Origin of the sequence: Segetibacter sp. 3557_3 (assembly GCF_004354985.1) — a bacterium.
In the GTDB taxonomy this organism is placed as follows: Bacteria; Bacteroidota; Bacteroidia; order Chitinophagales; family Chitinophagaceae; genus Segetibacter.
The window spans coordinates 115343-167127 of record NZ_SMSK01000016.1; the positions used below are offsets into that span (position 1 = coordinate 115343).

48 protein-coding genes and 1 pseudogene (1 of these 49 cut by a window edge) are annotated in these 51785 nt (G+C 46.6%); 32 read left to right on the forward strand and 17 right to left on the reverse strand.

Annotated features, from left to right (window positions below):
* Positions 1-181, forward strand: partial view of a GNAT family N-acetyltransferase gene (locus tag EXU57_RS19805; RefSeq protein WP_133269990.1) — the final stretch only. The gene continues 365 nt to the left of window position 1, outside the view; 181 of the gene's 546 nt are visible here — the last part of the coding sequence; its start codon lies off the left edge, out of view; its stop codon occupies positions 179-181.
* Positions 182-395: 214 nt separating this feature from the next.
* On the opposite strand, the gene EXU57_RS19810 is transcribed toward EXU57_RS19805, so the two are convergent.
* On the reverse strand, positions 396-581 hold the full coding sequence (locus EXU57_RS19810) for a hypothetical protein (RefSeq protein ID WP_133269991.1): 186 nt from the start codon (positions 579-581) through the stop codon (positions 396-398).
* A gap of 111 nt (positions 582-692) precedes the next feature.
* Between EXU57_RS19810 and EXU57_RS19815 the strand changes: the two genes are divergently transcribed.
* From EXU57_RS19815 to EXU57_RS19835, 5 genes are all read left to right on the forward strand, one after another.
* Positions 693-1487, forward strand: coding sequence for an O-methyltransferase (locus EXU57_RS19815; protein ID WP_133269992.1), 795 nt, complete (start codon positions 693-695; stop codon positions 1485-1487).
* Between the two features lie 134 nt (positions 1488-1621).
* The gene (locus EXU57_RS19820) at positions 1622-2743 is read left to right on the forward strand and encodes a Re/Si-specific NAD(P)(+) transhydrogenase subunit alpha (protein ID WP_133269993.1); all 1122 of its coding nucleotides are present in this window, start codon (positions 1622-1624) and stop codon (positions 2741-2743) included.
* A gap of 84 nt (positions 2744-2827) precedes the next feature.
* A complete protein-coding gene (locus tag EXU57_RS19825; protein ID WP_133269994.1) occupies positions 2828-3142 on the forward strand; it encodes an NAD(P) transhydrogenase subunit alpha in 315 nt (104 codons plus the stop codon).
* A 30-nt stretch (positions 3143-3172) separates the two neighbouring features.
* Positions 3173-4579, forward strand: coding sequence for an NAD(P)(+) transhydrogenase (Re/Si-specific) subunit beta (locus tag EXU57_RS19830; protein ID WP_133269995.1), 1407 nt, complete (start codon positions 3173-3175; stop codon positions 4577-4579).
* A gap of 209 nt (positions 4580-4788) precedes the next feature.
* Positions 4789-6204, forward strand: a complete 1416-nt coding sequence (locus tag EXU57_RS19835; protein WP_243745666.1) for a methyltransferase RsmF C-terminal domain-like protein — start codon at positions 4789-4791, stop codon at positions 6202-6204.
* A gap of 288 nt (positions 6205-6492) precedes the next feature.
* On the opposite strand, the gene EXU57_RS19840 is transcribed toward EXU57_RS19835, so the two are convergent.
* Positions 6493-6918 (reverse strand): hypothetical protein, encoded by a 426-nt coding sequence (locus EXU57_RS19840; protein WP_133269996.1) that lies wholly within the window; start codon positions 6916-6918, stop codon positions 6493-6495.
* A 361-nt stretch (positions 6919-7279) separates the two neighbouring features.
* Between EXU57_RS19840 and EXU57_RS25215 the strand changes: the two genes are divergently transcribed.
* The 7 genes from EXU57_RS25215 (at position 7280) to EXU57_RS19870 (ending at position 15258) form a co-directional block, all read left to right on the forward strand.
* Positions 7280-7438, forward strand: a complete 159-nt coding sequence (locus tag EXU57_RS25215) for a hypothetical protein (RefSeq protein ID WP_165958212.1) — start codon at positions 7280-7282, stop codon at positions 7436-7438.
* A gap of 170 nt (positions 7439-7608) precedes the next feature.
* Positions 7609-8664: an aldose epimerase family protein gene (locus EXU57_RS19845; RefSeq protein WP_243745667.1), complete on the forward strand. Its 1056-nt coding sequence runs from the start codon at positions 7609-7611 to the stop codon at positions 8662-8664.
* A 66-nt stretch (positions 8665-8730) separates the two neighbouring features.
* Entirely contained in the window at positions 8731-9405 is a 675-nt protein-coding gene (locus EXU57_RS19850) for an HAD family hydrolase (protein ID WP_133270038.1), read from the forward strand.
* Positions 9406-9423: 18 nt separating this feature from the next.
* Complete coding sequence (locus tag EXU57_RS19855; protein ID WP_133269998.1) at positions 9424-11094, forward strand: ribulokinase; 1671 nt, start codon at positions 9424-9426, stop codon at positions 11092-11094.
* Positions 11095-11108: 14 nt separating this feature from the next.
* A complete protein-coding gene (locus EXU57_RS19860; protein WP_133269999.1) occupies positions 11109-11819 on the forward strand; it encodes an L-ribulose-5-phosphate 4-epimerase in 711 nt (236 codons plus the stop codon).
* 172 nt (positions 11820-11991) lie between these two features.
* The gene (gene araA, locus EXU57_RS19865) at positions 11992-13491 is read left to right on the forward strand and encodes an L-arabinose isomerase (protein ID WP_133270000.1); all 1500 of its coding nucleotides are present in this window, start codon (positions 11992-11994) and stop codon (positions 13489-13491) included.
* A gap of 69 nt (positions 13492-13560) precedes the next feature.
* On the forward strand, positions 13561-15258 hold the full coding sequence (locus EXU57_RS19870) for a sodium:solute symporter family transporter (RefSeq protein ID WP_133270001.1): 1698 nt from the start codon (positions 13561-13563) through the stop codon (positions 15256-15258).
* A gap of 131 nt (positions 15259-15389) precedes the next feature.
* Here EXU57_RS19870 and EXU57_RS19875 read toward each other — a convergent pair whose 3' ends face one another.
* A complete protein-coding gene (locus EXU57_RS19875; protein ID WP_133270002.1) occupies positions 15390-15629 on the reverse strand; it encodes a hypothetical protein in 240 nt (79 codons plus the stop codon).
* Between the two features lie 185 nt (positions 15630-15814).
* On the opposite strand from EXU57_RS19875, the gene EXU57_RS19880 reads away from it, so the two are divergent.
* The 10 genes from EXU57_RS19880 to EXU57_RS19925 all read left to right on the forward strand — a co-directional run bounded on the left by EXU57_RS19880 (position 15815) and on the right by EXU57_RS19925 (position 24637).
* Positions 15815-17248, forward strand: a complete 1434-nt coding sequence (locus EXU57_RS19880) for a tetratricopeptide repeat-containing protein (RefSeq protein ID WP_133270003.1) — start codon at positions 15815-15817, stop codon at positions 17246-17248.
* 203 nt (positions 17249-17451) lie between these two features.
* Positions 17452-18432, forward strand: a complete 981-nt coding sequence (gene moaA, locus EXU57_RS19885) for a GTP 3',8-cyclase MoaA (protein WP_133270004.1) — start codon at positions 17452-17454, stop codon at positions 18430-18432.
* The gene (locus EXU57_RS19890) at positions 18432-18722 is read left to right on the forward strand and encodes a SelT/SelW/SelH family protein (protein WP_133270005.1); all 291 of its coding nucleotides are present in this window, start codon (positions 18432-18434) and stop codon (positions 18720-18722) included. The genes moaA and EXU57_RS19890 overlap by 1 nt, the downstream gene beginning before the upstream one ends.
* A gap of 275 nt (positions 18723-18997) precedes the next feature.
* Positions 18998-20179 (forward strand): gephyrin-like molybdotransferase Glp, encoded by a 1182-nt coding sequence (glp, locus tag EXU57_RS19895; protein ID WP_133270006.1) that lies wholly within the window; start codon positions 18998-19000, stop codon positions 20177-20179.
* Positions 20180-20184: 5 nt separating this feature from the next.
* Positions 20185-20925: a sulfite exporter TauE/SafE family protein gene (locus EXU57_RS19900; RefSeq protein ID WP_133270007.1), complete on the forward strand. Its 741-nt coding sequence runs from the start codon at positions 20185-20187 to the stop codon at positions 20923-20925.
* A gap of 29 nt (positions 20926-20954) precedes the next feature.
* Complete coding sequence (locus EXU57_RS19905; RefSeq protein ID WP_133270008.1) at positions 20955-21188, forward strand: MoaD/ThiS family protein; 234 nt, start codon at positions 20955-20957, stop codon at positions 21186-21188.
* A 31-nt stretch (positions 21189-21219) separates the two neighbouring features.
* A complete protein-coding gene (locus EXU57_RS19910) occupies positions 21220-22293 on the forward strand; it encodes a HesA/MoeB/ThiF family protein (protein WP_243745669.1) in 1074 nt (357 codons plus the stop codon).
* 2 nt (positions 22294-22295) lie between these two features.
* On the forward strand, positions 22296-22736 hold the full coding sequence (locus EXU57_RS19915; RefSeq protein ID WP_133270010.1) for a molybdenum cofactor biosynthesis protein MoaE: 441 nt from the start codon (positions 22296-22298) through the stop codon (positions 22734-22736).
* Between the two features lie 516 nt (positions 22737-23252).
* Positions 23253-24014: a C40 family peptidase gene (locus tag EXU57_RS19920; protein WP_133270011.1), complete on the forward strand. Its 762-nt coding sequence runs from the start codon at positions 23253-23255 to the stop codon at positions 24012-24014.
* A gap of 173 nt (positions 24015-24187) precedes the next feature.
* On the forward strand, positions 24188-24637 hold the full coding sequence (locus EXU57_RS19925) for a hypothetical protein (protein ID WP_133270012.1): 450 nt from the start codon (positions 24188-24190) through the stop codon (positions 24635-24637).
* A 238-nt stretch (positions 24638-24875) separates the two neighbouring features.
* Here EXU57_RS19925 and EXU57_RS19930 read toward each other — a convergent pair whose 3' ends face one another.
* The 3 genes from EXU57_RS19930 to EXU57_RS19940 all read right to left on the reverse strand — a co-directional run bounded on the left by EXU57_RS19930 (position 24876) and on the right by EXU57_RS19940 (position 27114).
* Positions 24876-25430, reverse strand: coding sequence for an inorganic diphosphatase (locus EXU57_RS19930; RefSeq protein ID WP_133270013.1), 555 nt, complete (start codon positions 25428-25430; stop codon positions 24876-24878).
* Positions 25431-25589: 159 nt separating this feature from the next.
* Positions 25590-25994 (reverse strand): hypothetical protein, encoded by a 405-nt coding sequence (locus tag EXU57_RS19935; protein WP_133270014.1) that lies wholly within the window; start codon positions 25992-25994, stop codon positions 25590-25592.
* 133 nt (positions 25995-26127) lie between these two features.
* A complete protein-coding gene (locus tag EXU57_RS19940) occupies positions 26128-27114 on the reverse strand; it encodes a PhoH family protein (RefSeq protein ID WP_133270015.1) in 987 nt (328 codons plus the stop codon).
* A gap of 255 nt (positions 27115-27369) precedes the next feature.
* Here EXU57_RS19940 and EXU57_RS19945 point away from each other — a divergent pair, with 255 nt between their 5' ends.
* On the forward strand, positions 27370-28197 hold the full coding sequence (locus EXU57_RS19945; RefSeq protein ID WP_133270016.1) for an oxidoreductase: 828 nt from the start codon (positions 27370-27372) through the stop codon (positions 28195-28197).
* Positions 28198-28365: 168 nt separating this feature from the next.
* Here EXU57_RS19945 and rpe read toward each other — a convergent pair whose 3' ends face one another.
* Positions 28366-29016, reverse strand: a complete 651-nt coding sequence (gene rpe, locus EXU57_RS19950) for a ribulose-phosphate 3-epimerase (RefSeq protein WP_133270017.1) — start codon at positions 29014-29016, stop codon at positions 28366-28368.
* 204 nt (positions 29017-29220) lie between these two features.
* Entirely contained in the window at positions 29221-30021 is an 801-nt protein-coding gene (locus EXU57_RS19955; protein ID WP_133270018.1) for a tetratricopeptide repeat protein, read from the reverse strand.
* An 85-nt stretch (positions 30022-30106) separates the two neighbouring features.
* On the opposite strand from EXU57_RS19955, the gene EXU57_RS19960 reads away from it, so the two are divergent.
* Both EXU57_RS19960 and EXU57_RS19965 read left to right on the forward strand, forming a co-directional pair.
* Positions 30107-31198 (forward strand): TolB family protein, encoded by a 1092-nt coding sequence (locus EXU57_RS19960; protein WP_133270019.1) that lies wholly within the window; start codon positions 30107-30109, stop codon positions 31196-31198.
* Between the two features lie 83 nt (positions 31199-31281).
* Complete coding sequence (locus EXU57_RS19965; protein WP_133270020.1) at positions 31282-31755, forward strand: hypothetical protein; 474 nt, start codon at positions 31282-31284, stop codon at positions 31753-31755.
* Positions 31756-31909: 154 nt separating this feature from the next.
* On the opposite strand, the gene EXU57_RS19970 is transcribed toward EXU57_RS19965, so the two are convergent.
* The gene (locus tag EXU57_RS19970) at positions 31910-32725 is read right to left on the reverse strand and encodes an ion transporter (RefSeq protein ID WP_133270021.1); all 816 of its coding nucleotides are present in this window, start codon (positions 32723-32725) and stop codon (positions 31910-31912) included.
* 212 nt (positions 32726-32937) lie between these two features.
* On the opposite strand from EXU57_RS19970, the gene EXU57_RS19975 reads away from it, so the two are divergent.
* Complete coding sequence (locus EXU57_RS19975) at positions 32938-34788, forward strand: glycoside hydrolase family 2 protein (RefSeq protein WP_133270022.1); 1851 nt, start codon at positions 32938-32940, stop codon at positions 34786-34788.
* 96 nt (positions 34789-34884) lie between these two features.
* On the opposite strand, the gene EXU57_RS19980 is transcribed toward EXU57_RS19975, so the two are convergent.
* Positions 34885-35442: a sugar O-acetyltransferase gene (locus EXU57_RS19980; RefSeq protein ID WP_133270023.1), complete on the reverse strand. Its 558-nt coding sequence runs from the start codon at positions 35440-35442 to the stop codon at positions 34885-34887.
* Positions 35443-35830: 388 nt separating this feature from the next.
* Here EXU57_RS19980 and EXU57_RS19985 point away from each other — a divergent pair, with 388 nt between their 5' ends.
* Entirely contained in the window at positions 35831-36070 is a 240-nt protein-coding gene (locus EXU57_RS19985) for a hypothetical protein (protein ID WP_133270024.1), read from the forward strand.
* Positions 36071-36224: 154 nt separating this feature from the next.
* Here the strand turns inward: EXU57_RS19985 and EXU57_RS19990 are convergent, their stop codons facing one another.
* The 3 genes from EXU57_RS19990 to EXU57_RS20000 all read right to left on the reverse strand — a co-directional run bounded on the left by EXU57_RS19990 (position 36225) and on the right by EXU57_RS20000 (position 38176).
* Positions 36225-36608, reverse strand: coding sequence for a DUF3037 domain-containing protein (locus tag EXU57_RS19990; RefSeq protein ID WP_133270025.1), 384 nt, complete (start codon positions 36606-36608; stop codon positions 36225-36227).
* Positions 36586-37383 carry a HipA family kinase gene (locus EXU57_RS19995; RefSeq protein WP_133270026.1) on the reverse strand — a complete coding sequence of 266 codons (798 nt, stop codon included), beginning with the start codon at positions 37381-37383 and terminating at the stop codon, positions 36586-36588. The genes EXU57_RS19990 and EXU57_RS19995 overlap by 23 nt, the downstream gene beginning before the upstream one ends.
* Positions 37384-37582: 199 nt before the next feature.
* The gene (locus EXU57_RS20000; protein ID WP_133270027.1) at positions 37583-38176 is read right to left on the reverse strand and encodes a DUF4142 domain-containing protein; all 594 of its coding nucleotides are present in this window, start codon (positions 38174-38176) and stop codon (positions 37583-37585) included.
* A gap of 259 nt (positions 38177-38435) precedes the next feature.
* Here EXU57_RS20000 and EXU57_RS20005 point away from each other — a divergent pair, with 259 nt between their 5' ends.
* Both EXU57_RS20005 and EXU57_RS20010 read left to right on the forward strand, forming a co-directional pair.
* Complete coding sequence (locus tag EXU57_RS20005; protein ID WP_133270028.1) at positions 38436-39089, forward strand: HAD family hydrolase; 654 nt, start codon at positions 38436-38438, stop codon at positions 39087-39089.
* A 102-nt stretch (positions 39090-39191) separates the two neighbouring features.
* A complete protein-coding gene (locus tag EXU57_RS20010; RefSeq protein ID WP_133270029.1) occupies positions 39192-39848 on the forward strand; it encodes a GDSL-type esterase/lipase family protein in 657 nt (218 codons plus the stop codon).
* 232 nt (positions 39849-40080) lie between these two features.
* Here the strand turns inward: EXU57_RS20010 and EXU57_RS20015 are convergent, their stop codons facing one another.
* The 4 genes from EXU57_RS20015 to EXU57_RS20025 all read right to left on the reverse strand — a co-directional run bounded on the left by EXU57_RS20015 (position 40081) and on the right by EXU57_RS20025 (position 48009).
* Positions 40081-42912, reverse strand: a complete 2832-nt coding sequence (locus EXU57_RS20015) for an FAD-binding and (Fe-S)-binding domain-containing protein (RefSeq protein WP_133270030.1) — start codon at positions 42910-42912, stop codon at positions 40081-40083.
* Positions 42913-43219: 307 nt separating this feature from the next.
* Complete coding sequence (locus tag EXU57_RS25220; RefSeq protein WP_165958213.1) at positions 43220-43384, reverse strand: hypothetical protein; 165 nt, start codon at positions 43382-43384, stop codon at positions 43220-43222.
* Positions 43385-43388: 4 nt separating this feature from the next.
* Positions 43389-44807 carry a SusD/RagB family nutrient-binding outer membrane lipoprotein gene (locus EXU57_RS20020; protein WP_133270031.1) on the reverse strand — a complete coding sequence of 473 codons (1419 nt, stop codon included), beginning with the start codon at positions 44805-44807 and terminating at the stop codon, positions 43389-43391.
* A 10-nt stretch (positions 44808-44817) separates the two neighbouring features.
* Positions 44818-48009, reverse strand: coding sequence for a SusC/RagA family TonB-linked outer membrane protein (locus tag EXU57_RS20025; protein ID WP_133270032.1), 3192 nt, complete (start codon positions 48007-48009; stop codon positions 44818-44820).
* A 527-nt stretch (positions 48010-48536) separates the two neighbouring features.
* Between EXU57_RS20025 and EXU57_RS25945 the strand changes: the two are divergent.
* Together EXU57_RS25945 and EXU57_RS25455 are read left to right on the forward strand one after the other, a co-directional pair.
* Positions 48537-49190, forward strand: a pseudogene (locus EXU57_RS25945) (carboxypeptidase regulatory-like domain-containing protein); the annotation flags it as partial.
* 791 nt (positions 49191-49981) lie between these two features.
* Positions 49982-50971: a TonB-dependent receptor domain-containing protein gene (locus EXU57_RS25455; RefSeq protein ID WP_410528416.1), complete on the forward strand. Its 990-nt coding sequence runs from the start codon at positions 49982-49984 to the stop codon at positions 50969-50971.
* Positions 50972-51785: the final 814 nt, after the last annotated feature.

Below are 51785 nucleotides of genomic sequence, written 5' to 3' on the forward strand. Positions count from 1 at the left end.
CCTACAGTTGCAAAAGCTTTATTGTGAGCCTTACGCGCTAAACCCCGCTCCCAACAAAACCCTTGCGAAGGCTGGGTTCGGATTTGTAAGACAGTATACCACGACACCCGGCTATATCAACTTCGAGCAACCGGTGTCGTTATGGGAACTCACCTATAACGAGTTTCAGCAAATGCAGTAGTTAGCCTGCAGGTGGTGGCGCAGGCAAAGTGCAGAACCCAGTTTCAATCGTGCATGGGTCATGAGCCAATCATGTTAATATGGCTTAATTATTTCTGGCAGATCTGGTGAGACCAATTAGTGCACCCATGAGATTACTGCACTGAAGGATTGTACACTGGGGCAAAAAAATAGCAGGCCTGAGCCTGCTATCGATAAAGTTGTGATCTGTTTACTTAGTTACGCTCTGTCCGGTTTGCTTCTTGCTGCCCCGAAATCGCGAGGTCAAGCTTAGCATTTCTGAGTTCTTCTTCTGTCGTGCGATGATTTCTGTCGTTCAGGTGGCGGCGCACCAACTCGGATACTGTTTCAACCGACCTGTCTTCAGCACTACTGGCCGAGTTGCCATTTTCTCTGTTCATTGATCTAGATTTTGATCAAAATAAAGGTAAATACAACTACAGCTCTCAAAGCTTTACCGAGATTTAATGTAAAGTTCATATTGGCTTTCAATATTCTTTTACTTTCGCCGCATGTTTTCAGCGGTACAGCTAGGTATAAAGTATCTCCGGTATTATATCACCGCCTCCAATGGAAAAGGACATGGTGTCCATTCTCCTTTTGTATTCACCTTTATACAAAAGATATTAAATGATCATACTGCATACCCTGCGTATCGCCGGATAGAACAGGCAAGAAGAAATCTTTTAAACGATCCCACGGTAATCAATGTTGACGACTTTGGCGCAGGTAGTGTTGTTGCCAAAACAAAGTCAAGGAGTGTTGCCGTTATTGCCGGATCGTCTTTGAAGCCTGCAAAGTATAGCCAACTGCTTTTCAGAATGGTCAAATACTTTAAGCCCCGTACCATTGTTGAACTGGGAACTTCTTTAGGAATAACAACAGCATATCTTGCTGCTGCCGGGCCATCAGGGGTAATCACATTTGAAGGAGCGACCGAAGTTGCAGGTATAGCCCGGCAAACGCTGTCAGCCTGTGAGGTAACAAATGTGCAAATTGTTGAGGGAAACTTCGACGATACGCTAGAACCTGAACTTCTTAAGCTCGGATCAGTTGACCTTGCTTTTATAGATGGTAACCATCGTAAAGAGCCCACCCTCCGGTATTTTCACCAGCTGTTGTCGAAGGCAGATGAAAGCTCAGTATTCGTATTTGACGATATTCACTGGAGCAAAGAAATGGAAGCAGCCTGGAAGGAAATACAGCATGATCCCCGGGTCACGCTCACCATCGACCTGTTTTTTATCGGCATTGTTTTCTTCCGTAAAGAGCAAAAAGCACGTCAGCATTTTTCGATCCGGTTTTAAGCCTTCCATTCTCCATCCTGATTTGTAGAGTAGACCTGGTTATTACTTTAGCAAATGGGAGATTTTCCTACAGCCTGATTCTTTTTGTCATTTGTTTAAAAGCGGATAATTTCACGCACCTCAACCTTGGAGATATGACCATAGGTATACTCAAAGAACCTTCAGACGATCACAGGGTTTCACTTTTACCCGAACAGGCGGAAGCATTGATCAAAAAGAATGTTACCATCCTGTTGGAAACCGGAGCCGGAAACAAAGCCTTTGCTCCCGACGAGGTGTATGCTTCAAAAGGGGTTCGGATAGCTGGCCGTATTGAAGTGCTGAATGCTTCCGACGTTGTGCTCAGCATACAATTACTTACCCCCGATGATATCTCGCAACTAAAGAGAGGTGCTGTTGTACTTGGCGTGTACCAGCCGCTGATTAACACCAATACGATACGGGAATGGTCGCAACAAGGGCTAACTACCTTTAGTATGGATATGATCCCGCGTACAACACGTGCACAAAGCATGGATGTACTGAGTAGCCAGGCAAACATTGCAGGGTACCGGGCCGTAGTGTTGGCTGCTGGTATGTTTCCAAGATACTTTCCCATGTTTATGACTGCAGCAGGAAGTATAGCACCAGCAAAAGTACTCATTCTTGGTGCAGGTGTTGCCGGCTTACAGGCAGTTGCTACCGCCCGCCGCCTTGGTGCAGTTGTAGAAGTTTTCGACACAAGGCCCGCGGTTAAAGAAGAGGTAATGAGCCTAGGGGCAAAGTTCGTTGAAGTTGAAGGGGCAGCCGATGCATCAACAGCCGGTGGGTACGCCGTTGATCAAACAGAAGAATACAAGCAGAAGCAACAGCAGAAAATCACAGAGGCAATAGCCAAAGCTGATGTTGTAATTACCACCGCACAAATTCCGGGCAAAAAGGCTCCGATACTGATCACCGAAGCTATGTTGAACGGGATGCGGAATGGTTCACTCATCATGGACCTTGCGGCCGCGACGGGGGGTAACACCCCGTTTACGCGGAACAACGAAACCGTGGTGTATAATAATGTAACCATTGTTGGCAACAGCAACCTGGCAGCGGGTATGCCATCGGATGCAAGCAAGCTTTATGGCAAAAACATACTTAATTTTCTTAACCTGATGATTGATAAGGATGGTACCTGGAATCTCAACTGGGAGGATGACCTGGTTAAAGGTACCTGCATAACTTTCAACGGTGAACTGGTTAATGAAAGGGTCAGGCAACTGGTATAAACAGGTTTGCCTTCGGTAAGTCTCTAACCTGTTTCCAGGTTGGCTTCTTCATGATACAACTTCTACTAACGTTTAAATTTTTCTATGCAGGAAATTATCGACTGGATCGCATCCAATCATCAAACCATATTTATTGTGATACTCATGATTTTTGTGGGTATCGAAGTTATCGGCCGGGTACCAAGCGTGCTACATACCCCATTGATGAGTGGGGCGAATGCAATACATGGAGTGGTGATCATCGGCGCCATCATCGTAATGGGTAAGGCGGAGCCGGATAATTACCTGGCGCTTGTTCTTAGTTTTTTAGCAGTTGTGTTGGGTACCTTAAACGTAGTAGGTGGCTTTGTTGTTACCGACAGGATGCTGGAAATGTTTAAATCCAGGAAAAAACCATAATCAACATTATTCGTAACCGAGACCAACCACATGAACCTACTTCTCCTTATTTACCTCATATCATCTGTCACTTTCATCGTTGGTTTAAAAATGCTTTCTCACCCGGATACCGCGCGCCGGGGCAACCTGGTTGCTGCTGCAGGTATGACGCTAGCCATTGCGGGAACCATCTTCTTATACGAAGAAGACGACACCAGGCTTGGGAATTACGGTTGGATCTTTGGTGGTTTGTTGTTGGGGACCATAGTTGGTACCCTTGCTGCAAAGCGCGTCAAAATGACCGCAATGCCTGAAATGGTAAGTCTTTTCAATGGTATGGGTGGTGCTTGTGCCGCACTCATCTCCATAGTGGAATTCAACCATCATTTCGCGCACGCCGAATACATTGTATCGGGAGTAGGTGCTTTGCTACTGATCATCGTAATCGGGCTCATTATTGGTTCGGTTTCTTTTGCGGGATCAATGGTGGCATGGGGCAAACTAAATGGCAGTGTTAAAGATTATTCCTTTAAGGGGCAGCAAATTGTCAGCGCACTTATTTTATTGGTGATTGCGGGCTTAAGTGTTTACATCATCATTGCAGTACCAGATAATATCTTTCTCTTTTTTTATGCTATCCTGGTGCTTTCCCTGGTGTATGGAATCTTCTTTGTGCTCCCGATCGGAGGCGCGGATATGCCGGTCGTAATATCACTACTGAATTCGTTCACCGGGGTTGCTGCCGCCTGCGGAGGTTTCTTATACAACAACCAGGTTATGCTCACCGGTGGCATCCTCGTAGGTGCCGCGGGAACCTTGCTGACCATACTCATGTGCAAGGCGATGAACAGGAGCTTACTGAACGTATTACTTGGGTCATGGGGCGGTGGAGGTGCAGCGGGTTCAAGCACCGATTCAGCAGCTGGTCATACCAAAGAGATATCCATAACAGATGCCGCCGTTGTAATGAGCTATGCCGGAAAAGTGATGATTGTACCAGGTTACGGGTTAGCAGTTGCACAGGCCCAACACGTTTGCCACGAACTGGAGAAGTTGCTTGAAGAGAAAGGGGTTACCGTTAAGTATGCGATACATCCGGTTGCCGGCCGTATGCCGGGTCATATGAACGTATTGCTCGCGGAAGCCGACGTAAACTATGAAAGCCTGATTGAAATGGAAGAGGCGAATAATGAGTTCTCCACAACCGACGTGGTGCTCGTGCTTGGTGCCAACGACGTTGTAAACCCGGCAGCAAAGACCGATCCTGCATCGCCGATTTATGGAATGCCAATCCTCGAAGTTGAGCAGTCAAAGCTGGTGATTGTAAACAAACGTAGTATGAAGCCAGGCTATGCGGGTATTGAAAACATGTTGTTTTTTCAACCCAAAACATCGATGCTATTTGGTGATGCAAAAAGTGTTTTACAAAAACTTGTAACCGAAATAAAGGCGCTATAGAATGCACGAAATGGTAACGATCTAAAAGGTTTATATCGGCTCTTCCGCAAAACCTATGGTTCTGAGCATCAATTATTCACTCGGGCTGATGACATTCAGCTAATACTTCCTGCTGAAATGATCAACCCGGGAACTAATTTCAACCGGGTAAATCTCCGCTTCCAATCCAAACACTTCCCTGAATCCTATTTACCTTAATACACTTCCCTGTGCCTGCTTCTGAAATAAATATTCCGTCCCGTTTGCTTGAGTCCATGGAAGGCGTGCCGGGTTTCGAAAAGCAGCCCTTTGTTGAGGCTCACCAGGCTGCTCCTATAACATCCATACGACTGAACCCATCTAAGTTACCTTCGCCTCACCAGGCCGAAGCGGGGATCATCAACGCTTTCCAGCAACAAACTGGTCAGCATATTGACGTATCAGAAGTGCCCTGGTGCAAGAATGGCCGGTACCTTTCTGCAAGACCTTCTTTTACACTCGACCCCCTGTTTCATGCAGGCGCGTATTATGTTCAGGAAGCAAGCAGCATGTTTCTTGAACACGCGCTCAGGTCATTGTACCCGGGATCCAAAGCCCCGGAAACAGCCCTTGACCTCTGCGCTGCGCCGGGTGGTAAGAGCACCCTGATCACGTCGCTTTTTCAAACAGCTTTCATCGTCTGTAATGAGGTGATCAAAACCAGGGTCAGCATTCTTGCAGAAAACATGAGTAAGTGGGGGAGTGATAATGTGGTGGTCACGCACAACGATCCAAAGGACTTTGAACAGCTACGGGGCTTTTTCGACCTTGTCGTAATAGATGCACCCTGCAGCGGCAGTGGCTTATTTCGCAAGGACCCGTTGGCAATAGAAGAGTGGAGCGAAGCAAATGTGCATATGTGCAGTATGCGCCAGCAACGCATTTTAAGCGATGCACTTCCAGCGCTGAAGCAGGATGGCTACCTGGTATACAGTACCTGCAGCTACAGCGTTGAGGAAAACGAAAACATATGCGATTGGCTGATTGATAAAGGTGGGCTTGAACCGGTAAAGATTCCTTTTGAACAAAGCTGGGGTATAGTTGAAACCATGTCGGAAATACATGGAGCACCCGGTTATCGTTTTTACCCCGGCAGGGTTTCGGGAGAAGGATTTTTCATGGCTTGTTTCAGGCAGGTTGATGATAACGGTGAATATGCTTCCCGTAAAAGCGCAATACAAAAGCCCACCAGGACTATGGTTGAAACCATCGCGCCCTGGTTAATGAATAGCACAGAACTCGACTTTGCTTTACAGAAAGATATGTTGATTGCATTTCCGGCCAGATTTAGGGAGCAGTTACAGATGGCGCAGGGTGTTTTGAGCACCAGGAAATCAGGCGTCGCCATCGGAGAAATTAAGGGCACGGATCTGATCCCACATCATGAGTTTGCCTTATCACCATTGCTGAGTGCAGCTGTTGGGGCAGTTGACCTGGATCTGCAAAACGCATTGCTTTACCTGAAGCGAAAAGATTTGAAAGACACGGTAAAAGGGAAGGGGTGGATGCTTGCCCGTTACCAGGGCTACAATCTTGGATGGATGAAGGTCCTGCCAAACCGGATCAATAACTATTACCCGGTTAACTGGAGAATTCTTAAAGACTAAGTATGGGTTTGATCCAGGTTGCGGCTGTTGCGTTACGCTTTCGGCCGGGACACAACAATACTAACGACAGAAAGGGCTAGCTGACCTTTCAACGGTGTTGCTAACCCTAACAGTTGTCGTATATAATTACGAGTAGCCGCTTTCAGCGATGTCGTTTAATAAAGCCATGTATAAACTGAGTTGCCCAGTAATGCGATGTAGTACACGAGTGCGACGCAAGGATGCTCAATAGTGAGCCTTCAGTTTGGCCCAAAAAAAGGGCCGGCTAATTATAATGAGTCGTAGTAATTACTTTTCTTCAAAGTACCTGTTTAACCCCTCGAGACTTAATGGCCTGATCTCAACATCACCGGTTTCTTCTTCAACCCTGATGTTTTCGGGGCTACGTACAACAATCTCCGGTTTTCCATTCTGCTCAGAGACCTTGCCACTGACGCAAACATTTTTATTGGTCAGGTATTCTTCAGGCTTGTAAGGAAAATTTTTAAGATCACCGGAATTAATAACAATATTCATCTGGCTGCTTGCGGTACCACTGCCGATATAGATCAGCGTAGGTCTTGTACCATCTTTTTTAAAGCCCGATGTTTTTCCACAAACTGTAACCTTATCACCAACATATTTACCGGCATCTTTTGGTGAAATACTGGATTGGGCAAAACCGGGTGAGAATACCAGGATGAAAGCTATGGCGGAGAGGATATGTTTTCTCAAGTGCAAAAGTTTAGAAGTGAAGGTTAGCCGTTTTGAATATTAAAAGTATCGCTTTTTATCAAAGCTCAAAAATATATAGGAAGATTTTCGTAGAAAGATTTTTGAAAAAACCAGCAACTTTTTTTCCTTTAGTTAACCGTCGCAAATAAACGGTCAATCGGGTGCCATATTGTGTTTTAAAGCAACTGTATATTACAGCCTTTTTCGCGGCTTATCCAGAACTGATGGCTTTATGGTCCATGTTGGCCAGCACATCTGGTGCCTTGTTTAAATAATATTTTCTCATTTGTTTGTACAGCCGTACATTTCCGGTAAACTTAGGCTTACCACGGCCGGTCGCCAACCATAAATTGCTTAACATATGAACCTTCCCATTGCGGACAATCATTCATTCGACAGCTTTTATACCCAGGTCACCTGTTACCGGTTTCGTACCGGCCACGGCGAAAACAGCCTGCTGTTAAGCTACCCGGGGTTTACCAGCTTCTCCGCTTGTTCGATAATCTACTGCACACCATAAAATCAGTTGCTGCCCAGCCATCTGCTGCCGCAACAGCTAACTACAAACTGCTTAATCAGATCACAAACACTTTGAAAATTATGAAAAGATCATTTGGTTTTCTGCTTGTCTCTGCAACCATAATGTTAGGTGCAATCTCTTGTAATAATAACCCGGAAAATAAACAAGATATGAATGACAGTACAAATTTGAAGTTGGTGAGTCGTGCAGATTGGGGGGAAGCCGATGGCAAAAAAGTGTACCTGTATACACTTACAAACAAAAATGGTATGGTCGTAACGATCACCAATTATGGCGGTGTGGTTACGTCGTGGACAATGCCCGACAAAAACAACAACAAGGGAAATATTGTACTCGGCTTTAATGAACTCAAAGGCTATCAGGCACCTCCGCCCTACTTCGGCGCACTAATCGGACGCTATGGCAACCGTATCGCTAATGGTAAATTTACCCTTGATGGTAAGGAATACAAGCTTGCAACCAACAACGATAAAAATCACCTGCATGGCGGCAACAAAGGTTTCGATAAAGTCGTATGGGATGCTACACCATCAACTGATAGCAGTGCATTAACCCTGAATTACCTGAGCAAGGATGGAGAAGAAGGGTATCCCGGCAACCTGAAGGTGACCGTAAAATATACCCTCACCGATAACGACGAACTCAGGATTGTATACGACGCCGAAACCGACAAGGCCACACCGGTAAACCTTACCAATCACAGCTACTTCAACCTCACCGGCGACGTATCAAACAACATACTTAATCATTCTTTAAGCATTGATGCCGACAGGTACACCCCGGTCGACAAGACCCTTATTCCCACAGGCGAACTAAAAGCCGTATCGGGAACACCATTTGATTTTAAAACCTCAAAATTGATCGGCACAGACATCGGGAAGGTACCTGGTGGTTATGATCACAATTTTGTTCTAAATGGTACCTCGGGTTCAATGCGCAAAGTAGCGGTGCTTTCCGACTCAACAAGCGGGCGCCAGCTTACGGTTTTTACAACCGAACCCGGTCTTCAATTTTACTCCGGCAACTTCCTCGATGGCAAACTTCAAACCTCCGACGGCAAATCCATAAACAAGCATACCGGCTTGTGTTTGGAAACACAACATTTTCCTGACTCTCCCAATAAGCCAGCTTTCCCTTCTACGATATTGAAGCCGGGAGAAAAGTACCATACCGAAACAACATATGCAGTAGCCGTAGTAAAATAATGGCTGCCTCAATGCCATACAAGCTCCGCTGTTCACCGCACCGGTAACCATAAATGTTTGAAATTGATTGAAACAAAGGCTTTCTTGTTCGACCTCAACGGAACCATGATCGATGATATGTATTATCATATCAGGGCATGGTACGATATCCTTAATCAGCTTGGTGCGAAATTGTCGATGGACGAAGTAAAAGCCCAGTGCTATGGCAAGAATCATGAATTACTCGAACGCATTTTCCCAGGTCGGTTTTCCGTCGCGGAAAAAGACAAGATGAGTTATGAAAAGGAAAAAGCCTATCAACAAGCTTTTCGCCCGCAACTGAAGTTGCTGGATGGCCTTTCGGAATTACTGGAAATCGCATACAATAGCGGGATTAAAATGGCGATTGGTTCTGCAGCCATCATGTACAATATCGACTTCGTGCTCGACGGTACCAACATTCGTAAATATTTCGATGCTATTGTAAGCGCCGACGACGTTAGAGAAAGCAAGCCCAATCCCGAAACGTTCCTCGAAGCGGCACTACGCCTGGGCGTTTCACCTGAGTCATGCATTGTTTTCGAGGATACGCCTAAAGGTGTTGAAGCAGCCTTTAACGCTGGCATGAGGGCAGCTGTTATTACCACTATTCACGAACCTGCTGAATTCAATCATCTAAATAACGTTATCGGCTTTGCAAGCGATTTCATTTCATTAAAACACCTTCTGCCGAAGCAGTCATTGAAAGAAGTATTATCTTAACCTCCGAAAAATTACCCAATGGACTCCTCTGGAAATTATGTGATCGGGGTGGATTACGGAACAGACTCTGTTCGCTCCATCCTGGTAGACGCGTCAAATGGAAAAGAGATCGCCTCAGCAGTCTATTATTACCCGCGATGGAAAGCGCAACAATTTTGTGATGCATCCATCAACCAGTTCAGGCAACACCCGCTCGACTACGTTGAGGGGCTCGAAGAAACCATCAAGCGTTGTCTACTGCAGGCTGGCCCCGCGGTAGCTGCAAACGTGAAAGCCATTTCCGTTGACACAACAGGCAGTACCCCGGTAGCGGTCGACCGTTCCGGAACCCCGCTTTCCTTGCTTCCGGGTTTCGAAAATAACCCCAACGCTATGTTTGTGCTTTGGAAAGATCATACCGCAGTCGACGAAGCTGCACAGATCAATGAGCACGCTACGCGTTACGAAACCAACTACCTTAAATTTATTGGGGGTATTTATTCTTCGGAATGGTTTTGGGCAAAGCTGCTCCGCATTTTACGCGTCGATGAAGACGTACGTAAAAATTGTTACTCCTGGGTAGAACATTGCGACTGGATAACATTTTTGCTTACAGGCGGTACCGAGGTACACGACCTTAAGCGAAGTGTATGTGCTTCCGGGCATAAAGCCCTTTGGGCACGCGAATGGGGTGGCCTTCCGCCAGACTCATTTTTTACCGAACTGGATCCTTTGCTCCAGGGTTTTACCAAACGCCTTAGCATAGATGCATATGCATCCGATAAACCGGCCGGGAACCTGTCAGCGGAGTGGGCCGGCCGCCTTGGCTTGTCAACCGAAGTGATTATCGGTGTTGGTGCCTTCGATGCCCACATGGGCGCAGTGGGCGGCCAGATCGAACCTTATTACCTCAGCAAAGTAATGGGCACTTCAACATGCGATATGTTGGTTGCCCCCGAAAACGAGGTAGGGGATAAGCTGATCAACGGCATATGCGGCCAGGTGCCGGGTTCTATCATTCCTGGCATGTTGGGTATGGAAGCGGGGCAGTCAGCATTTGGCGACGCCTATGCCTGGTTCCGGAACATGTTGGCATGGCCGCTAAAAAATATACTCACCCATTCTTCTTTACTTGATGCTGAAATGAGCAGCAAGATTATAGATGAAACAATTGACCGGATCATACCTGAACTGAGCCGCCAGGCTGAACTACTGCCACCCGATGAAGATGGCGAACTCGCGGTCGACTGGTTTAATGGTCGTCGTACACCCGACGCCAACCAAACCGTTACAGGCGCCATCACAGGTCTTAACCTCGGCTCCGATGCCCCACGTGTTTTCAGGTCGATTGTCGAAGCAACCTGCTTCGGTGCCAAAGCGATTGTCGACCGGTTCAACGAACAAGGAGTTCCGGTTAAAGGTTTGATTGGCATGGGCGGGGTTGCGAAAAAATCACCCTTTATTATGCAAATGATGGCCGATGTAATGAATATGCCCATCCGTATTCATCGCTCCGAACAAACATGCGCCCTTGGTGCCGCAATGTTTGCCGCCACTGCATCCGGCATATACAGCCGGGTTGAAGACGCAATGCATGCAATGGGCCAGGGTTTCGACGCCGAATACCATCCTGATGCAACTAAGGCCGAAGCCTATGCAAAACGATACGAACGTTACAAAAAGCTGGGCGATTTTGTGAGCCACAGTTAAACCAAAAAAAACGAATGAGTAAATACACAGACATAAAGGAACAGGCTTACGAAGCAAACATGCAATTGCCAAAGCTGGGCCTGGTCATTTTCACTTTTGGCAATGTAAGCGCCGCAGATAGGGATCTCGGCGTTTTTGCAATTAAACCCAGCGGGGTTGCTTATGATAAGCTCACACCAAACGATATGGTGATTGTCGATTTTGAGGGCGTAACCGTCAAAGGCAAAATGCGGCCGTCATCCGATACACTTACCCATGCTGTTCTCTACAAGCATTGGGAAAAGATCAATGGTATCGTTCACACCCATAGCACGTATGCAACCGCCTGGGCGCAATCGCAGCGCGACATACCCATTTTTGGAACCACGCACGCCGACTACAACACCGTTGATATTCCTTGCGCTCCACCAATGGACGATCACATGATCGAGGGTGATTACGAACTGCAAACAGGCCACCAGATCATGAACTATATGAAGCACAAAGGTCATAGCTACGAAGAGGTTGAAATGATCCTGGTCGGTAATCATGCGCCATTCAGCTGGGGAAAAACAGCTGAGAAAGCCGTGTACAACAGCGCCATTCTCGAAGCAATTGCACAAATGGCTTTCTTAACGGAGCAAATCAATCCACAGGCGCCGCGGCTCAAAGACGCACTCAAAAACAAACACTGGCAGCGAAAACACGGCGCCAACTCATATTACGGCCAGGAAGAAAGCAAGTAGCATTTTTTTGGGGCGGGCATTTGATCATTGTGGAGACATCGTTGCCACGCTCGGTTCATCGGCAGTTTTTTATGGCAACGGCGAGCATAAAACCGGATTTAGTGTACAGCCAATATAACCTTTCGGACAGCAAGCAAACACATTGCTTGTACAACTTAAACAACTACTAACTATGATAGACTTAAAAAAACTGGAGGTTTGGTTTGTAACCGGCAGCCAGCATTTATACGGTGAGGAAACACTCAGGCAGGTGGATGAACATTCCATGCAGATTGCCAAAGCTTTCAACGATTCAGATCAGCTTGCGGTATCAGTGGTGTTTAAACCAGTGGTAAAATCAACAGAAGAAATCTATAACATCTGCCAGGAAGCAAACGTAGCCAAGAATTGCATCGGAATTATCGCCTGGATGCACACCTTCTCTCCCGCAAAAATGTGGATCGGTGGCTTGAAAATATTAAAGAAGCCACTGCTCCATTTACATACACAATTTAACCGCGATATTCCATGGAACGAGATCGACATGGATTTCATGAACCTGAACCAAAGCGCCCATGGTGACCGTGAGTTTGGATTTATGATGACAAGAATGCGGCTCAACCGCAAAGTTGTTGTCGGGCACTGGCAAGATGAGCAGGTACTACTACAAATAAACGTTTGGGCCAGGGCAGCCGCTGGTTGGAACGATTGGCAGGGTGCTAAGTTTGTCCGCTTTGGCGACAACATGCGTTATGTTGCTGTTACGGACGGTGATAAAGTTGAGGCCGAATATAAATTCGGTTATTCCGTTAACACCCATGGCATCGGCGACCTGGTACAGGTAATCAATAAAGTGGGCGACGATGAAATTGGAAAACTCATACAGGAATACGAAGACAGCTATAACCTTGTTGAAGGCTTAAGAGCAGGTGGAAACCAGCACGACTCACTTCGCGAGGCAGCCAGGATAGAAATCGGCATGCGTTATTTTCTGCAGGACGGCAACTTCAAAGGTTATACCGATACATTCGAAGACCTGCATGGCATGGCGCAGCTTCCAGGCATCCCATCACAAAGGCTGATGGCCGAAGGCTATGGCTTTGGCGGCGAAGGTGACTGGAAAACCTCTGCATTGGTACGCGCCATGAAGGTTATGGGTAGCGGTTTACCAGGCGGCAACTCCTTCATGGAAGATTATACCTATCATTTTGATCCATCTAATCCCCTGGTTCTCGGATCGCATATGCTGGAAATTTGCCCTACCATAGCCGATGGTAAACCAAGCTGTGAGATCCACGCATTAGGTATTGGCGGCAAAGCTGACCCGGTAAGGTTGGTTTTTAATTCTGCAGCAGGACCGGCAATCAACGCAACCATTGTTGATATGGGTAACCGTTTCAGGTTAATTGTAAACGAAGTTGAAGCTGTAACTGCCGAACACCAGTTGCCGAAATTGCCCGTTGCCCGTGTACTATGGAAACCATTGCCCGACATGAAAACAGGATGTGCTGCGTGGATTTACGCTGGTGGTGCACACCACACCGGGTACAGTCAAAACCTTACCTCCGAACACATGGAAGATTTCGCAAGTTTTGCAGGGATCGAATTTGTAAACATCGGCAAGAACACCACCTTGTACCAGCTCAAAAATGAATTGCGCTGGAGCGAAGCTTACTACAACACCTTTAAATAAACCAAACCATACAGCTGTACTGCTGCATTAATAACTAACCAAGACTTATTACCCCTAACAATTCTGCTTATGAATCAGAACATGGTATTAGCCGATTATATCGTCTTCATTATTTACTTCATCATTGTGTCCGCTTATGGTTACAGCATTTACCGTAAGCGCAAAGTCGGCGAACACGATGCTAAAGCATTTTTCCTTGCGGAAGGAACGCTTACCTGGTGGGCAATTGGCGCTTCGCTGATTGCTTCAAACATTTCAGCAGAACAGTTCATCGGTATGAGCGGTGAGGGCTTTTTCCTTGGTGTAGCTGTTGCAGCTTACGAGTGGATCGCCGCAATCGCCCTGATCATTGTTGCAGTGTGGTTCATCCCGGTATACCTTAAGAACCATATTTATACCATGCCGCAGTTCCTTAAAACAAGGTATAACGAAAGCGTGGCGCTCATCATGGCCATCTTCTGGTTATTCCTGTACGTATTTGTAAACCTTACTTCAATCCTGTATCTCGGTGCTGTTGCGATCAATGGACTTGCCGGCGGTGAGTATTTTCACGTCATCATGGTGGGGCTTGCGGTGTTTGCCCTGATTATCTCCCTCGGAGGTATGAAGGTGGTTGCATATACCGATGTTATCCAAGTTGCAGTACTGATCATCGGTGGCCTTGTAACTACCTATATCGCCTTAACTGTTGTAGGTGAAAAGTTCGGAGTTGGTGCAAACGCAATTGCCGGTTTCAAAGCACTGCTTAACGATGCCCCGGACCACTTCAAGGTAATTATACCAAGACCCGAAAGTACCGTAGCAAACGCTAACGTACTGCAAAACGACATCAACAAGTACATCACTTTTCCCGGTCTTGCAAGTTATATGGCGGGTATCTGGATCATCAACCTGAATTATTGGGGTTGTAACCAGTACATCACACAACGTGCACTGGGTGCTGATTTGCATACTGCGCGCACAGGTATCCTCTTTGCAGGTCTGTTGAAACTGTTAATGCCGGTTATCGTAATGCTTCCGGGTATTGCGGCCTACGTATTGCACAGAAACGGTCACTTACCTCAGTTGGTTGGTGGAAAGGATGGTGCTTATTCAGCAATGCTCACCTTCCTGCCAACGGGTCTGAAAGGATTATCAGTTGCTGCGCTTACCGCCGCGATCGTTGCCTCCCTTGCCGGAAAGGTTAACAGTATCTCAACCATCTTCACGCTCGACGTTTATAAAAAGTATATCGGGAAAAATGCATCCGAAAAAAACCAGGTAATTACCGGTCGTGCAACCGTATTTGTTGCTATGATTGTGGCAGTACTGTTTACCTGGAGCGACATCCTGGGTATCGGCGGTGAAGGTGGATTTACCTTTATTCAAAAGTATACCGGCTTTATCAGCCCGGGAATTCTTGCGATGTTCCTGTTAGGTATGTTCTGGAAGAGGACAACCGGTGCGGCAGCCGTTGCGGGGGTAATCGCCGGTTTTGTACTTTCGGTTGTATTTAACGAGTTTGCTCCGCAATGGTTTGGAAACGAAACTTTCCTGTATACTGCCTACCACGACGGTAAGGACTTCGTAATTCCTTTCCACATCTGTATGGGACTCTCCTTTATGTTTACCGTGATACTAATGGTATTGATGAGCCTTGCAGGTCCGAAAGTTAACCCGAAAGCGTTTGAGCTTGATAAGTCTATGTTTAAGGTTAACCCAACTACAATGGCTTTGATTGTGGTTACCTTGCTCCTGATCTCTGCTTTATATGTGAAGTTCTGGTAAACACCATTTGCATTAACATGAATAAGCCCGTTCCGGTCTGGAACGGGCTTTTTTATTTGTAGTGGTCTTATTGCATCTTGTCAGCAGGCAACGTTAAATACCGCCGTTAACATGCTCTTGCACGATCACGATTATCTCTTTTTTGCGTCCTGGCGATCAGCGGAATCTTTCTTTTGTTCCATCTTCGAGGTGTTCATAGCGGCTGTATCTGTGCTGATCGCATTACTATTTACGACACCATCGGGTGGCGGTGTTGAGTCTGGTGCGCCCTTCGTTACCTCGCTCTCATTGATATTGCTATCGTTGTTGCCGGCACAACTGGTAAATGCGATAATTGTCATCAGGGTTGAAACAAACAGTAATTTTTTCATTTTGCGCGTATTGGTTAATGGAATGGAAGAACGTTTTCGTAAGTTACTTACCCGGCCACCCGCCCGCTTACAGGAAGGAATGCCGCTAGCAGAAACTATGTTATCGAATGTATAAAAGCCGTGCCGTGGTTTCAAGCACAGAATAAAGTATTTTTATCGCCTACGGATATAAACTGACTGAAACCATGGCTAAAGAAACCGGTAATCCGAAAGAAACAAAACGATGTTTTGTGGTAATGGGATTCGGGATTAAAACAGATTATGCAACAGGAAGAAAGCTGGATTTAAACAAGTCGTACCGGCTGCTGATAAAACCCGTTGTCGAAGAAAAAGGCCTTATCTGCATCAGGGCCGATGAAATCAGGCACTCCGGCAGTATAGACCTCCCGATGTACCGGGAGCTACTACAGGCGGATGTAGTCATCGCCGACCTTTCTACGGCTAACGTCAATGCCTTTTATGAGTTGGGTATCCGGCATGCATTACGTCCGCACACCACTATCGTTATCTCCGAAGACAAACTTGTTTATCCGTTTGACCTTAACCATATAAAAATTACGAGCTATACCCACCTTGGTGAAGGCATCGAATACGAAGAAGTGGAACGTTTTAGAAAGGTGCTGGGTGAAACGTTGCAGGCAGTACTCGACAAAACAGAAGCAGACAGCCCTGTTTATACATTTCTCGATAACCTCAGGCCACCATCACTGGAGGAACAGATAAAACAGGCCGTTGACCAATCCAAAGCAATAACCGCCGAACTTACTGCCGGTGATAGCGAAAGCAAGTCCGTTAAGGCTGAAAATGAAACGCTTTCGCTGCTTATCGAGCAAGGTGAAGATGCGATACGCCGGCAGGATTTCGCAACTGCGAAAGCCCTGTTCGAGTCTGCAACCCTTATCGGTAAAGCAAAGGGGCAAACGGCCGGTGCAAACAACGATGCCTACCTGGTACACCGCCTGGCACTTGCTACTTACAAAGCCCGTAAGCCCGATCCGGTTACATCGTTGAAAAATGCCCTGGAACTGCTCGGGCAGCTGGATCTTAACCATACCAACGACCCCGAAACGGTTGCGCTTGCCGGAGCCATTGAGAAACATCTCTATGAACTGGGGCAACCAGAGGATCACCTTAGTAACGCTATTTTGTATTTTCAACGGGGTTATTACCTGCTGAACAACAGGTATAACGGCATTAACCTCGCCTATATGCTTAACTGCAGAGCCAATTCATCGCTATGCCTCAACAAGCAGGAGCAGGTCGCCGACCTGGTTTATGCGGGCCACACACGACGTCGAGTGTTGCTGATTTGCGACAACGACGCCAAACAACTTGCGGATCGGGAAAGCCGGGCCCTAAACAGCGCAGCCGATAATATTGAAACCGTCCGGCAACAGGCTTTCAATAATGAACAGAAGTTTTGGATTGAAGTAAATCGTGCAGAAGCGTATTTCGGCCTGGGCATGTTTGAAGAATACAAATCCTCTGTAGACAAAGCCAGTTCAATTGAACACGACCAGTGGATGATGGATGCTTTTCAAAAACAGATTGACAAAATAAGGCTCCTCCTCAAAAACACCGGCAACCTGTTAACGCCTAAGTGGAAAGAACCTAGATAGGAGATAGAGAGTTTGGGCTTTAAAATTTTAAACAACCGGGGCTGGTATAGAACGGCAAACATCGTTATGAGGTAGATTAGCCTTGGGCTTTAGTGAGCTCCGCTTCGCACATGTCCTCAGGTAGGGAGCACCGGTTTCCTGATATAACATTGCTTTTCCCTTTAATTTATTGATCTTCGTTGAGTCGAAAATAAAACAACCGCATGCTCGTAGACAATTTCAACAGGACTCATAATTATCTGCGCATATCGCTCACGGATAATTGTAACCTGCGATGCTTTTACTGCATGCCTGAGGAAGATTACGCCTTTGCCCCCCATGCGCAATTGATGCAGGTGGAGGAGATACAGGAAATTGCGGAAACTTTTGTCGCTCTTGGTGTAAACAAAATCCGGCTGACAGGCGGTGAGCCCCTGGTTCGAAAGGATGCTGCCAAAATTATTACCGGATTGTCGCGCCTGCCTGTTGAACTTACTATGACCACCAACGGGGTACGCCTGCACGAATTTGCAGCGGTAATAAACGATGCCAACATTCGTTCAGTTAACATCAGCCTCGATACGCTTAACAAAGAAAAGTTTCAACTGGTTACCCGTCGCAATAATTTCGACCGGGTTTGGCAAAATATCCAGCTCATGCTCGACATGGGTGTACACGTAAAAATTAACGTGGTAGCCATGGCGGGGCTCAACGAAACAGAGATCAACGACTTCATCGCATGGACGAAAGACACACCCGTTCATGTTCGCTTTATTGAGTTTATGCCTTTTACCGGTAACAAATGGACAAGCAATAAAGTGGTCAGCTGGCAACAGATTTTGGCACAGGTAGAAACGGAATATTCCTATTTACCGCTTAAAGGATCAGCAAACGATACCGCAAAAAAGTATATTGTTCCCGGGCATAAAGGAACTTTTGCAATCATCAGCACCATGACTTCACCATTTTGCGGAACGTGCAACCGGATGCGTTTGACAGCTGATGGGAAAATGAAAAATTGCCTCTTTTCCAAAGAAGAAACCGACCTGTTATCTGCCCTTCGATCAGGACAGTTTATAGCGCCATTGATCCGGCAGTCTATTGCAGCTAAGGCAGCAGAATTGGGAGGTCAGTTTGGTAAGATACTCGACCAGGTTCATCCTGAAGATATCCTGAACAGGAGTATGATATCAATTGGTGGATAATGAAACCCGTAATTACCATTGAATACTGTCCGAAATGTGGCTGGCTGTTGCGGGCCGCTTACATGGCGCAGGAACTGCTCACAACATTTGTAAATGAGCTGCAGGGAGTACAGCTGCAGCCGTCAGAAGCCAGCGGAACTTACCTTATAACAATGGACGGCGAGTTGATATTTGATCGCCGTAAAGCGGGCAGGTTTCCGGAAATAAAGGAGCTCAAGCAATTAATCCGCGACCGGGTGGCTCCGGGAAAAGATCTCGGGCATTCGGATCGCCATGCGCCGGCATCCTGAACTTATCCTCTACCCACCAAGTTTTCCGTAGTGTTGTAATATCCCCTCAATTCCCGGGTTGCTTAACCTTGACCAGCCTCATGATCGCTCAGGTTTATCTCATAAAAGAGACTTATTTTGCCGTAAAGCTAATCTGAGATGGTGCATTTCATGGTTCATAATTACCAGCCTTCCGGGGTGTGTTCTGCTGAGGATCGACGGAAATGCATTAAACCAGTAGAGTTAAGGTAACGATACACAGCAAGATTGTTGACCAGCCAGCCAAAATATTTAAGATGATATCGGTTAATGAAGCAGTTCAAATTATCCGCTCGGCGGTAAGGCAACTTAGCCCGGTTGTTATGCCGCTTGAACAAGCAGCGGGTTTGGTGCTTGCTGCTGATGTTTTTGCGCCGGTAGATGTACCTTCTTTTGAACAGTCGGCAATGGATGGCTACGCCATTCGATTTGATGACCTCGCAAGTGCTAAAACCCTCCTGGTTGAAGGCGAGGTGCCTGCCGGTGTTGCCCGGGAATTTGCTGACCTGCAGCATAAAGCCATACGCATATTCACGGGTGCTCCTGTGCCGGCCGGGGCTGATACTGTCGTAATGCAGGAGAAGGTTTTGGTGGAGGAGGGGACTATAACAGTAAACGATCCGGACCTTACGAAAGGATCGAATGTGCGTGCAAAGGGAGCTGAAATAGGCAGGGGAGACCTCGGCCTTCCTGCCGGCACCTATCTCTCACCGGCAGCGGTCGGCTTCATTGCAGGTATAGGTATTTGCGAGGTGATGGTATTTCCTCCCCCACGGATCAGCATTATTGTTACCGGCCGCGAGTTACAACAGCCCGGTAGGCCATTGCTACCCGGCCAGGTTTACGAGTCCAACTCGTATAGCCTTAGGGCAGCTCTCAGGCAGCATGGAATACTTAACGTGCGGGTAATTACCGCCGACGACCACGTTGGCGAGCTGCAACAAAAGCTGGAAGCTGCCCTAAACGAGTCGGATATGGTTCTTTTGACGGGAGGGGTAAGTGTAGGGGATTACGACTTTGTTCTGGAGGCAGCGTCCATGTGCGGGATCACAAAACTGTTTCACAAGATTAAGCAACGTCCGGGCAAACCATTATTTTTTGGCATGCGTAACGGCACACCGGTGTTCGGCCTTCCGGGAAACCCATCATCTGTACTCACTTGTTTCTATGAATACGTTACGGAGGCTCTGGAGCAGTTAGCCGGAATTCGGGCTAAGCCAGGTGCCGCATACCTGGAATTTGGTGAGGCATATTCAAAAAAAGCAGGACTTACCCACTTTTTAAAAGGTAGGTATACCGGTAACCAGGTTGTACCGCTAAATGCCCAGGAGTCTTTCCGCCTAAGTTCATTTGCCACAGCAAATTGCCTGATCAAATTAGAAGAGCAGGCCACGGACTTTAAAGTCGGTGATATTGTTGAAGTGCATAAATTGCGTTGAGTTGTATGGGTGATAGTTATATCGTATTCTACCTGCTGCTGTTTGTAGTTGCTTTTCTTTATGCTTCCGTAGGGCATGGGGGCGCCAGTGGCTACCTGGCACTCATGGCCATTTTTAGCGTAACACCGGAGGTTATGAAACCAACGGCATTGCTCCTGAACCTTTTTGTTTCTCTTACCTCATTCATCCAGTTTTACCGCGGAAAACATTTCATAAGGCGAATTTTCTTGCCGCTTGCCATAGCTTCGATACCCATGTCGTTTATCGGTGGCTTAATGGTGGTTCAGGCAGATGTTTACAAAAAGATCCTCGGGCTGCTGTTACTCATTCCAATCGTTCGTTTCTTATTCTTCAGGAATCCGGAGGTGCATGAAACGAAACAGCCACTTTTGGGGTTATCCCTTGTAATTGGCGGAGCCATTGGTTTGTTGTCGGGGATGATCGGTATCGGCGGCGGGATCATTTTATCGCCGATCCTACTTTTGTTGCGTTGGACCGATCAGAAACAAACCGCAGCCATTAGTGCACTCTTTATCTTTGTGAATTCACTGGCAGGACTGGCTGGGCAGCTAACGAAGGGGATCAGTTTTACTCCCCATATGTTTTGGTATGTTCTGATCGCGTTCGCCGGTGGTCTTGGAGGCGCCTGGTTCGGAGCATTAAAGTTCCGGCAGGATTTACTAAAAAACATTTTGGCCTCCGTGCTGTTGCTTGCAGTTTATAAACTTTTGTTTACGCAAGCTTAATAAAATAATTGACTTAATACCCGATCTGTATGCCGCTAACCGTTTCCTTATTCGGACAATTATCAGATATCACAGGCTCAAACATTATTGAAGTCGAAAACGTTATTGATACTAACTCATTGATTAACAATATAAAGGAAAGGTTTCCTCTAATAAAAGACAATAAGTTTGCGGTTGCAGTTGACAAAAAGATCATCAGGGAGAATACCCTTTTGACAGAACAAAGCCTGGTAGCGCTGTTGCCTCCCTTTTCCGGCGGTTAAAATGATTAATAGTGAACGATATCACCGGCAGATGATCCTTCCAGGAATGGGGATCGAAGGCCAGCAGAAGCTTTCCAATGCAAAGGTGCTCGTAATTGGCGCTGGTGGGCTTGGTTGTCCTGTATTGCAATACCTCGCGGCTGCCGGCACCGGAAAGCTGGGGATTGTTGATGATGACCTAGTTTCACTTTCAAACCTTCATCGACAGGTATTGTATTCCGTGGCAGACATCGGCAAGTCAAAAGCGACATCTGCTGCATCGAAACTCGAGGCGTTAAATCCAGACATCGAGATTATCCCTTACCCTTTTAGACTGACCAACCAGAATGCACTGGACACAATTTCAGGCTATGATATTGTAGTTGACGGTTCCGACAATTTTGGCACCCGCTATATGGTTAATGATGCCTGTGTAATCCTGGGTAAACCGCTCGTTTATGGTGCTATCTCGAAGTTTGAAGGGCAGATGACTGTTTTTAATATGCCCGGGAAGGATGGACAGAGCGGGGTTAATTATCGCGATCTTTTTCCTGTACCCCCAGGCGAGATGGAGGTTCCAAACTGTGAAGATGCCGGTGTCTTAGGAGTTTTGCCCGGTATTATAGGTGCTTCAATGGCAAATGAAGTACTTAAGATCATCATCGGATTTGGGGTTGTAAGTACAGGTAAACTGTTGACATTTAATGCCTTAACTAATAGTACATATGAATTTATTTTAGGTGATCATAGTGATGATTACATTGTTCCTGGCAATGTTGATGCTTTTATGCAAGCTAATTACGATTGGAATTGCGCTTTACCGGGTGCCGGTGAGATAGCAGGAAAAGATTTCTTTAAAATGTTGCAGAACCCCGGTGTCATGGTTATAGATGTGCGAAATAGGGGAGAACTGCCGATCGTTTCCCGGTTTAAGCACGTTAATATTCCCCTCGATGAGCTTGCCGATCGGGCAACAGAGTTTACCCATGCTGAAACGTTGATCTTTTTTTGCAAGTCCGGTCAGCGAAGCAGGCAAGCCGCGGGATTGATCAACGAAAAATTTAGGGACGGTAAATTGATATATAGTTTACGGGGCGGACTTAACGGTTTAGACCAACAATTATAATTATGGAGAAAAAGCCTAAAAACATCTTTATATCTGGCCCTGTGCCTGCTGCCTTTGTGGGTGACAGTATTCAAAAGCACAGTACAAAGACAGACATAGGCGCGCACAGCATCTTTCTTGGGCAGGTGCGCGACGATGTTATTGAAGACAAGAAGGTGATGGCGATAGACTATACAACCTATGAGGAAATGGCGTCTGAGACCATGAACGAGATCAGGGAAGCCATTTTTCAAAAGTACCAGCTAACCTGCATGCATGTCTATCATAGTCTTGGGAGGGTAAAGGTTGGTGAAATAAGCCTATTTGTTTTTACGTCATCAAAGCACCGGAAGGCTGCTATACAGGCTTGTGAGGAGACTGTTGAACGTATTAAAGGAGAGCTGCCGGTTTGGGGAAAGGAAGTTTTTGAAGATGAGACATACCATTGGAAGGAAAACAGCTAAGGACGCATACACGGATCACCGGGTAGCAGTCTGGAGAAAAATCAGCAGTAAACAGATAGACTCCAGATCGCATAAGACTGACATGGTGATGTTTTCCCGGGATCTCTGATAAGAAGGAATAAACTTCCTAAGAAATTGTAATTAAGTGACAAAATGTATTGGTTATCAACTGATTGCTTAAATATTATTCTGAAGCATCATCCTGTTTAAAGGATAACTGATGAATACAGAATCCTTTATGGCACTGGCATAAGCGTGGGGGTTCGTGTTTTGGATTTTAAAGCTGGGGGAATAGCGGACTGCGGTACAAGGGAGTGACACCCCCGTCCGAACCGGTTCATCCGGGCGGGCGGCCGAACGGAGTTCATCCGGGCGGGCAACGATGTTTCATAGTATTCCAGCGGTCGGCGACCAAAAGCCTTTTAGAAAAATCTGTTAGGATCGGTCTCATCTTCCTGCAGTATACATTTTCAGGACGCAGTCAAAAAGAACATATCTAAATCAATCGCCATCACTATGTCGCACTCCGCTTGTATTGTTCCTGTTGCGCCCTTGCGTGTTGAGCCCGCACACAGAAGTGAGCAGGTTAGTCAACTACTATTCGGGGAAGTTGCCGAGACGCTTGAAGCAAACGGAGACTTTATACGGGTCCGCGCAACATATGATGGTTATGAAGGCTGGTGCCAGGCCAGCCAGTTAACAACGCTTGAAGCGGGTCCGGAGATGGCGGAGGTGGATGAACTTGTTGGGGAATGGGTGGCTCCAGTTGAACTTGACGGAACCGTGATGCACGTTCCGTTTGGCAGTTCTCTGGGCTTGTTCAAGGATGGGGTCGGAACAATAGGGCAGCAAACGTTTCACTACAGGGGCAATGCATGGCAGGTAGCTGGCAACAAAACTGCCCAATTGGAGGAGATAGCACTGCGTTTTTTGAATTGTCCATATCAGTGGGGCGGCCGGTCGGTATTCGGTATTGATTGTAGCGGGTATACCCAAACGGTATTCCGTTACTTGGGCACCCGGTTGTTACGCGATGCCTACCAGCAGGCGGGCCAGGGAGAAGCTATTGGCTTTTTACAGGAAGCCAAAAAAGGTGACCTTGCTTTTTTTGACAATGAGCAGGGTAGGATTACCCATGTAGGCATCCTGCTTGATGAGCAGAACATTTTACATGCTTCCGGAAAAGTAAGGCTGGATGGGATCGATAACATGGGCATAATCAACCGGGAAACCGGAAAACGAACCCATCAGCTCAGGGTCATTAAACGTTTACTTTAGATTAATGGCGTGAAGGGTTGGTAATCAATTAATCAGCATTTACTTGAGTATAGATGGGGTTTCCTGCAACCCAACTATTTTCTTTACGCCCAGATGCAAATATTAGCAGAACGTTCGGCTGGATCGTGCAACGGTTATTAAAGCAACATTGTCAACCCGCAAAATTCATTACCATGAAACGTTATGCTCTTTTGCTGATGATCGCGATTGCAGTAGCCGGTTGTGAGAAAGACGTTGAGACCGGCGACTATTTTGCATTTGGAACGGCAGCCAACTTTTGTCTGGATGACTGTGCACGGTTCTACAAGATTGCCGATAATAAGTTGTACCCGGATAACATAAAAAGGTATCCTGGCAAGCTAAACTTTAGTGAGACTGCATTACCCGGGGATAAATATGAATTGGCCAGATCATTAGAGGCTAATTTCCCCGAATACCTGGACCGACACGCGGATACAACATTCGGCTGCCCGGATTGCTATGACCAGGGTGGTATACACATTGAACGAAGAAGAAACGCCAAAACAGAAGTTTGGCATTTTGACCCCGATGTAAATCAGCAACCGGCAGAGGTAAGGCCGTATTTACAGGAGATGGCCTCAATATTGTCGAAACTCAGGTAAACGAGCCTGGCTTGTTCGAACGCTTCAGTCTGATTACCAGTTTGCCCTTTGCTGATTTCTCTTCGGGTTACCAATGCAATAACAACATCGAGGCACCCGGCCGGATATATATATAGAAAATATCATTCACTACTGGCGACAATGGTTGATAATCAATTCGCCAGGCTGGATTGATTGGCATATTAAACAATTCCCGGTAGCTCCGTCTTGCGGGTAACCGGGAATTGTATATACGGTATTAGTCCTTAAAATTTTCTTTATAGAAGTCGATGGCCTGTTGAACAATCCTGAGTGCTGTTGATTTGTCCTGGAACTCTTCGACGATCACTGCTTTATTCTCAAGCCTTTTATATTCTTCGAAAAAGTGCCTTAATTCTTCAAAGAAGTGTTTTGGCAGTTCTTCAATATTATTGATGTAGTTGATGGAGGGATCATGTGCCGCAACTGCAATGATCTTGTCGTCGGCATCACCACCGTCGATCATTTGCATAACTCCAATCACTTTTGCCGTAACCAGGCACATGGGTACAATTTCAAGACTGGATAATACGAGGATGTCTAAGGGATCTTTGTCATCACCGTAGGTTTGTGGAATGAACCCGTAATTGGATGGGTAATAAAACGAGGAGTGAATAACCCGGTCGAGTTTCAGCAGTCCGCTGGGCTTATCAATCTCGTATTTTGCCCTTGAACCTTTTGGGATCTCGATAACTGCATTAACGATCCTGGGAGCCAATGACCCATGGTCTACACCATGCCATGGGTGTAATACATTGGTGAGTTTTGTTTGCATCTGGTTTTTTTAATTTAAAAAGCAAAGCCTTAAGGCTGCTGTTGTGCCCGGAAGCACCGTAATGATTATGCAATACTACGCTATTATTAGAATGCTGTTAGAACTACAGCTGGCTGTTGCCGGAATTGAGGTGTTTGGTTGCCCGGTCCGGGCATAGGATCAAAGGTTACCGGAAAAGGTATACTTAAAGTCGACCAGCCACGAGTCGTTTTGACGAACAACTTTTACCTTTTGCGCCACGTTTCGGTAAGAATTACTGTAGTTGATGATGGTTACACTATCAGTGACGTCTGCAACTTCATTTATCTTGATCGATGCGTTTTTAAAACCGGTTTTGTCTTGCTCAGTCAGTTTGTTGTAATCCTTACTCACCTTTTCGAGCCAGTACATATTATCGGAGTCCTGGATCATATACCTCCGGGCAGTTGTAAACTGTCCTTTCAGCGAATGTTCGATAAATGAACGGCCGGCGTCGAGCGCATTTTCCGGTTTTTGGTAGTCGTTATTGTTTTGGTTACAGGCATATAATCCCAGCAGGATCAGCGCCATTAATAACTGCTTCATCGCTTGTTTTATTGTAAGGGCGAAGGTAGCAATAAACAACCTGTCGCGGTGATTACCAATTTGGTGGATTGCGATCAGGGATAAAAAAAGAAGGCCGTCAAACGACGACCTTCATATATCATAGATGAGCCTTTTAATGCGTGTGCCTTTGTTCGTGTGGCTGTTCCTTCTCCTTTTCTCTTTCATAGGCTTTGATAATGGCTTTTACCAGTCTATGCCGCACAACGTCTTCTTCATCCAGTTCAATCTGCGCAATCCCATCGATATTCTGCAGTATCCTGCGTGCTTTATCAAGTCCGCTTCTCTGGTTTTTAGGAAGGTCAACCTGGGTTGGATCGCCCGTGATAATCGCCTTGGCATTTGCACCAATCCTGGTCAGGAACATTTTCAGCTGCAGGTCATTGGTATTTTGCGCTTCATCCAGGATGATAAAAGCATTATCCAGGGTTCGGCCCCGCATGTACGCAAGTGGGGCAATTTCTATCGTGCGGGTACTCATATAATAGCCCAGCTTATCCGCAGGGATCATATCGTCCAGGGCATCGTACAACGGCCGGAGGTATGGGTCAATTTTCTCTTTCAGGTCACCCGGTAAAAAACCAAGGTTTTCGCCAGCTTCAACTGCAGGACGGGTGAGGATAATTTTTTTGACCACCTTGTTTTTTAATGCCCTAACGGCAAGGGCTACGGCCGTATAGGTCTTACCTGTTCCTGCAGGTCCGATTGCAAAAACGATATCATTACGATCCGCTGCCTGCACCATTTTCTTCTGGTTAGCCGTACGTGCACGAACGGTTTTACCGTTGGGCCCAAATACGAGGATATCGTTAGGGTTGCGATCAACAAAATGATCTACCGTTTCGGCGTCGTCGCCACCAAGGATCTGCTCGAAATAATTTTCACTGAGGTGCCCATTTCTTTCCAGGTACTGAATGATGAGCTTGATTTTTTCTTTTGCCGTGTCAATCTGTTCGGGTGCACCGCTCAGCTTTATTTGAGTACCACGACTTAAAATTTTTAGAAGAGGGAACTTTTTCTTGAGTAGGTCGAGTTTACCGTTGTTAACTCCGAAAAATTCAATTGGGTTTACTGATTCCAGATTTATTATAGTTTCTGTCAAGTAGGTATTTTTTTGTTTTCGTTATAAGAAAGAGCAGCGTGTGGAAGCTATGTTCGCTATGCTTTTGGCTTATCCAAATTTAATGCAATGGTGGCGAATTAAATCATTATTTGTTATACACAGGTTGTGAATTTGTTGTGAAATTCTGTCGCATTTCGGCCTTCCGGCTACTTTCTGTTTCAAGCCCCTTTTTATTTGGAAAACGCTTTCTGTACAGCCATCTTTGTCGAACATTTTAATGCACATCTAATACGTATGAACAAGATCATCTTCATTACCGGGGTATCCTCAGGTTTTGGTCGCGAATTGGCAAAGGAAGCGGCTATCGCCGGAAACACGGTGATTGGCACTGTAAGGCAACAGGCCCAAACGGCCGAAGTGGATGCAATTTCTCCGGGTAACACATTCGGTTATGTACTTGACGTAAATGATCATGACAGCGTAAAAGAAGTCATCTCTGCCGTGGTTAACCGTTTCGGTCGCCTGGATGTTGTGGTTAATAATGCGGGATATGGCCTTATGGGTGCCGTTGAAGAAACCTCGATGGAGGAGGCCAGGGCACAAATGGAAACCAACTTTTTTGGCGCGCTGGCGGTTACCCAGGCAGTACTACCCGTTATGCGCGAAGCAGGACAGGGGCATATTGTTCAATTTTCATCGATAGCAGGCCTCACTGGTTCACCCGGGCTTGCATTATACAATGCGAGCAAACATGCACTTGAAGGAATGAGTGAAGCCTTATACCTTGAAGTGAAACCGCTTGGCATTAAAGTAACCATTGTAGAACCCGGACCTTTCCGAACAAATTGGGCCGGCGGATCAATGCACTTTACACGACAAAAAATTGATGCTTACAACGAAACCTCGGGTAAGGTCATCCATATGGTAAACAGTATCAGTGGTGCTCAACCAGGCGATCCGGTAAAAGGGGCACAGGCAGTATTGAAGGTTATTGAAAGCGCTGATCCGCCGCTTCGGTTGTTGTTGGGTAAGTCGGCAATAGAGCGGGCTAAGGGCAAGCTGGAGTGGGTACAAAAAGATCTTGATAATTGGGAGTCTGTGGGCCTGGCAACTGATTTTTAACTCTTCAACGTTGATTTCGAAAGCAGCGGCAATTTCCCGGTCGTTTTCCTGCATAACTAATGACTGCCCCAATTGCCGGGGCAGGCATTTTACTTTTCCTGCCCCGTCTGGCTGAAGATCTGCATCAGGGGTTCAGTTTAGAGACGGCTCCGGGAGTGGTACAAAAAATTACTTGATCGCTTTCAGCTTTGCAATGGTTTCAATGGGATCCTTTGCTTTAAATACCGTATTCCCTGCGATCAGCACATGAGCGCCTGCGTTTACAATTTCGTAAGCGTTATCTAGTGTAACCCCACCATCAATCTCAATTTTTACCGGCAATCCTTTTTCATCGATCATTTTCCTCAACAGTCTGATTTTTTCCAGGGTGTGGAGTATAAATTGCTGGCCACCAAAGCCCGGATTCACACTCATCAGGCAAACAACATCAATGTCGTGCAGGATGTCGGCAAGCAAGCCTACCCCGGTATGGGGATTTAAGGCCACCCCGGCTGTCATTCCCAGGCTTTTAATTTGTTGAATATTGCGATGTAGGTGGGTACAGGCTTCCAGGTGAACGGTTATGTTATTCGCACCGGCAATACAAAATGCCTCCGTGTACTTCTCCGGTTCGAGTATCATCAGGTGTACATCGCAAAATTTGGTGGTTGTTTTTGTGATCTGTTCGATCACCGGGAGCCCGAAACTGATGTTTGGTACAAACCTGCCGTCCATTACATCAAGGTGAAACCAGTCGGCCTGGCTTGCGTTGAGCATGTTGCATTCATCTTGCAAGTGCAGGAAGTTGGCGGCAAGTAGAGACGGAGCGATCAATGGCATCAGGCTAATGTTTTAATAAGGGATGATTTGGTAATGCAGGTGCAAAAGTAATCCCTTAACTCATGCGGTTGTTGTTTTACCAACTGGTTGCCGTGTACCCGGTAACAGCAGAAAAGAGATGCTATCGTTGGTAAATTTATACATTCGGCTACCATGCGGGCAATAAGCATGCGGCATGCCAGCTATCGAGTAAAAGGCCGGCACTTATTCCAGCTTAGTCAATGCTGCCCTCGCCTGGGAAAGGTTCTTATCCAAACCAAGCGCACGCTGGTAGTTTAGAATGGCTTCCTGCTTGTTACCCATGGCCTCGTATGTTTTCGCTTGCCAGTAATAGGCATCGGCATAAGTATTGTTTACCGTTATGGCGCGTTGGAACACCTGTAAGGCCGAAGGGTAGTCCTTTGAATCGTAACGAATAAACCCTTTTTCCATGTAGGCTTCCATGTAAGTATAATCGTTGTTGATGCACTGGTCGAATAGGCTATCGGCCCTTGCAGCATCTCCCTTGCGGGCGTAATAAACCCCGGCTATGAAGGACGAGTGCGCATCGCTTTCGCGGCCCAGGCCCATCTTAGCAACATTGGTGCAGATTGCCAGCGCGCGGGGATCTGCACGTTCTGCATAAAGATTGGCAAGGCTAAGCTGAGACTCTACCGAGGGGTAAATACTGATCGCTTTACGGTAGCTTTCTATGGCTTGTTGGGTGTCTTCATTACTCTCCTGCAACTGGCCCCTTGCGAACCAGAGTCCGTTATTCAAACTGTCCCGAATGATCATGCTGTCAGTATGTGCAATGGCCTCCTTGTACATGCCCAGGCTGTCCATTGCATTTACCAGCCGCATCCTGGCACCCGCGCTGTCGGGGTATTGTTTAACTTGTTCCTGTAGTGCAACAACAAGAGCTCTTTGCTCCTCCGTAGACCGGTCCGCTGCATTGTTGTTCCGTTGATCAGTGCAAGCCGACAACATAGTCAACAGAACTGCGGCAAACCAAAAAGTTTTCATGCGGCAAAAATATATGGTAAGGTTTGGTTTATGACGAATATCTGACCCCTGCAACTTATTTCAACAATACTTTTACCCAAAACCAATGCAGTTACCCATTTTTATTTTGTTTGCCTGCGTGCTCGCATTTAGTAACCGTATTTGTTCCCAACAAGCCTCCATCAACGTTTCAGATACCTTGCTCTACCCTGGCGAAAAACATTTCACCAACGTGCAACAACTTACGTTTGGCGGCGACAATGCAGAAGCGTACTGGAGCGCCAACGGTAAGTACCTTGTTTTTCAGCGAACCAATGCAGCTGAGGAAATTCATTGCGACCAGATCTTCGTTGGTAAGGTTCCGCAGAAAACAGGCGACAAATTTGAATACCGGATGTTGAGTTCGGGAAAGGGTAGAACAACCTGCGCTTATTTCCTTCCTGATGGTAAGCACCTCATCTATGCTTCTACACATCTTGGTTCGGACAGCTGTCCGCCGCAACCTGACCGTGCTAAATATGGAAACAGGTATTTGTGGCCACTGTACAATACATACGACATATTTCTTGCAACAATCGACGGCAAAATCGTAAAACAATTGACAACTGCAAAGGGGTATGACGCTGAAGCAACCCTTTCTCCGGATGGTAAACAGATGATTTATTGCAGCGATAAAGAAGGTGATCTCGATCTATATGTCATGGATTTGCAAACCGGCAAAGAAAAAAGGTTTACTAACACGCCGGGGTACGACGGAGGTGCCTGGTTTAGTCCGGATGGTAAAAAAGTGGTGTGGCGTGCGAGCCGTCCTGCACCCGGGCAGGAGCTTGCTGAATATAAACAACTGCTTTCCGAGGGACTTGTTGCGCCAACAAACCTCGAAGTGTTCATCGCAGATGCCGATGGAAGCAATACCTCTCAGGTAACGCACCTGGGTAAAGCTAATTGGGCACCGAATTTTACGGCAGATAGCAAAGGAATTATCTTTTGCAGCAATTCGGAATATCCCAGAGGGTTTCCTTTCAACATGTACCTTACTGATTTTACCGGCTCCAGGTTAGAAAAGGTTAGTCGCGACGGAGGTTTCGATGCTTTCCCCATGTTCAGTCCCGACGGAAAGAAAATTGTTTTCTCGAGTAATCGCAATAACGGGGGAACCCGGGACACGAACTTATTCATCGCCGACTGGGTAAAATAAGTCCGAAGCTATCATCCTTGCTTAGGCAACTCGGCGGCCGGAGAAATTATTCATTATTTTTGGCCCTTATCAAAAGCTATCATATGTATCAGGGTCTCGTGCACTTACACAATCTGGGTCGTTGGGTTGTTATTGTTTTATTGTTTCTTGCAATCATCAATGCCATTCGTGGACTTTCCGGCACACGGCCCTATGGCAAAGGTGACAGCAGGGTTGCGCTATTTCTAATGATAGCTGCGCACATTATGTTGTTGGTGGGTTTATACCAGTGGATCGCCGGACCATGGGGACTCCAAAACATACAAAACCTGGGAATGGGCGGGGTAATGAAAGATAGTGTATACCGGTTTTGGGCAATTGAGCATATTACCGGGATGCTGATTGCAATCATCCTCATCACCATTGGTAAAGGTGTTGGGCGTAAGCAAGTGAACGATGCTACCAAGCACAGGCGTTCTTTTTGGTTATTTCTGGTTGCAATGATTATTATCCTGGTTACTGTTCCATGGCCATTTCGCGAGGTTGCAAGACCATTGTTTCCTGGCGGTTCAGTGTAGTTAAGCTCAGGAAGCTTTGTCCCCGGCGTCTGGCAGGGCATCAATAACCCGCTTAATCGGTTGCCATGGCATGATGACCGCCAATGTTCGGTGAGTTGTATAAACAGCGCGATGCTGCGGAGTTTGCATTAAAGAAGGAACAGTGCAACGACCGTTACAATTTAGAACCGCAGAACTTGCAAAAACGTGCTTCTTTCTCATGACCTTCTCTTCCGCAGGAAGGGCACGACTGGCTTGAGTGCTCCCGTTTTTTTACGGCCAGTGCCATCTCGGTGGTTAGAATTCCGGTCGGCACGGCAATGATGCCATAACCCATCAACATGATGATACTGGCAACAAATTTACCAAACGGTGTTGTGGGCGAGATATCACCATAGCCAACGGTGGTGATGGTTACGATAGCCCAGTAAATACTGTCGGGTATGCTGGTAAATCCATTTTCACCTTTTTCTACCAGGTACATCACGGATCCAAGGATAATAACAAGTGCCAGAACGATTAGCATGAAGATGCTGATCTTTCTGGCACTTCCCCTTACTGCATGACCAAGAAACTGCATCTCAGTGAGGTAGTGGTTAAGTTTGAAGATGCGAAAAATGCGGAGCAACCGGAGCGCACGTAAAACAAGTAAGGATTGCGCACCCACAAACAGGATGCTGAGATAGGACGGAATAATTGCCAGCAGGTCAATTACGCCAAGAAAACTTACCACATACTTCGATGGCCGTGCAATACTAACCAGCCTGAGTACATACTCTATGGTAAACAACATCGTGAAGACCCATTCGGTGATCCATAATGTATTTCCATATTCTGCGTGAATAGAAGGGATGCTGTCTAACATAACAACAACAATACTGGCCACAATCAACACCAATAAACTCACGTCAAATGCTTTCCCGTAAACGGTGTCAGCCTCGTAAATGATTGAATGTAATTTGTCCTGCCACGCTTTTCTCCCTTCTGCCATACGCCTGTATTTGAATATTTAATAAAGTTAACAGCAGGCGAACTATAAGCCAATTTAACTTAACAGCTAAAACCGTGAACACATTTTGAAAGTTTTTGTAAAAGTAAAGGACTTGCCCTGAGTTGGAATCGTTATTGCAGCCCATGAATGTCAAATAGTTCTGCATTTTTTCACCCAGGCTAACGATCAACCTACAAAACTTGAACATCCATATGAGTGAACAACAAGTTAATTACAGCACGTCGGAATCTAAAGAAGAAAACGGGAGTGAGATTTTTGTAAATCCACTTCCCCGCGCGGTTTTACGATCAGCAGCCCCAATACTACTTGATGGCGAATGGAATTTTTCGCTGGATATTGATGACAAGGGGATACAGGAATGTTGGCACCTTTCCCACGAATATCAACATACGGCGAATTGGCCCGGGTCTATAGAGGATCACATAACTGAAGCAAAGGGGCAGTCAGCCGGAAACGCATGGAGCGATAAGGTGGTTGCGTGGTATGAACGCACCTTTCCCTTACCACAATTGGTGAATGGCAACGGGTCGCCCCATGGAATGGTTCAGCTAACCTTTGGCGCATGTGGTTACGAAACCATGGTATGGCTAAACGGGGTATTGCTAAAAACGATTGAAGGGGAGGAGGTGCACGTTGGTGAATATACTTCGTTTTCATACGAACTTCCTGAGGCAAACTTAAAGCCGGTTAACCGGGTAACCGTGCGGATTGCTGATACGATGGATGCCGATATTCCCCGTGGAAAGCAGGAGTCGCACGTTTACAAACGTGGCGGCATCTGGTACCGAACTTACACGGGTGCCGTTCGCAGCATCTGGCTCGAACAGGTTGACCGCAACAGGCTACGTTCCAGGGTGGGTGTGGTTTCCATTGTTGAAGATAACCTCGTTCGCCTTACTGTAACCACCCGTATACACGATCCCGGTCATTATGTAATACGATTGCGGATTTACGACGGCAAACAGGGATCAGCAAAACAGCTGGCTACTTCAGACTTCCCTTTAAATCTTGAAGCAGGCCAAAAACAGCAGCGGCTGGTTATAGAAGTGCCTGATGCAAAGTTGTGGTCGCCCGCCCATCCAAATATGTATAAGCTGGTAGCTGAACTCATCGATGAAAATGGTTATAGTTCTGAGATTGTCACACAGTTTGGGCTAAGAAAGATTGAGGCGCGCGGCTGTTGTGTATACCTGAACAACAAAAAGGTTTACCTCGATGGTATTTTGTATCAGCCGGGTAACGCTACTTACGACGAGGTAAGGCTTCATATGCATGCCATGAAGGAGCTCGGTTGCAACCTTGTTCGTATCCATATTGCCGGAGTAGATCCACGTATATATAACCTGGCCGACTCCATGGGTATGTTGCTTTGGGTGGAAGTGCCCAGCCCCCACAGGTCCAACCATAAAAGCAGGCAAAACCACCGGGCAGAACTTCTGCGGATGCTGTCGCTTATCGAAACCCATCCTTCAGTAGTAATCTGGAGCCTGTACAATGAAGACTGGGGTGCGCAGGACATCGCAACGAACAAGGAGACCCGCGATTACATTGTTGAGATGTACCATTTCATGCAGATTGCTCATCCACAGTTTCTTGTTGTAGATAACGATGGATGGCAACATATTTCTCACGAGGGCAGGCTTAAGTCAGACCTCTTAACTGCCCACCTCTACACCCCTGACTTAACGCGGTGGAAGGAGATGCTTGATCAACTTGTTGCGGGCAAAATGGTGGGTGTAGCGGCGTTTCCGCTGGTAGTGGGTGACCCGTTTTTCTACCGCAGGCAAGTGCCGCTCGTAGTAAGCGAGTGGGGAGGTTTTGGGTTTGTAGAGTACGGAGGTCCAAAAGATTCAGAAGAGCGGACAAAGCAAATTAAATTGTTTAAGGAGGAGCTACGTAGCAGGCCAATTGCTGGCGATGTTTATACCCAGGCAACAAATATCGAAGACGAAAGAAACGGTTTGATCGACTCAACCACGGGTGAACTAAAGGTGCCGGCTGGCTTGTTGAAAAGCAGGGATAGACCTGACCCTGTTAGTTAACTAGACCCGTACGGTTGGTGTTTAACCAAACACCAATAGGCCCCACATAAACCTGGTCTTTTTCAGGTAAAATGTAAAACATCAATCTCTTAACCATCAGGTCAACGACCTGATGGTTTTACATGGGTTACCTGCTGCCACCACATCCGCAGGAACATCTTTCGTGACTACGCTGCCCGCCCCAATAATCGACCGGTCACCAATACTTACTCCTGGGCAGATAACCGCGCCTCCACCTATCCATACGTTTGAGCCTATCGTTATTGGTTTTGCAAATTCAACTCCGCTTGCTCTTTCCTGCCAGTTCATGGGGTGCATCGCCGTGTAAACCTGAACACCGGGCCCAAACAGCACGTCGTTCCCGATAGTAATCTGCATTACATCCAGCAGCACGCAATTAAAATTAAAGAACACCCGGTCGCCCACTTTTATGTTATAACCGTAATCACAATAGAAAGGTGGTTCAATCCAAAGATTGTCGCCCTGGTTCCAAATAAGTGAACGAAGTATTGTTCCTCTTGAACTCATTTCTTCGGGCGAACTATCATTTAATTTTTTTATTAACAGCCTGCAGTTTAAGCGTTCGGTAATTAGTTGGGGGTCGCCGGCATTGTACAACTCACCAGCTAACATCTTTTCTTTTTCGGCGCTCATTTCTCGTCTGATTTAAAGGCATAATCGTTCTTTTATTATGCCCGTTGATTTTTTATACAATCTGGGTTGTTCACCTTCTTCATTGAGAATGAACTTCTACAGTTCTGGAACTCAACTTATGCACAGCCCCAGCTTTATGTAAAGGCTATTATATTCAGTATTGTAAAGCATAATCCCCAATTGGAATTCTTAAGTATGTACTGTACAACAAGTTGCGAGGTTCGTGTAAAGTACTTTGAACAAACCATGCAATTAGTCCACAGCTTTAAAGGAATGACTTTGTTATATTGATCCTCATCCATTGCCATGTAGAAATTGTAAACAGGCAAATACACATGGCAGGAATATTGAATACGCATTAGTCAATTATTCATTAAAAACAAAAGTTATGGCGACTAATTTGAATCCCGAACACAAAGAAGGACCAGTTGCTACGGCAATTGAAGAGCAAACTGCAAAGATCCCGTCTGACGTATTTCTGTGGGCCGCATTAGGTTCAATGGCTGTTTCACTTGGTTTGCAGATTGCAGGCCACAGGCACAGAAGCTTATTCATTGGTCAATGGCCCGCGCCATTCCTCTTGCTTGGCTTGTATAACAAATTAGTGAAGCTGGAAGGTCACGACTAGCATCATTACTTAATGTATGAAACCCCTGAGCAATCGGGGGTTTTTTTGTGCCCTGGCTTTACCCATTGATGGAGCATCGTTGTGTCACTCCCTTGTACTTGTAGATATCCTATTGAGCTGATTAAAACCGGCTTCAAAGAAGTTTCCCGTATTATTACAACACCAGTTGCGTGTATAAGCGCGCCAATGTTGCTGCCGCATCCTTACACATGCCCGGGTGCACAGGAGAAGTTTGAATGATCGTACTTCTTGCTGCCGTGAGCCATCTAAACCTTGAAGCCTGCGAGAATTTACCAATCGGTCCGCTGCCTGCTCCACCGGCACATATTTGCTCAAAGGCATTTAAACGTTGCAATACTTCATTGTAATTAGTATCGGAACAAAAGCATTGTAATCTTGAGGGATCCAGGTGAAAACGCGTTTGTAAAAAACGCTCTGAGGCGCAGAATAATATTATTCCAACGTTGAGAAACTCTTCTCTTTCTACCCGTGGCATAAACCGGATCACGGCGTATTCAAACAAGTGTCTCTCTTGCATAATTTGCTGCTTTGATAATTTCTCCCGAAAGCGCAAGCCGGCGTTCAAGAAATTCAATGTAAACCTCTCTTTTCTCTGCCGGGCTTTCGCTGTTTTCATCCAATAGCCAGCTATCCGGTACTACAGAAACAATTGATCGGATCCGGTCACTCGTCAATATTGCTTTACAAGCGATATCTACTGACTCCAGTTCACTTGCAAAAGGCAATAGCACATGATCCTTTACCTGGGTAAATGCACGGCCCGCCTGCTCTTGCACATTATGCCAGGAATGATGAAAATACAGCGATGCACCATGATCGATTAACCAAAGTTCCTGGTTCCAGGTAAGCATATTGGTATTCCGGGCGGTTCGGTCAACATTGGTGATCAGGCAGTCGAGCCAAACAATTTTGGAAGCAAGTTCAGCAGGTACTTTGTTCACCACCGGGTCGAAGGTGATTGAACCCGACAGGTAATGCAGGGCAAGGTTAAGCCCAACACTCGCCTTAAGCAAATCCTGTATCTCTTTATCCGGTTCCGTTCTCCCAAATGCCTCATCAATAACAGCAAATACAATTTCAGGAATTTTCAGCCCTATCGCACGTGCAAGCTCACCGGATATCAGTTCTGCAATCAGGGTTTTTACCCCTTGCCCTGCACCACGGAACTTGAGTACATACAAGAAGTCGTCGTCGGCCTCCACGATTGCCGGCAACGATCCACCCTCGCGTAAAGGGGTAACATAACGGGTAACATTCACCGTTCGTAGATCCGGTTTACCAATTGCTGTCATATTGCAGGCTTATCCGTGCCGTTTAGCTGGAATACTGTTCCAGCGGCATGGGTCGAAAGTACTTGTTTTTTAAACCCGATCGCTTCAAGTTCATTGTTTCCAGCTTATACATTCCATTAGCAGGCTTTATGGCCTTGCTTCAAAACAAAAAGGTTGCCCCAATTAAGCAGCAACCTTTTTTTAACCAGTATAAAAAAACTTACATCTTCCCCTGCATCGCCTTAGCCATATCGAGGTGTTTTTGCACCACCGGCTTTGTACTCGTTACAATGTTTTTAAGATCCTCGTCCGTAACTGTTGTTTCGGCGCTGTTTAGCTTTTCAAGCAAATCCTGGTGTTCAGCCACCATTTTGTCCGTCCACGCTTTGTCCCATTCTTTACCTTTTGCTTCTGTAAGGGTAACTGCACCTGTGGTATCAACTGTTGGTGCGGTAAGACCTTTTTGCTGAACCAGGGCAGTTACTTTTTTACCTAAAGCCTGGTGTTCAGCAAGCATCATTTTGGCGTGGCTCTTTAATTGTGCATTTGTACCATTATTCATACCCGCTTTCAACCAGGCCATTTCAGTGTCGTTTTTAGTAACCATGGTATTGATAACGTCCTGGTTTGGGTTTCCACCGGTGTTCATACCGCTCATTGCACCAGTTCCGGTGTCTGCAGCACCTGCACCGGTATCGTTGGTTTTAACAGTGCTGCTATCGGCATTGCCAGACGTGTCTGAGCCGCTGTTACACGATGTGGCGATTATACCCGAAGCGAATACTACAGCGAGCGCTTTAATGGACATTTTCATAACGAATGATTTTAGTAGCTAATAGCCTAAAAAAAACCGTTCCACCGCGGCGGCTGAACTGCACCTGTAATTGATATTGAAACGATTGCTACAAGGACGCATAAGGATTTACGGTTTACCCTAAATTGAGCTCCTAATAGGGCTTCAGCTGCAATTGCTGGTATGTTGGTAGCAACACATGGTGTGATGTTTGCAAAAAGGGTTGCAAACAATATTCAGGAGCGCCGGTAAATGAGCGCGCCCTGGTTAACCAAAGTATATGAACATAGCCGTACTTTTCGATATGGATGGGGTTATTGTAGACAGTAATCCTTATCACAAAAAAGCTTTTGAACAGTTTTTTGAAGAACACGAGGTTTCGCTAAGTGATGAGGAGTTGAAAACCCATGTCTATGGTCGTACAAATAAGGAGATCATGCCTTATGTATTTAAAGATGATTATACACCCGAGAAAGGGGAAGTGTGGGCCGACGAGAAGGAGGCGCTATTCCGGGATCTATACAAGTCCGATATTGAACCGGTAAAAGACCTTGTTCCCTTTCTACAGCAGTTGAGAGCAGCTAACATTAAAACAGCCGTGGGAACCTCCGCGCCAAGGGCGAATTTGGATTTTGTGCTGGATGCACTTGCCATTCGTGAATACTTCGATGCGCTGCTGGATTCAACCGATGTTATTTCAGGAAAACCTGATCCGGAAATCTACCTGAATTCCGCCCAAAAGCTGGGTATTGATCCTTCTGCGTGTATCGTAATCGAAGATTCACTGGCGGGTGTGCAGGCCGGGTTAAGTGCGGGTATGAAAGTTATTGGTATTACCACCACACACACACCTGAAGAACTAGCCAATACCCACCTGGTTATCGATGATTATGAAGGGCTAACCGTAGACAGACTTCTGGCGCTGGTTGGGTAAGCTGTCGGGCGCAGGCAGCATTAGCGTGCTGGTGTAAAATGATTTATATGGTGGCTATTGAATTCAGGATATTTCACCTTTCTATCCGAAATTGCCAACCATATGAAACTATTGCCACTACTCTTATTGCTCTTGCTACAGGGCGTGCTTCATGCACAAACAGCACCTCCCTTCTGGAAAGAAATAGTTGAATTTAAAAAGCAAGACTCGAGTAGGGTCATCAGCTCGAGGCCCATTGTGCTGGTTGGAAGTTCCTCGTTTCAAAAGTGGAAGGACGTAAATGAATACCTCCCGGGTTATCCTATTCTAAACCGTGGCTTTGGGGGTTCTACACTGGTAGATGTTATTCGCTATGCTTACGACGTTATTCTTCTGTACAAACCCAAACAGGTGATGGTTTATTGCGGCGAAAACGATCTGGCATCCGGTGACAGCATTCCGGTAGATGAGGTTGTTCTCCGTTTTAAAACCCTGTTCGGAATCATCCGCCAAAACCTGCCTGTTACAAAAATTGACTTCGTAGCCATGAAGCTTAGTCCAAGCCGCCAGCAGATCTTTTCTAAAGTGAAAGAGGCGAACCGGCAGATCCGCGCTTTCTTGAAAAAGCAGAAAAACACCGGCTTTGTTGATGTGGAAACGGCAATGCTTGATGCCAACGGCAATACGCGTGAAGAACTTTTCCTGCAGGATCGGCTGCATATGAAACCTGCCGGTTATGCCATCTGGCAAAAGGCCATGCTTCCACACTTATTGAAATGAGGTGACAACACCCGCAGGGGCGAGGATAGCTGCAGGTGACAACACCTGCTTGGACGGGGATTACTGTGGGTGACAACACCTGCAGGCGCGGCAAGGTGACAACACCTGCATTGGCGGACGAGGCGGCGGGATTACCGCGGGTGACAACATCCGCAGGTGCGGCAATGGTGACAACACCTGCAAGGGCGTTAGGTGACAACACCTGTACGGTTGGTCCGGCATACTTCGCTGCTTAAAGTGATTCGTCCACGAGGTACAATATCGACTCATAGTTCTCTTTTACCGCATCCGACATGGCGATCTCGCAGGTTTTGGTAGAGGAGTAGTAGCCGTCGAACTTCCTGGCACTCACTTCAAGCGCTTCGGGCCTGGTGGCTGAAGCTGTTAACTCGGGAAATAGAAAGCCGCGGTCGCCAGCCATACCGCAACAGCCAGCGTATTTCGGCACCGTTACTTCATTTGCAAAATGATTCGCAACCTTCAAGAACTGTTTTCCTGTTTTCATTTTCTCGAGTGAACAAACCGGGTGCAGTACAATACTGTCCTTCTTAAAACGCGCATCTACAAAAGGAATCACCATATCATACAAAAACTCCACACTGTCCAGTATGGTTAACCGGTCAAAGCGTTGCTGATTTTCAGGATCCAGGGCACCCCGAAGGTTATGTAAGGTGTATGCACAGGAGCTCACATCTATCACGACCGGTATGCTCCCTTCTTCACTCGAGGTCCACATACGCTCAACAACCTGGTTCGCTGTAAAACGATATGCATCCTTAAACCCCTTCGACGAAAATATCTGCCCGCAGCAACTCCCGCTAACGTTTTCAAGCAGGCTGACGTTGATTGAAGCCTTCTCGCAAACACTCAGGAAAGTTTGAATCAGGTTTTTAGTTTTACCTGCATATGTTCCCATCATTCTTGAGATACATGCAGGAAAATATACAATCCTGCTTTCTGCGGATCCTGTCGCTACCGCGTGTTTAGCTTTGTAATCAAACTTTGGCGGAAGCCCGATCTGGTCCGACCACAACGGCATCGCAGGGGTCAGCTTTTGTAAGCCTTTGGTCAGGCGGAACATGGTTTGCCTTCCAAATACCCTGTTCATCCCGTTCCCTGCACTGATTGCAAACCGCGCGGCCCACTCAACCGTCTTAAAGTTTCGCGCGACGGCTACGGCCAATTTGTTTGCACCCGCGGAATGATTTTCTCTTCTTAATCTTTTAACAAGGTCACCGGTATTGATGTCAACCGGGCATGCTGTTGCACATAGGCCATCAACAGCACAGGTATCCAGGCCATCGTATTGGTATTGGTCGAGCAGTAGTTTATAATTAGCCCGGTCGCCGCTCTCCTCAAGGTTTTTTAGTGCTCGTCTGATTACAATCCTTCTCCTCGGTGTGGTGGTGATATCGCGGCTGGGGCATTTGTGCTCGCAATAACCACATTCAATACACCTGTCAACTTCTTCTTCAACAGATGGCAGGTCCTTAAGGTTGCGGATGTGTACCGATGGATCGTTGTTGATGATTACGCCCGGGTTCAGCAGCATATGCGGGTCAACAGCAAGCTTAATCTTTCTCATGATCTCGTACGCTTCGGCTCCCCATTCTGTTTCAACAAAGGGCGCCATGTTGCGGCCGGTTCCATGTTCTGCTTTCAGCGTGCCATCATACTTCGAAACCACCAGGGTTACCACTTCGCGCATAAACTGGTCATACCTGTTAATCTCGGCTTCGGTACTAAACGACTGTGTTACCACAAAGTGGATATTGCCATCTTTGGCGTGACCAAAAATGATTGCGTTGTGATAGTTGTATTTCGTAAAGAGTTGTTGCAGGTCAACAATTGCATCGCCAAGCATTTCAACCGGGAACGCGATGTCCTCCAGGATTACCGTTGTGCCGCTCGCCCGAACAGCACCCACAGCTGGGAACAGGCCTTTACGCACCTTCCAGAAAAACTCCTGTTCAGCCGGATCATTGGTAAAAACGGGTGCATTAAAAAGTTCAAGTTCCGGCGTGGATGCCAGGAACCGGTTTACTCTTTCATCAAGTTCTTCACGGCTGTTTTCCTGGAATTCGATCAGTAACGCCGAAGCCCCATCCGGTAATGTTTTAACAATTGCCGGCATCCCGGGCATATGCTCTACCGCGCGGAGCGAAGCCCTGTCCATCAACTCAACCATCAGCGCACCCGCCTTTGTGAGCGGAACAATTGCCTTGCACGCAGCATAGATTGTAGGAAAATATAAAAGCCCGGTAGACTTAAATGCATAATCGGGCACTGTGTTCAATACAGCTTCAGCAATAAATGCCAGGGTTCCTTCTCCACCAATAAGCAGGTGGGCAAGTATATCTAATGGATGTTCGTAATCGATAAATGCGTTTAACCCATACCCGACCGTATTTTTGGTCTGGTATTTTTTCCTGATCTTATCATAGAGCTTTGGATCATTTCTAACCTGTTGACTAATTTCACCCAGGCAGGAGGACAAGGCCGTACAGTCCTTTTCGAAACGTTCGTAGTCAGATGGGTTTTCTGTGTTGAACGTACGACCATCCGGCAGTATAAACCTGATGTATTTGGTGGTATGGTATGCATTTAAGATGACTCCACAGCACATCCCGCTTGAATTGTTCGACAATATTCCACCCATCATTGCAGCGCTGATACTCGAAGGGTCGGGACCAATCTTCCTGCGGTGTTTTTTTAAATAAGCATTTACCATCGCACCGGTAATCCCCGGTTGAACCCGAACCATGTTTCCCCCGTCTTCAACCGTTATCCTGTTCCAAAACTGGCTCAGATCTACCAGGATGCCATCGGTAATCGCCTGTCCCGAAAGGCTCGTACCACCGGTTCTAAAAACAAGTGGAATATGGTATTGCTGCGAAAAACGAAACAATGCAGCGATCTCGCTTTCATTAACGGGTTGCACAACTGCTTTGGGTACGAGGTAGTAAAAGCCAGCATCGGAAGCAAATGAAATAACGTCGATATACCGCGACCTTATTCGGTTAACGGGTAAGATGGTGCTTAGTTCGGATTCGATGTTAATCATTGTTTTACTCACAAACTCAACTTTATAGCAAAATGCCGCGGTACAAAAAAAACGATGTAGATGACTTGCAAAATAAGAAGAATAGCGAAGTCCCCGTTGTATTTTAACATGCGCACATGCCCTACCCGGTATGCCGCGGGTGACCAGGACAGTACTAAGTAGTCGCCTTTCCAGGTTGTAAAAATGCGCCAGGTAAAAAGGCAGCTATAAAAGTATATAAACTTATTCTAATTGAAATAGCATTCAATAATAATTTATCTATGATCCGCCTGGAGAGCTGCTATAGAGTTTTAGATGCAGAACCCAGTTATGGCGCAACAGAGATCACATTGCTAATGTTTGACTGATAACATTTCCACCGGGCTCGTAAATCCTTCGCTTTTCTCCGTTGGTAATCGGTGACGGCAACAGTAATCCCAAGAAAAAGCCGGGTAACAGCTATTCCTGTACCCGGCTCAAAATCAATCTTCATGAATTTACTTATCCCACCATACCCTAGCATTCAGGTCGTCCGTACCACCATAGGGAAAGGCAGCCACAGCCGCATTGTAGTTGGCCGTATTGTTTGCCCGTTCCTGAACGGGATATCCCTCCCTGCGTGGAATTTTATTTCCGTTTGCTCCCGGTGCGGCAACAAGTTCAGGGTAGCCGGTTCTTCTCCATTCTGCCCAGGCTTCGTATCCGTTTAAGAACAGGTGTACCCAACGCTGGTTGGCGATTTGTTTTATCGCGTTTGCAGGATCATATTGCACTTCCGGTTTGGCTCTGAAGAGGGGCAATCCACTGATGTCATTGTTGTTCCATTGGCGAACCGATTGCTCTATGGCAAGGTCGTAGTTTGTTTTCGCAACCGCATCCCCACCCGCGATCCAGCCAAGCTTTGCAGCCTCAGCTCTTGCAAAAAGGGATTGGGCATAGGTAACCAGGTAAACGGGAGAATTTTGCATACGCAATCCCGAACCCAGCAATGAAAAGTTGTTGATCACCACAGTGGTTGAACCAGGCAAACCATAGTCCAACCCAACATAATTGCCGGCAGTATTTTTATTTGCAAATACGGGCAGGCGCGGGTCGTCTAAAGGGCGCATGTAGTCAACAATGGGCTTGCTTACGGCAAACCAGTTACGGCCCAAACGGGTGAATGAATTGTACCAGTAATTTTCATTTGCCGGATCAGCAAGGTGAGGGTACGCGAAGTTGTCGGTATTGGCGGTCATCACACCGTTTGTCACGGATTTATTGAATTCAGCGGCACCTTTCACCGGGTCAACTTTCGAAAGCCGCAAAGCCATCAAGAGGTGGATGGTATTTGCCAGTTTTTTCCACCTGGTCATGTCACCATTATATATGATATCGTTTTTGATGTTTCCTGTTACGATAGCAGCATTTGCTTCATCCAACAGGGTAAAAAGACTATTGTAGATATCCTGTTGTTTATCGTATTTAGGGGTGAAATTATTTTTACCCTTCAGCGCTTCGCTGTAGGGTATGTCGCCCCAACGATCTGTCATATGCCAGTAGAAAAAGGCTTTCAAAATTTTTGCTACGGCAACCTGGTTAACTACCGGTCCTTCATTTGCGTCGAGTGTTGACGTAAGTACCGTCTCCAGGTTCATCAACGGCCCCGTGTAAAGCCCGTAAAAATTAAAGTTTACCGTTGTATACCTCGAATTATCCGGGAAAGACGTATTGGATAGGTATTGCGGATAGTGTACCCCAAATGGAGAGGAACTGATATCAGGTAAAAACATTTCGCTGTTTGCAATCAGCTGTGTACCGGAGGCTTTCGTCGGCCGGTTAGGGTCAACATTCATGCTGCCGTCGTACTTTTTACAACCTGTCGCCAGCGTTACCCCCGTTATAAGAATTGCTAAAGATTTATATATGTTGATCATGGTTATGTTATTAGAATGACACGTTTAAACTTACCCCATAAGACCGTACGGTCTGGAACTCTCCCTTTTCGAGCCAGCTGATGGAGCCGCTGCCTGATGACAATTCTGATGGCTCAAGACCGCGGGGTGCTTTTTGCCAAAGCATTTTTGGGTTACGGGCAATTAAAGCGAGCCTGGTGGATTTGATAGGTGTGCCTTTGAACAACTTGCTGTTGAAAGTATAACCTAAACTTACTTCGCGAAGTTTTACGTAGGAGGCATCGAAAAGCCACTCTTCGTAAATACGGGTACCAATAGTATTCCTGAAATAAGAACGGGCGTCCACGTAAGCAGTTACTTCCTGGCCGCTGGCAGATGATATACCTTCTACTTTGACACCACCACCACTTGCCAACGGATCGCGCACATTGGATCCTTTGTCGTTTAGGGCTGCGGTTTCTTCTGCCTGGCCAGATTTAACGGCCAGCATTTTTGTCCAGCTGAAAAATTGTCCACCACTTTGGAAATCGATAAACGCTGCAAGGGTGAAATTGCCCAGGCGAAAGTTGTTCAGAAATCCACCCGTAAAGTCGGGCAGCACCGATCCGAAATTATGGTTGGTTTCGAACATAGGCAGGTTTGCCGCGTCAAGCATGATTTTGCCTGTTTTAACATCGCGCAGGTAAGCCTGGCCCACAAGACTGCCAAACGGTTCGTTTACTGCTGCATTCAGGAAAATGGGAACGCTTGAATACACATTTGCATCCAGTTGGTAAACGTTGATACCAGGGTAAAGCTCTTTTACCAGGCTCCTGTTGCGGGCGTAATTTAAGGTGGTGTTCCAGGTAAAAAATTTGGTGTCAACCGGCCTGGCGTTTAGCGACAGTTCTACCCCTCTGTTCTCGATCATGCCCGCATTAACTACTGTTGATGAGTAACCGCTGGCACCCGATACGTCAAGTGATATAATCTGGTTTACATTTCGTTGCCGGTATAGGGATACATCGAGGCCAACGCGATTATTTAGGAAACGCAGATCAACACCAGCCTCCCATGCTTTACCAAATGAAGGTTTGATGTCAGGGTTGTTCAATACATCCGGAACGCTAAGCGTGTTGATGGTACTTGCCGTTCCGGTATAAACGGTACCAATGTTAAAGGAGCTTCCGGTTTGGTATGGCGATAGGTCACCGCCGGCAACCGCATAACTTCCGCGCAGTTTTCCGAACGAAAGAAATTTAAGGTTGAGCAATTCGCTGAATACGATACTTGCCGACACGGAAGGGTAGGAGTAGGAGTTGTTGTTAACCGGTAAGGCGGAAGAAACGTCGTTCCGGATAGAGGCATCCAGGAAATAGATGTCTTTGTAGCCAAGAGAGGCCATTCCGTACACACTCCTGATTTCCTTGTTGCGAATAGCGCTTGAAAGGTTTGGCCGAGCAACAGAACCAGCCAGGCTGTAAAATGCCGGGCTTGAAAGACCGCCCACGGTTGAGCCGCTAACAGCTGTCGTATTCACAGTGTATTTATTTGCGCCCACATTCACATTCACCGACACTTCCCCAAAAACCTTATTGTATTGACCAAGGAACTCATAGTTGAATTCTTTAGCCTGGAATTTGCCAACCGCATATCCTTCGTCGAGCCGGCCACCGAAGGCTTCCCTGTGCGAAATGTTTTGGGTAAACATATCCGCCCGCATAAAGGCGCTTAACCTGAGCTCGGGTATAACCTGGTAGTTCAGGTTGAGGTCGCCAAACATACGATCGCGGTTGTCGTCGTTGCTGTTTGCATAAGCATCGAAATAGGGATTGTTCCAATCGCTCGGCCTGTTGTTGGTGATGATACCGGTAGTTGTATTTGGATTTACGTTCCAGTTCAGGATGGTGCCATCGGGATAGCGAAAGTTCCGCAACCTTTTCATATCAATGTTGCGCTGAAACCATTGCACCTGGCCGGTCGCGGTTCCCTGGTATCCCTGGGAAGGCCGCACGGCGCGGTTACTTGCAAGGTTGACGTTTGCCCCAACGGTTAGTTTAGACGTAACATCAAGTGAAGTATTTAGCGAAAGGTTGTTGCGGATAAGCGAGGTATTTGGCATGACCCCTTTGATCTGTGCATTGTTGTAGCTTAGCTTATAGGTCATGTTTTCGCTGCCACCAGAAACGGAAATGTTGTTATTAAGGTTGCTGCCCGTTTCGAAGTAGTCCCTTATATTATTGGGTTGCGGTAGAAATGGTGTGGGTTTGCCAAATTCGGGATCCTGTGGGTAAAAGCTGTAGTACATCCGCACCGGTGTGCCGTCCATTTTTGGTCCCCAGCTTTCATCGTTACCGTTGACGTACTTTTCGCCGTTTGCAAGTGTTAAGAAGGTTTGATTATTACCCACACCGTAAATATTCTGAAGGGGTAAAAAGTTGCCGGCTTTTTCGATGCTGTAGGCGCCACTATACTGAACACCTACTTTCTTCGGGCCCTTTTTACCTTTTTTTGTCGTAATCAGGATTACACCATATTGCCCCCTGAGGCCATACAATGCCGAAGCTGCAGGTCCTTTTAGCACACTTACCGACTCGATGTCGTCGGGATTGATGTCCTGTGCGATGTTGCCGAGGTCGGGACCATTACCATTGCTGCCACCATAGTTTGCGTTCGAAATAGGTGTTCCGTCAACCACCATCAGCGGCTGGTCGTTGCCGTTAAGTGAATTTACACCCCTTATCTTAATCTTCTGTGTGCCGCCCAGGCTTGCACCGGAAGAGCCCACCACCTGTACACCCGAAACTTTACCGGCCAGGGAGCCAATCACGTTTTGTTCTTTGGTGAGGGTCAGGTTTTCACCCCTTACCGTTTGGGTGGCATAACCAACCGACTTTTGGCTGCGGCTTATGCCTAAGGCGGTTACCACCACTTCGTCGAGCCGACCGGATGAGGTCAATACAATATTGTAGTTTGCCTGGGTACCGATAACAACTTCCGTGTTGTTATACCCGGTGGAGGAAACAACCAGGATGGGGTTATCGCCGGAAACAGAAAGGGAAAATTGCCCACTTTCGTTTGCTGATACTCCTTTGGTGGTGCCTTTTTGAATAATGGTTGCGGAGGGAAGTGGGTTGCCGTTTTCGCCTGCAACGGTGCCGGATATCTGCCTTGTCTGGCTAAACACCAACATGGGTACAAGCATAAAAAGCAAAGCCCAGGTGCTTTGTAGTTTTGGTCTCATATGCGTTTTTTAAGGTAATGGTGAAAGTAGCAAAAAGTGAGAAGTCAAAAATCAAAAGTCAAAAGTAACAACAATGAAAAATGTAAAATGCAAAACGCTAAAGTGCCAAAAGGATAAAGTAAAACTCACACCATCAGAAGACACAAGTATCAACCCGCAAACCATTCAGGTTATCTACTGTTCGTACTTAGTATCTAATACCTTCAAATTAGCAAGCTATCAACGGAGAAACTTTTTTCCTTAATACCTTAATACCTTAATACCCAATACCTCAATACCCTAATACCTCTTTAAAATCAACCAATCAAACTATCAACCTCTCAACTTATCAACTTATCACCTAATCAACCTCTCAACCAGTCAACTTATCAACCTATCAACCAATCAACTTCTCAACCGGTCAACCTCTCAACCTCTCAACTTCCCTACCTTAATACCCAATACCTCAATACCTCAATCCCCAATCCCCAACCTTTCCCGAACTTGTTTGTTTATTCGCCAAATCCGGTACTATGAACCTAAGTAAAATGTTACTCCTGTTGCTGCTTGTTTCTGCTTCCCAGCTGCTGTTTGCGCAATCTTCAGGTAGACTAACCGGCACTGTTACCGATCGCAGCACGTTAAGACCAATCGCCGGGGCTACCGTGGCCTTATCGGGCGGAGCGGCGGGTTCAACCGACTCACTCGGCCGGTTTACTTTTTCCAACCTGGATTTTGGCAGCTATACGCTAACGGTTACGGCCATCGGCTATACGGAGAATAAGCTGTATAACCTGGTAATTACTTCGGGGAACGAGGCGACCGCGCTAGTGGAGTTGGAACCACAAAAGCAACAACTTGCCGGAGTTACCGTAACCACCAACAGGCGTACCGCGCAGGCGGCAACCCTGGAAAGCCCGCTTTCTGTACAACGGCTCACGGCGGAAGAAATCCGCAGCAACCCTGGCGGCAACTTCGACATCAGCCGGGTTATACAAACGCTTCCGGGCGTTGGCGGAACATCGGGCAGCGTTGGCAGCTTTCGCAACGACATCGTCATTCGCGGCGGTGCACCAAATGAAAACGTCTTTTACCTCGACGGTATCGAGGTACCGGTGATTAACCACTTTGCTACACAGGGCAGCGCCGGTGGTCCCACAGGTATATTAAACGTTTCGTTTATTGAAGATGTGAAACTGAATACCTCCGCTTTTGAGGCGCGCCACGATAATGCCCTATCTTCTGTATTCCAGTTTCGGCAGAAAACCGGCAACCCCAACAGGGTGCAGGGTAACTTCCGACTTAGCGCTACCGAAGTGGCCGCCACTTTTGAAGGGCCGATCACAAAGGAACGAACAACCTTCCTGGCATCAGCCAGGCGTTCGTACCTGCAGTTCCTTTTCCAGGCCATCGACCTGCCCATTCGCCCGAACTATTGGGATTTTCAATTCAAGGTCACCCATCGCCTTTCCGAAAAAGCAACCCTCACTTTCCTGGGAGTTGGCGCAATCGACGAATTTTCCTTTGCAGAGCCCAAAACCGCTACCCCGGAAAAGTTGTATGTGCTCAATTCTAACCCTTCCATTGATCAGTGGAGCTATACCGTCGGCGCCGCATTACGGCAACAGCTCAATAATGGTTACCTGAGTGTAACGCTTAGCCGCAACATGTTGGACAATCAACTGAACAAGTTTGAAAACAACAGGCTGCCATCGGAAGCTGAGCGGGTGTTGCGTGTGCAGTCGCAGGAAGTGGAGAACAAACTTCGTGTAGAAGTCAACAAGAACTTTTCAGGCTGGAGAGTGGCTTATGGTGTGATGGGGCAGTTGGTGGATTATAACAATACCACCTTCAACAGGCTGCGAAAAGAGATCCTTGATGAAAACGGGCAAGTGGTTCAGCCCGCAGTGACCATCAATTTTACCTCACCGCTAAAAGCTTTGTTCGTTACGGCGGTTTTATACAGGCGGGAAAGCGGTTTTTTGAGGAACGCCTGGGCATTAGTGCCGGCTTGCGTACGGATGGCAACTCGTTTACCAATGATGGCGCGAACCTCGCAAAAACCCTGTCGCCACGCTTTTCGTTTTCTTTTGTATTTGCGCCAAAATGGACCTTGAACAGTTCGATTGGACGATACTATAAAATTCCGCCGTACACCATCTTAGGATTTGCCGATAATAATGGCACCCTCGTGAACAAAAATGCATCTTATACCCGCAGCGATCATTATGTAACGGGAATTGAATTTCTACCTTACGACGCGCTTCGGTTTACGCTGGAAGGCTTTTACAAAACGTATGCGGGAGTGCCGGTATCCGTACGGGATGGTATTTCGCTCTCGAACCTTGGGGGCGATTTTAGTGTGTTGGGCAATGAGGCCGTTAACAGCACCGGTAAGGGACGTGCTTATGGTTTTGAATTTTTTGCACAGCAAAAACTCACGCGCAAGCTTTTTGGAATTTTATCTTATACCTGGTTCAAAAGCCGGTACAGCGGTGCAAACGGGGTGTTGATCCCAAGTGCCTGGGAGAACAACCATTTGCTAAGCATTACTACCGGTTATAAGCTGGGCCGCAATTGGGAACTCGGACTTAAGTTCCGTTACCAGGGTGGTGCACCCTACACACCTTTCGATGAAGCACTATCGCGGCTGAACTATTTATCACTTGGAACGGGGCGCCTGGATTATAGTCAACTAAACACCCGCCGGTTAAATGCGTTTAACGCATCGGATTTGCGTATAGACAAAAAGTGGAACTTAAGGCGGCTGACCCTTGATGCCTTTATCGATATCTCCAACTGGTATGCGGCGAAAAGCCCGGGTTACCCGCAATACACTTTTCAGCGGAATGCAACCAATACAGCTTTTCTCACCACCGATGGCGCAGCGGTAAAACCCGATGCAAGCAATGCCATACCCCTGTTGTTGCAAAACAACGACGCACAGGTTACACCGACCATCGGGTTGATTGTTGAGTTCTAAAAGAGAATTAGAAATTCAAAATTCAAAATGAAAAAAGGTTTCATTGCACAACTAAGCACACTTGCTTCGACTAAGCTTCTTGCATTTGGAAGCTAAAGCCGTTAATCCAACATCCACGAACAGGATCGGTCTTTGAAGATCAGCTTTTGTAGCCGGCGGGAGAACCTCGCTGCGACATCGTTGCCCGCCCGGATGAATTCCGTTCGGACGGGTGTCACTCCTTTGTATGGCAAACCGCTATTCGACATTTCAATGCAAAATGTAAAATGTAAGAAGGCAAAAGTCAAAAGTCAAAAGGCAAAAGTAAAAAGTCAAAAGTAAAAAGTCAAAAGTCAAAAGTCTCACAGACGTCAGGAGTGCAACGAGTCAACTAATCAACTTATCAACCAATCAACTTATCAACCAATCAACTTATCAACCAATCAACTTATCAACCAATCAACTCAATACCTCAATCAACTCAATACCTCAATCAACTCAATACCTCAATCAACTCAATACCTCAAAACCTCAATACCCTATACCTCACAAACGTCGGGAGCTCAACCAGTCAACCAATCAACTTATCAACCATTCAACTTTCTTTCCCAACCAATCAACTTATCAACTGATCAACCTAATACCCCAATACCCAATACCTCAATACCCAATACCCTAATTACCCAAACCCCATCGGCCGAAAAAACCACAACTGCACAAGGTCTCATGTATGAGATGCGGGAGACTTGTAAATAAAAAAGGGTCCTGTAAAAGTGTAAATTGAGTTAAGGAATAATCAATCACTTTAAAAACAGAGACCCTATGACACAAGTTA

Excerpts from the sequence above, each read along its gene's own strand:
- EXU57_RS20005 (WP_133270028.1), top strand. The coding sequence starts at position 38,436 with ATGAACATAGCCGTACTTTTCGATATGGATGGGGTTATTGTAGACAGT.
- EXU57_RS19925 (WP_133270012.1), top strand. The coding sequence starts at position 24,188 with ATGAAACGTTATGCTCTTTTGCTGATGATCGCGATTGCAGTAGCCGGT.
- EXU57_RS19905 (WP_133270008.1), top strand. The coding sequence starts at position 20,955 with ATGCCGCTAACCGTTTCCTTATTCGGACAATTATCAGATATCACAGGC.
- EXU57_RS19955 (WP_133270018.1), bottom strand. The coding sequence starts at position 30,021 with ATGAAAACTTTTTGGTTTGCCGCAGTTCTGTTGACTATGTTGTCGGCT.
- EXU57_RS19910 (WP_243745669.1), top strand. The coding sequence starts at position 21,220 with ATGATCCTTCCAGGAATGGGGATCGAAGGCCAGCAGAAGCTTTCCAAT.
- glp (WP_133270006.1), top strand. The coding sequence starts at position 18,998 with ATGATATCGGTTAATGAAGCAGTTCAAATTATCCGCTCGGCGGTAAGG.
- EXU57_RS20025 (WP_133270032.1), bottom strand. The coding sequence starts at position 48,009 with ATGAGACCAAAACTACAAAGCACCTGGGCTTTGCTTTTTATGCTTGTA.
- EXU57_RS19820 (WP_133269993.1), top strand. The coding sequence starts at position 1,622 with ATGACCATAGGTATACTCAAAGAACCTTCAGACGATCACAGGGTTTCA.
- EXU57_RS20015 (WP_133270030.1), bottom strand. The coding sequence starts at position 42,912 with ATGATTAACATCGAATCCGAACTAAGCACCATCTTACCCGTTAACCGA.
- moaA (WP_133270004.1), top strand. The coding sequence starts at position 17,452 with ATGCTCGTAGACAATTTCAACAGGACTCATAATTATCTGCGCATATCG.
- EXU57_RS19890 (WP_133270005.1), top strand. The coding sequence starts at position 18,432 with ATGAAACCCGTAATTACCATTGAATACTGTCCGAAATGTGGCTGGCTG.
- EXU57_RS19880 (WP_133270003.1), top strand. The coding sequence starts at position 15,815 with ATGGCTAAAGAAACCGGTAATCCGAAAGAAACAAAACGATGTTTTGTG.
- EXU57_RS19830 (WP_133269995.1), top strand. The coding sequence starts at position 3,173 with ATGAACCTACTTCTCCTTATTTACCTCATATCATCTGTCACTTTCATC.
- EXU57_RS25215 (WP_165958212.1), top strand. The coding sequence starts at position 7,280 with ATGAACCTTCCCATTGCGGACAATCATTCATTCGACAGCTTTTATACC.
- EXU57_RS19860 (WP_133269999.1), top strand. The coding sequence starts at position 11,109 with ATGAGTAAATACACAGACATAAAGGAACAGGCTTACGAAGCAAACATG.
- EXU57_RS19915 (WP_133270010.1), top strand. The coding sequence starts at position 22,296 with ATGGAGAAAAAGCCTAAAAACATCTTTATATCTGGCCCTGTGCCTGCT.
- EXU57_RS19920 (WP_133270011.1), top strand. The coding sequence starts at position 23,253 with ATGTCGCACTCCGCTTGTATTGTTCCTGTTGCGCCCTTGCGTGTTGAG.
- araA (WP_133270000.1), top strand. The coding sequence starts at position 11,992 with ATGATAGACTTAAAAAAACTGGAGGTTTGGTTTGTAACCGGCAGCCAG.
- EXU57_RS19855 (WP_133269998.1), top strand. The coding sequence starts at position 9,424 with ATGGACTCCTCTGGAAATTATGTGATCGGGGTGGATTACGGAACAGAC.
- EXU57_RS19960 (WP_133270019.1), top strand. The coding sequence starts at position 30,107 with ATGCAGTTACCCATTTTTATTTTGTTTGCCTGCGTGCTCGCATTTAGT.
- EXU57_RS19990 (WP_133270025.1), bottom strand. The coding sequence starts at position 36,608 with ATGCAAGAGAGACACTTGTTTGAATACGCCGTGATCCGGTTTATGCCA.
- EXU57_RS19995 (WP_133270026.1), bottom strand. The coding sequence starts at position 37,383 with ATGACAGCAATTGGTAAACCGGATCTACGAACGGTGAATGTTACCCGT.
- EXU57_RS19980 (WP_133270023.1), bottom strand. The coding sequence starts at position 35,442 with ATGAGCGCCGAAAAAGAAAAGATGTTAGCTGGTGAGTTGTACAATGCC.
- EXU57_RS19815 (WP_133269992.1), top strand. The coding sequence starts at position 693 with ATGTTTTCAGCGGTACAGCTAGGTATAAAGTATCTCCGGTATTATATC.
- EXU57_RS19970 (WP_133270021.1), bottom strand. The coding sequence starts at position 32,725 with ATGGCAGAAGGGAGAAAAGCGTGGCAGGACAAATTACATTCAATCATT.
- EXU57_RS20000 (WP_133270027.1), bottom strand. The coding sequence starts at position 38,176 with ATGAAAATGTCCATTAAAGCGCTCGCTGTAGTATTCGCTTCGGGTATA.
- EXU57_RS19965 (WP_133270020.1), top strand. The coding sequence starts at position 31,282 with ATGTATCAGGGTCTCGTGCACTTACACAATCTGGGTCGTTGGGTTGTT.
- EXU57_RS19845 (WP_243745667.1), top strand. The coding sequence starts at position 7,609 with ATGAATGACAGTACAAATTTGAAGTTGGTGAGTCGTGCAGATTGGGGG.
- EXU57_RS19945 (WP_133270016.1), top strand. The coding sequence starts at position 27,370 with ATGAACAAGATCATCTTCATTACCGGGGTATCCTCAGGTTTTGGTCGC.
- EXU57_RS19985 (WP_133270024.1), top strand. The coding sequence starts at position 35,831 with ATGGCGACTAATTTGAATCCCGAACACAAAGAAGGACCAGTTGCTACG.
- EXU57_RS19875 (WP_133270002.1), bottom strand. The coding sequence starts at position 15,629 with ATGAAAAAATTACTGTTTGTTTCAACCCTGATGACAATTATCGCATTT.
- EXU57_RS20020 (WP_133270031.1), bottom strand. The coding sequence starts at position 44,807 with ATGATCAACATATATAAATCTTTAGCAATTCTTATAACGGGGGTAACG.
- EXU57_RS19975 (WP_133270022.1), top strand. The coding sequence starts at position 32,938 with ATGAGTGAACAACAAGTTAATTACAGCACGTCGGAATCTAAAGAAGAA.
- EXU57_RS19810 (WP_133269991.1), bottom strand. The coding sequence starts at position 581 with ATGAACAGAGAAAATGGCAACTCGGCCAGTAGTGCTGAAGACAGGTCG.
- rpe (WP_133270017.1), bottom strand. The coding sequence starts at position 29,016 with ATGCCATTGATCGCTCCGTCTCTACTTGCCGCCAACTTCCTGCACTTG.
- EXU57_RS19825 (WP_133269994.1), top strand. The coding sequence starts at position 2,828 with ATGCAGGAAATTATCGACTGGATCGCATCCAATCATCAAACCATATTT.
- EXU57_RS19930 (WP_133270013.1), bottom strand. The coding sequence starts at position 25,430 with ATGCAAACAAAACTCACCAATGTATTACACCCATGGCATGGTGTAGAC.
- EXU57_RS25220 (WP_165958213.1), bottom strand. The coding sequence starts at position 43,384 with ATGAAGATTGATTTTGAGCCGGGTACAGGAATAGCTGTTACCCGGCTT.
- EXU57_RS19870 (WP_133270001.1), top strand. The coding sequence starts at position 13,561 with ATGAATCAGAACATGGTATTAGCCGATTATATCGTCTTCATTATTTAC.
- EXU57_RS19900 (WP_133270007.1), top strand. The coding sequence starts at position 20,185 with ATGGGTGATAGTTATATCGTATTCTACCTGCTGCTGTTTGTAGTTGCT.
- EXU57_RS19935 (WP_133270014.1), bottom strand. The coding sequence starts at position 25,994 with ATGAAGCAGTTATTAATGGCGCTGATCCTGCTGGGATTATATGCCTGT.
- EXU57_RS20010 (WP_133270029.1), top strand. The coding sequence starts at position 39,192 with ATGAAACTATTGCCACTACTCTTATTGCTCTTGCTACAGGGCGTGCTT.